Annotated in this window: 45 protein-coding genes and 2 pseudogenes (2 of these 47 only partly in view); 32 read left to right on the top strand and 15 right to left on the bottom strand. The window is 62.3% G+C overall.

Annotated features, from left to right (window positions below; genetic code table 11):
• The 13 genes from nifS to MTR65_RS09105 form a co-directional block, all read left to right on the top strand.
• Positions 1 to 1,154, top strand: partial view of a cysteine desulfurase NifS gene (gene nifS, locus MTR65_RS09165; protein WP_243799362.1) — the 3' portion only. The gene continues 52 nt to the left of window position 1, outside the view; the window shows 1,154 of its 1,206 coding nt (coding positions 53–1,206); its start codon lies beyond the left edge, outside the window; the stop codon is at positions 1,152 to 1,154.
• Positions 1,155 to 1,188: 34 nt separating this feature from the next.
• The gene (gene nifV / locus MTR65_RS09160; RefSeq protein WP_243799360.1) at positions 1,189 to 2,343 is read left to right on the top strand and encodes a homocitrate synthase; all 1,155 of its coding nucleotides are present in this window, start codon (positions 1,189 to 1,191) and stop codon (positions 2,341 to 2,343) included.
• Complete coding sequence (gene cysE / locus MTR65_RS09155; protein WP_243799358.1) at positions 2,343 to 3,116, top strand: serine O-acetyltransferase; 774 nt, start codon at positions 2,343 to 2,345, stop codon at positions 3,114 to 3,116. Before nifV ends, cysE begins: the two co-directional genes overlap by 1 nt.
• Positions 3,103 to 3,444: a nitrogenase stabilizing/protective protein NifW gene (nifW, locus tag MTR65_RS09150; protein ID WP_243799356.1), complete on the top strand. Its 342-nt coding sequence runs from the start codon at positions 3,103 to 3,105 to the stop codon at positions 3,442 to 3,444. Before cysE ends, nifW begins: the two co-directional genes overlap by 14 nt.
• Positions 3,445 to 3,448: 4 nt before the next feature.
• On the top strand, positions 3,449 to 4,306 hold the full coding sequence (locus MTR65_RS09145; RefSeq protein WP_243799354.1) for an electron transfer flavoprotein subunit beta/FixA family protein: 858 nt from the start codon (positions 3,449 to 3,451) through the stop codon (positions 4,304 to 4,306).
• Positions 4,307 to 4,323: 17 nt separating this feature from the next.
• Positions 4,324 to 5,421 carry an electron transfer flavoprotein subunit alpha/FixB family protein gene (locus MTR65_RS09140; RefSeq protein ID WP_243799352.1) on the top strand — a complete coding sequence of 366 codons (1,098 nt, stop codon included), beginning with the start codon at positions 4,324 to 4,326 and terminating at the stop codon, positions 5,419 to 5,421.
• 14 nt (positions 5,422 to 5,435) lie between these two features.
• Entirely contained in the window at positions 5,436 to 6,749 is a 1,314-nt protein-coding gene (locus MTR65_RS09135) for an FAD-dependent oxidoreductase (protein WP_084592051.1), read from the top strand.
• A gap of 40 nt (positions 6,750 to 6,789) precedes the next feature.
• Positions 6,790 to 7,089, top strand: coding sequence for a ferredoxin family protein (locus MTR65_RS09130; RefSeq protein ID WP_243799350.1), 300 nt, complete (start codon positions 6,790 to 6,792; stop codon positions 7,087 to 7,089).
• A 209-nt stretch (positions 7,090 to 7,298) separates the two neighbouring features.
• A complete protein-coding gene (gene nifA, locus MTR65_RS09125; RefSeq protein WP_243799348.1) occupies positions 7,299 to 9,062 on the top strand; it encodes a nif-specific transcriptional activator NifA in 1,764 nt (587 codons plus the stop codon).
• Between the two features lie 115 nt (positions 9,063 to 9,177).
• Positions 9,178 to 10,935 carry a sensor domain-containing diguanylate cyclase gene (locus MTR65_RS09120; protein WP_243799346.1) on the top strand — a complete coding sequence of 586 codons (1,758 nt, stop codon included), beginning with the start codon at positions 9,178 to 9,180 and terminating at the stop codon, positions 10,933 to 10,935.
• Between the two features lie 200 nt (positions 10,936 to 11,135).
• Positions 11,136 to 12,728 carry a toll/interleukin-1 receptor domain-containing protein gene (locus MTR65_RS09115; RefSeq protein WP_243799344.1) on the top strand — a complete coding sequence of 531 codons (1,593 nt, stop codon included), beginning with the start codon at positions 11,136 to 11,138 and terminating at the stop codon, positions 12,726 to 12,728.
• Positions 12,729 to 12,788: 60 nt separating this feature from the next.
• On the top strand, positions 12,789 to 13,271 hold the full coding sequence (locus MTR65_RS09110) for a nucleotide synthetase (RefSeq protein WP_243799342.1): 483 nt from the start codon (positions 12,789 to 12,791) through the stop codon (positions 13,269 to 13,271).
• Positions 13,272 to 13,286: 15 nt separating this feature from the next.
• Positions 13,287 to 14,762, top strand: a complete 1,476-nt coding sequence (locus MTR65_RS09105; RefSeq protein ID WP_243799340.1) for a TRAFs-binding domain-containing protein — start codon at positions 13,287 to 13,289, stop codon at positions 14,760 to 14,762.
• Positions 14,763 to 14,786: 24 nt separating this feature from the next.
• Here the strand turns inward: MTR65_RS09105 and MTR65_RS09100 are convergent, their stop codons facing one another.
• The 3 genes from MTR65_RS09100 to MTR65_RS09090 all read right to left on the bottom strand — a co-directional run bounded on the left by MTR65_RS09100 (position 14,787) and on the right by MTR65_RS09090 (position 17,808).
• Positions 14,787 to 15,440 (bottom strand): Crp/Fnr family transcriptional regulator, encoded by a 654-nt coding sequence (locus MTR65_RS09100; protein WP_243799337.1) that lies wholly within the window; start codon positions 15,438 to 15,440, stop codon positions 14,787 to 14,789.
• A gap of 299 nt (positions 15,441 to 15,739) precedes the next feature.
• Positions 15,740 to 16,750: a UDP-glucose 4-epimerase GalE gene (gene galE / locus MTR65_RS09095; protein ID WP_243799335.1), complete on the bottom strand. Its 1,011-nt coding sequence runs from the start codon at positions 16,748 to 16,750 to the stop codon at positions 15,740 to 15,742.
• 101 nt (positions 16,751 to 16,851) lie between these two features.
• Positions 16,852 to 17,808, bottom strand: a complete 957-nt coding sequence (locus MTR65_RS09090; protein WP_243799333.1) for a PDZ domain-containing protein — start codon at positions 17,806 to 17,808, stop codon at positions 16,852 to 16,854.
• A gap of 259 nt (positions 17,809 to 18,067) precedes the next feature.
• On the opposite strand from MTR65_RS09090, the gene MTR65_RS09085 reads away from it, so the two are divergent.
• From MTR65_RS09085 to MTR65_RS09045, 9 genes are all read left to right on the top strand, one after another.
• Positions 18,068 to 20,269: a GumC family protein gene (locus MTR65_RS09085; protein ID WP_243799331.1), complete on the top strand. Its 2,202-nt coding sequence runs from the start codon at positions 18,068 to 18,070 to the stop codon at positions 20,267 to 20,269.
• Complete coding sequence (locus MTR65_RS09080; protein ID WP_243799329.1) at positions 20,262 to 21,563, top strand: glycosyltransferase family 4 protein; 1,302 nt, start codon at positions 20,262 to 20,264, stop codon at positions 21,561 to 21,563. The genes MTR65_RS09085 and MTR65_RS09080 overlap by 8 nt, the downstream gene beginning before the upstream one ends.
• Positions 21,560 to 22,852 (top strand): O-antigen ligase family protein, encoded by a 1,293-nt coding sequence (locus tag MTR65_RS09075; RefSeq protein ID WP_243799326.1) that lies wholly within the window; start codon positions 21,560 to 21,562, stop codon positions 22,850 to 22,852. The genes MTR65_RS09080 and MTR65_RS09075 overlap by 4 nt, the downstream gene beginning before the upstream one ends.
• Positions 22,853 to 23,034: 182 nt before the next feature.
• Positions 23,035 to 24,099, top strand: coding sequence for an acyltransferase family protein (locus MTR65_RS09070; protein WP_243799323.1), 1,065 nt, complete (start codon positions 23,035 to 23,037; stop codon positions 24,097 to 24,099).
• A 386-nt stretch (positions 24,100 to 24,485) separates the two neighbouring features.
• A complete protein-coding gene (locus MTR65_RS09065) occupies positions 24,486 to 25,652 on the top strand; it encodes a nucleotide sugar dehydrogenase (RefSeq protein WP_243799512.1) in 1,167 nt (388 codons plus the stop codon).
• Between the two features lie 6 nt (positions 25,653 to 25,658).
• Complete coding sequence (locus MTR65_RS09060; RefSeq protein WP_243799321.1) at positions 25,659 to 26,672, top strand: GDP-mannose 4,6-dehydratase; 1,014 nt, start codon at positions 25,659 to 25,661, stop codon at positions 26,670 to 26,672.
• Between the two features lie 441 nt (positions 26,673 to 27,113).
• Positions 27,114 to 27,872 carry a sulfotransferase family 2 domain-containing protein gene (locus tag MTR65_RS09055; RefSeq protein WP_243799318.1) on the top strand — a complete coding sequence of 253 codons (759 nt, stop codon included), beginning with the start codon at positions 27,114 to 27,116 and terminating at the stop codon, positions 27,870 to 27,872.
• 390 nt (positions 27,873 to 28,262) lie between these two features.
• The gene (locus tag MTR65_RS09050) at positions 28,263 to 29,666 is read left to right on the top strand and encodes a DUF1800 domain-containing protein (RefSeq protein ID WP_243799315.1); all 1,404 of its coding nucleotides are present in this window, start codon (positions 28,263 to 28,265) and stop codon (positions 29,664 to 29,666) included.
• Entirely contained in the window at positions 29,663 to 30,781 is a 1,119-nt protein-coding gene (locus tag MTR65_RS09045) for a DUF1501 domain-containing protein (protein WP_243799312.1), read from the top strand. The genes MTR65_RS09050 and MTR65_RS09045 overlap by 4 nt, the downstream gene beginning before the upstream one ends.
• A 441-nt stretch (positions 30,782 to 31,222) precedes the next feature.
• Here the strand turns inward: MTR65_RS09045 and MTR65_RS09040 are convergent, their stop codons facing one another.
• Positions 31,223 to 32,737: a lipopolysaccharide biosynthesis protein gene (locus tag MTR65_RS09040; RefSeq protein ID WP_243799310.1), complete on the bottom strand. Its 1,515-nt coding sequence runs from the start codon at positions 32,735 to 32,737 to the stop codon at positions 31,223 to 31,225.
• 121 nt (positions 32,738 to 32,858) lie between these two features.
• Here MTR65_RS09040 and MTR65_RS09035 point away from each other — a divergent pair, with 121 nt between their 5' ends.
• The 3 genes and pseudogenes from MTR65_RS09035 to MTR65_RS09025 all read left to right on the top strand — a co-directional run.
• Positions 32,859 to 33,767 (top strand): sulfotransferase domain-containing protein, encoded by a 909-nt coding sequence (locus MTR65_RS09035; RefSeq protein ID WP_243799308.1) that lies wholly within the window; start codon positions 32,859 to 32,861, stop codon positions 33,765 to 33,767.
• Between the two features lie 112 nt (positions 33,768 to 33,879).
• A complete protein-coding gene (locus MTR65_RS09030) occupies positions 33,880 to 35,055 on the top strand; it encodes a glycosyltransferase family 4 protein (RefSeq protein WP_243799509.1) in 1,176 nt (391 codons plus the stop codon).
• A gap of 219 nt (positions 35,056 to 35,274) precedes the next feature.
• Positions 35,275 to 35,835: pseudogene (locus MTR65_RS09025) on the top strand (transposase); the annotation flags it as partial.
• A 67-nt stretch (positions 35,836 to 35,902) separates the two neighbouring features.
• Here MTR65_RS09025 and MTR65_RS09020 read toward each other — a convergent pair.
• The 5 genes from MTR65_RS09020 to tnpA all read right to left on the bottom strand — a co-directional run bounded on the left by MTR65_RS09020 (position 35,903) and on the right by tnpA (position 39,992).
• Entirely contained in the window at positions 35,903 to 36,232 is a 330-nt protein-coding gene (locus MTR65_RS09020) for a hypothetical protein (protein ID WP_243799306.1), read from the bottom strand.
• Positions 36,229 to 37,869: an IS66 family transposase gene (gene tnpC / locus MTR65_RS09015; RefSeq protein WP_243799304.1), complete on the bottom strand. Its 1,641-nt coding sequence runs from the start codon at positions 37,867 to 37,869 to the stop codon at positions 36,229 to 36,231. The genes MTR65_RS09020 and tnpC overlap by 4 nt, the downstream gene beginning before the upstream one ends.
• Positions 37,870 to 37,942: 73 nt before the next feature.
• Positions 37,943 to 38,236: an IS66 family insertion sequence element accessory protein TnpB gene (tnpB, locus tag MTR65_RS09010; RefSeq protein ID WP_243799301.1), complete on the bottom strand. Its 294-nt coding sequence runs from the start codon at positions 38,234 to 38,236 to the stop codon at positions 37,943 to 37,945.
• Between the two features lie 259 nt (positions 38,237 to 38,495).
• Positions 38,496 to 39,509 (bottom strand): IS110 family RNA-guided transposase, encoded by a 1,014-nt coding sequence (locus MTR65_RS09005; protein ID WP_243799299.1) that lies wholly within the window; start codon positions 39,507 to 39,509, stop codon positions 38,496 to 38,498.
• Positions 39,510 to 39,623: 114 nt separating this feature from the next.
• On the bottom strand, positions 39,624 to 39,992 hold the full coding sequence (tnpA, locus tag MTR65_RS09000) for an IS66-like element accessory protein TnpA (protein WP_243799296.1): 369 nt from the start codon (positions 39,990 to 39,992) through the stop codon (positions 39,624 to 39,626).
• An 81-nt stretch (positions 39,993 to 40,073) separates the two neighbouring features.
• Between tnpA and MTR65_RS08995 the strand changes: the two are divergent.
• The 4 genes and pseudogenes from MTR65_RS08995 to MTR65_RS08980 form a co-directional block, all read left to right on the top strand.
• Positions 40,074 to 40,432, top strand: a pseudogene (locus MTR65_RS08995) (transposase); the annotation flags it as partial.
• Positions 40,433 to 40,952: 520 nt separating this feature from the next.
• Complete coding sequence (locus MTR65_RS08990; RefSeq protein ID WP_243799294.1) at positions 40,953 to 41,189, top strand: hypothetical protein; 237 nt, start codon at positions 40,953 to 40,955, stop codon at positions 41,187 to 41,189.
• Positions 41,190 to 41,422: 233 nt separating this feature from the next.
• Entirely contained in the window at positions 41,423 to 42,076 is a 654-nt protein-coding gene (locus MTR65_RS08985) for a polysaccharide biosynthesis/export family protein (protein ID WP_243799292.1), read from the top strand.
• An 85-nt stretch (positions 42,077 to 42,161) separates the two neighbouring features.
• Entirely contained in the window at positions 42,162 to 43,364 is a 1,203-nt protein-coding gene (locus MTR65_RS08980; RefSeq protein ID WP_243799290.1) for a glycosyltransferase, read from the top strand.
• A gap of 97 nt (positions 43,365 to 43,461) precedes the next feature.
• On the opposite strand, the gene MTR65_RS08975 is transcribed toward MTR65_RS08980, so the two are convergent.
• The 3 genes from MTR65_RS08975 to MTR65_RS08965 all read right to left on the bottom strand — a co-directional run bounded on the left by MTR65_RS08975 (position 43,462) and on the right by MTR65_RS08965 (position 50,085).
• Entirely contained in the window at positions 43,462 to 46,563 is a 3,102-nt protein-coding gene (locus MTR65_RS08975; RefSeq protein WP_243799288.1) for a hypothetical protein, read from the bottom strand.
• Positions 46,563 to 46,976 carry a hypothetical protein gene (locus MTR65_RS08970; RefSeq protein ID WP_243799286.1) on the bottom strand — a complete coding sequence of 138 codons (414 nt, stop codon included), beginning with the start codon at positions 46,974 to 46,976 and terminating at the stop codon, positions 46,563 to 46,565. Before MTR65_RS08970 ends, MTR65_RS08975 begins: the two co-directional genes overlap by 1 nt.
• A gap of 550 nt (positions 46,977 to 47,526) precedes the next feature.
• The gene (locus tag MTR65_RS08965; RefSeq protein ID WP_243799284.1) at positions 47,527 to 50,085 is read right to left on the bottom strand and encodes an O-antigen ligase family protein; all 2,559 of its coding nucleotides are present in this window, start codon (positions 50,083 to 50,085) and stop codon (positions 47,527 to 47,529) included.
• A 377-nt stretch (positions 50,086 to 50,462) separates the two neighbouring features.
• Here MTR65_RS08965 and MTR65_RS08960 point away from each other — a divergent pair, with 377 nt between their 5' ends.
• Positions 50,463 to 51,566, top strand: coding sequence for a glycosyltransferase family 4 protein (locus tag MTR65_RS08960; protein WP_243799282.1), 1,104 nt, complete (start codon positions 50,463 to 50,465; stop codon positions 51,564 to 51,566).
• Positions 51,567 to 51,644: 78 nt separating this feature from the next.
• Here MTR65_RS08960 and otsA read toward each other — a convergent pair whose 3' ends face one another.
• The 3 genes from otsA to otsB are packed head-to-tail and all read right to left on the bottom strand — an operon-like array spanning position 51,645 to position 55,801.
• A complete protein-coding gene (gene otsA, locus MTR65_RS08955; protein WP_243799279.1) occupies positions 51,645 to 53,036 on the bottom strand; it encodes an alpha,alpha-trehalose-phosphate synthase (UDP-forming) in 1,392 nt (463 codons plus the stop codon).
• 40 nt (positions 53,037 to 53,076) lie between these two features.
• Positions 53,077 to 54,984 carry a glycoside hydrolase family 15 protein gene (locus MTR65_RS08950; protein ID WP_243799276.1) on the bottom strand — a complete coding sequence of 636 codons (1,908 nt, stop codon included), beginning with the start codon at positions 54,982 to 54,984 and terminating at the stop codon, positions 53,077 to 53,079.
• 7 nt (positions 54,985 to 54,991) lie between these two features.
• Entirely contained in the window at positions 54,992 to 55,801 is an 810-nt protein-coding gene (gene otsB, locus MTR65_RS08945) for a trehalose-phosphatase (RefSeq protein ID WP_243799273.1), read from the bottom strand.
• A 122-nt stretch (positions 55,802 to 55,923) separates the two neighbouring features.
• Between otsB and MTR65_RS08940 the strand changes: the two genes are divergently transcribed.
• Complete coding sequence (locus MTR65_RS08940; protein ID WP_243799271.1) at positions 55,924 to 57,291, top strand: mechanosensitive ion channel family protein; 1,368 nt, start codon at positions 55,924 to 55,926, stop codon at positions 57,289 to 57,291.
• A 196-nt stretch (positions 57,292 to 57,487) separates the two neighbouring features.
• A protein-coding gene (locus tag MTR65_RS08935; RefSeq protein WP_243799506.1) for a mannose-1-phosphate guanylyltransferase crosses the window boundary here: on the top strand, positions 57,488 to 57,671 show its 5' end (the start). The gene runs 872 nt beyond the window's last position; only the first 184 of its 1,056 coding nucleotides appear in the window; it begins with the start codon at positions 57,488 to 57,490; its stop codon lies beyond the right edge, outside the window.

Below are 57,671 nucleotides of genomic sequence, written 5' to 3'. Positions count from 1 at the left end.
CGCGCGTGGTCGAGGCGATGATGCCCTACTTCTCGGAACAGTTCGGCAACGCCTCCTCGATGCACGCCTTCGGCTCGGAAGTGGGCGGGGCGCTCGCCAAGGCGCGAAAGCAGCTCCAGGAGCTTCTCGGCGCCGAGTTCGACCATGAGATCGTCTATACCTCGGGCGGGACCGAGGCGGACAACATGGCGATCCTTTCTGCGCTCGAGACCCAGAAGGGGCGCGATGAGGTCATCACCTCGGCGGTCGAACACCCGGCCGTCCTCAGCCTCGTCGCCCACCTTGAAAAGACCGGGCAGGCCAAGGTCCTCATCATCCCGGTCGACGCCAAGGGCCGCCTCGACATGGAAGCCTACCGCAAGGCGCTGGGCCCCCGCACTGCCATCGTCTCGATAATGTGGGCCAATAACGAGACGGGCACGATCTTCCCCGTCGCGAAGCTCGCCGAGATGGCCCACGAGGCGGGCGCGCTGTTCCACACCGATGCGGTGCAGGCGGTCGGCAAGATCCCGATGGATCTGAAATCGACCGAGATCGACATGCTCTCGCTCTCTGGCCACAAGCTGCACGGCCCCAAGGGCGTGGGCGCGCTCTACGTGCGCAAGGGCGTGCGGCTGCGTCCGCTCGTGCGCGGCGGCCACCAGGAGCGCGGCCGGCGTGCGGGCACCGAGAATGCGCCGGGCATCATCGGGCTTGGCCGGGCGGCTGAGCTTGCGGGCGAATACATGGCCGAGGAGCAGACCCGCGTCGCCGCGCTGCGCGACCGGCTGGAGGAGGGCCTGCTCGGCGCGATCAGCCATTCCTTTGCGACCGGCGATGTCGAAAACCGCCTGCCCAACACCGCCAATGTCGCCTTCGAGTACATCGAGGGCGAGGCGATCCTGCTCCTGATGAACCGGGAAGGCATCGCGGCAAGCTCGGGCTCGGCCTGCACGTCCGGCTCGCTCGAACCCAGCCACGTGCTGCGCGCGATGAACGTGCCCTACACCGCCGCCCACGGTGCGATCCGCTTTTCTTTCAGCCGCGAGAACACCGAGGCCGATGTCGAGCGCGTGCTGGAAGTGATGCCCCAGATCATCGCGCGCCTGCGCGAGATGAGCCCCTTCTGGCGCGAACGCGAGAAGGAAGGGGCCTTCAACCCGACTTACGCCTGATCCTGTCCATTCCCCCTTATTGGAGTTGACTGCCATGTCCGGTTTCCTGCCCAATTTCCCGCCTGTCGTCGTCAATGACAGCACCTTGCGCGATGGTGAGCAGTCTCCGGGCGTGGCCTTCAGCTTTGCCGAGAAGATGGCGATTGCCGCGGCTCTGGAAGCTGCGGGCGTCGACGAGATCGAGGCAGGCACTCCGGCCATGGGCATGGAGGATGAGGCCGCGATCCGCGCTATGGTGGAGCAGGCCAGGACAGCCCAGATCATCCCCTGGTGCCGCGCGACGCGCAGCGATGTGGACGCCGCCGCGCGCACCGGGGTGGAGCGCGTACACCTCTCGGTCCCTGTCTCGGACCGCCAGATCCGCGCCAAGTTCGGCACCGGCCGCGCCGATGTGCTGGCGCGCATCGAAGAAGTCGTGGGCTACGCGCTCGACCGGGGGCTTCGCGTCTCCATCGGCGGCGAGGACGCCAGCCGCGCCGATCTTGATTTCCTGAAGCGCGTGGTCGTCGCCATCGAGGAGGCGGGCGGGCACCGCTTTCGCTACGCCGACACGCTGGGCGTGCTCGATCCGTTCGGCACCCACGAGATCTTCCGCGAACTTGCGCGTGAGACCGACATCGAGCTCGAATTCCATGGCCACGATGACCTGGGCCTGGCCACGGCCAACACGCTGGCGGCCGTGCGGGGCGGCGCGACCCACGTTTCGGTCTGCGTGCTGGGGCTGGGCGAGCGGGCGGGCAACGCGCCGCTTGAAGAAGTGGTGACGGCGCTGGGCGAGACGCTCGGGCGCACCACGCGCATCGACTTTCTCCAGCTCGCGCGTCTTGCCGAAACGGTGGCGCTCGCCGCCGGACGCCCGATCCCGGAGAACAAGCCCATCGTCGGCTCGATGGTCTTTACCCATGAGAGCGGCATCCACGTCTCGGGCCTCCTGCGCGATGCGGAGACCTACGAGGCGCTCGACCCGGCGCGTTTCGGGCGCGAGCGGCGGATCATGCTGGGGCGCCATTCGGGGCGCGCGGCGATCACTTCCAGCCTGCGCTCGATTGGCCTTGAGGCCGACCAGGAGCGGCTGGGACGGATCCTGGCCGACGTGCGCGCCAGGGCACTCGACACCAAGAAGGGCGTCGAACTCGCTGATCTGGCGCTGATCTATTGCCGTACCGGCATGGCTGAAAGGGCGCTGTGATGCCCGTCGCCACGCCCTTCGACACGCTTGGCGCACCGCCTGTAGGGGCGCGGCCCTCGCTCCTTGTCCTCCTGCGCGAGGACGTGGGGTGCGTGGCCGCGCGCGATCCGGCGGCGAACGGGGCGCTGGAAGTCCTGCTGACCTATCCGGGCGTCCACGCGATCATCTGGCACCGGCTGGCCTACGCGCTGTGGCAGGTGGGCTTGCGCTTCCCGGCGCGTTTCCTGGGCTGGCTGGCGCGCCTCCTCACCAATGTCGACATCCACCCTGCCGCGAGCATCGGCCGCCGCTTCTTCATTGATCACGGCGCGGGCGTCGTCATCGGTGAGACCGCCGAAATTGGCGACGATGTCACGCTCTACCACGGCGTCACGCTGGGCGGCACGAGCTGGGCGCCGGGCAAGCGCCATCCCACGCTCGAAGACGGCGTGCTGGTGGGCTGCGGCGCCAAGATCCTGGGCCCGATCACCGTGGGCAAGGGCGCGCGTGTGGGGGCGAACAGCGTGGTCGTCGATCCCGTTCCGCCCGCCATGACAGTCGTCGGCATTCCCGGGCGCGTGGTGCGCGGGGCCACCGAGCGCCGCCGCGTCTCGGGCCGGATCGACCTTGACCATCATCTCATGCCCGATCCCGTGGGCGAGGCGGTGTCCGAGCTGCTCGACCGCATCGAGTTTCTGGAGGCGCGCCTTGCTCACAGGGACGCCCATAGAGAGGGGCGCGCTCCGGTCTGCCCCGATTTCGCTCTTCAGGAGGACAGCCATGAGCCTGCTTGACGAACTGCACCAGCTCTCCAGCGCGGAGGACTTCTTCGAACTGCTCGGCGTCGACTACGACCCGCAGGTGGTCCAGGTCGCGCGGCTCCACATCCTGCGCCGCATGGGCCAGTACCTGCGCGGCAGCGAGGTCGAGGGCGCGCTGGAAAGCGCCGACGATAGCGAGCTTTACGCGCTTTGCGGCGAACACCTCGCGCAGGCCTACGCGGACTTCGTGGCCTCCTCGCCGATCGCGGAGCGCCTGTTCAAGGTCCACAAGGACGCCGTCGCGCCCAAACCCGAACCCAACCGGCCCTTCGTGCCGCTCGATGCCCTGACAGGAGGCTGAGACAATGCATATCGTGGTGTGCATCAAGCAGGTGCCCGACAGCGCGCAGATCCGTGTCCACCCGGTCACGAACACGATCATGCGCCAGGGCGTGCCGACCATCATCAACCCCTACGATCTCTTCGCGCTGGAAGAGGCGCTGCGCCTGAAGGACCGCCTCGGCGCGACCGTCACGGCGCTGTGCATGGGCCCGCCCACGGCCTCGGAATCGCTGCGCAAGGCGCTGACCTTCGGGGCAGACCGCGCGGTGCTGCTGACCGACCGCTATTTCGCAGGTTCCGACACGCTGGCGACGAGCTACGCGCTCTCGATGGCGCTGACGAAGATTGGTGAAGAATTCGGCACGCCCGAGATCGTCTTCACCGGCAAGCAGACCATCGACGGGGACACCGCGCAGGTCGGGCCTGGCATCGCCAGTCGCTTGAAGCTCAACCAGCTGACCTACATCTCGAAGATCGTCGCGACCGACCTTGAGGCCGGCCGGATCACCGTGGAGCGCCGCGCCGAGACAGGCACGCAGGTGCTGGCAACGAAGCTGCCCGTGCTGATCACCATGCTCGAGGCGACCAACGAGATGCGGCGCGGCACGATTGCGCAGGCGCTGGAAGCCGCGCGTGCCGAAATCATCACCTGGAACGCGTCCGATGTCGGCATCGAGGACCTGACGAGGTGTGGCCTGCGTGGCTCGCCGACCATCGTGAAGAAGGTCTTTGCACCCACCGCGCGCTCGGAAGCCGCCGAGATGATCGAGGCCGAAGGCACCATGGACGCAAAGGCGCGCGCCGTCGTCGACGCGATCTTCGCAAGGGCACCGGGCGTCGAGGACGACCTCACCGCCCAGGCCCTCCACCACTACGTCTGAGAGAAGGAGCCGGACCGATGGCCGATGCAGCAAAGCCCGCTCCCGCCAAGGGAGGCCGTGCCAACACGAAGAAGGAACTGCCCGAACACTTCAAGGCGTACAAGCACGTCTGGGTGGCGGTCGAGATCGAGCACGGGGCCGTCCATTCGGTCTCTTTCGAGCTTCTGGGTGAAGGGCGCAAGCTCGCCGACAAGCGCGGCGTGGACCTCGCCGCGGTTCTCATGGGCGATGACCGCGAGGCGCTGGGCAAGGCGGCGCAGGACTGCTTCGAATACGGCGCGGACTGTGTCTACATCGCCTGCGATCCGGCCCTGAAGCATTACCGCAACGAAACCTCGACGCAGGTCCTGACCGACATCGTCAACACCTACCAGCCCGAGATCCTGCTGCTGGGCGCGACCAACCTTGGCCGTGATCTGGCGGGTTCGGTGGCGACCACGCTCAAGACCGGCCTCACTGCGGATTCGACCGAGCTTGCCATCGACGAGGACGGCTCGCTCGCCGCCACCCGGCCCACTTTCGGCGGCTCGCTCCTGTGCACGATCTTCACGCTCAACTTCCGCCCGCAGATGGCGACCGTGCGCCCGCGCGTCATGGCCATGCCCGAACGCGAGGAGGGCCGCACCGGACGCATCGTCGAGTTTGCGCCCAACATCGCCGAGGACGATGTCGTCACCAAGGTGCTCGACTTCATCGCCGATCGCGACAGCGACAAGGCCGCGCTGCCCTATGCCGACGTCGTCGTGGCTGGCGGCCTGGGCCTGGGCTCGGTCGAGAACTTCCAGTTGGTGAAGGACCTCGCCGCGGTGCTGGGCGCCGAATACGGCGGTTCGCGCCCGCTGGTGCAGAAGGGCTGGATCACCTCGGACCGCCAGATCGGCCAGACCGGCAAGACCATCCGGCCCCGGCTCTACATCGCGGCGGGGATTTCCGGGGCGATCCAGCACCGGGTCGGGGTGGAAGGCGCCGACCTGATCCTTGCCATCAACACCGACCCCAGGGCGCCGATCTTCGAGTTCGCGCATCTGGGTATCGTTGCCGACGCGGTCACGCTGCTGCCCGCATTGACCGAGGCCTTTGCGCGGCGCCTGCGCGTCACCCGGATGGCCAGCTGAGAAGGAGAGAGACCATGGCCGAGATGGAGGACACGTTCGATGCGATTGTCGTGGGAGCCGGGCCTTCGGGCAACGCGGCGGCCTATACCCTGGCGAAGGAGGGGCTGAGCGTCCTCCAGATCGAGCGCGGTGAGTACGCAGGCTCGAAGAACGTGCAGGGCGCGATCCTCTATTCCGACGCGCTCGAGAAGATCATCCCGGAATTTCGCGAGGAAGCCCCGCTGGAACGCCACGTGATCGAGCAGCGCATGTGGTCGATGGACGACACTTCGCACACCGGGATGCATTACCGTTCGGGCGACTTCAACGAGGAGAAGCCCAACCGCTACACGATCCTGCGCGCGCAGTTCGACAAGTGGTTCTCCGCCAAGGTCAAGGAGGCGGGCGCGCTGGTCCTGTGCGAGACGACCGTGACCGAACTGGTCAAGGACCTCACCGGCCGGGTGATCGGTGTGCGCACCGACCGCCAGGGCAACCCGATCTTCGCGCCCGTCGTGATCCTGGCCGAAGGGGTCAACGGCCTTGTCGGCCAGCGCTCCGGGCTGCGCCCCGAGATCGCGCCCGAAAGCGTCGCGCTGGCGGTCAAGGAAATGCACTTCCTGCCGCGCGAAACCATCGAGGCGCGCTTCAACCTGAAGGGCAACGAAGGCGTGGTGATCGAGGCCATGGGCACGATCACGCGCGGCATGACCGGCACCGGCTTCCTCTATACCAACGAGGAATCGATCTCGGTGGGCATCGGCTGCATCGTCTCCGACTTCGCCGAAGGGGAGGCAACACCGGCCGAACTGCTCGAAGCCTTCAAGGCGCACCCCTCGATCGCGCCGCTGCTCGAAGGCTCGGAAGTCAAGGAATACGCCGCCCACCTGATCCCGGAAGGGGGCTACAAGGCGATCCCGCAGCTCACCGGCGATGGCTGGATCGTGGTCGGCGATGCCGGGCAGTTCGTGAACGCGGTCCACCGCGAGGGCTCGAACCTGGCCATGACGACGGGGCGCATCGCGGCCGAGACCGTGGTCGCGCTCCACCGCAAGGGCGAGGCGATGGATGGCTATACCCTCAAGGAGTACGAGCGGCGCCTCGAAGCGACCTTCGTGATGAAGGATCTCAAGAAGTACAAGGGGATCCCCGGGCTGCTCGACGCCAACAAGACGACCTTCTTCGGCACCTATCCGCGCCTCTTCAGCCAGGCCATGCAGACCTGGTTCCGGGTCGACGGGGTCGACAAGAAGACCAAGGAAAAGGCCATCCTCAAGAGCTTTCGCGACAGCCGCAGCCTGCGCGGTCTGCTCGGCGATGCCTGGCGCGTGGCCCGCGCCTGGCGCTGAGGGGGCTCGCATTCCAACCAACCATGAAAGGAGACGCGCAATGACCGAAATCGCCACCGCTCCCAAGGTCGAGGAGAAGCTGTTTCAGAACCGCTACCTCGTCGATGCCGGAAAGCCCCATATCCGCGTGCGTGAGCACGAGACCCCCTCGGCCAGCCTTCTGGCGATGACCCGCCTGTGCCCGGCGGGATGCTATGCCGTGACCGAATCCGGCCAGGTCGAAGTGGCCGCCGATGGGTGTCTGGAATGCGGGACCTGCCGTATCGTCACGCGCAAGACGGGCGAAGTGGAGTGGAACTATCCGCGCGGCGGTTTCGGGGTGCTCTACAAGTTCGGATAAAGTCATGCAGAGGCATGATTTTGTCAGATTACTGTAAGGAAGTCCTGGGGGAGGGCGCTTATTCTCTTGTCGAATCGCTTGGGATTTGAGACGTTTGTCCAAATCAAGACACGTCGAACCACGAAGAGAAGCGGGCCCGACTCCGCAAGGGAGCTGTGCCGGAACCGGGAAATGGAGAGGAATGCGCTGACGGCAGAAAGGCTTCCGTCATGGGTACGCATGCATCGACAGTCGCCCCCGCTACGGCCGGTTACTCCGTGAGCAGCTACAGCCGCGGCCCCAGCCACACGCGCGCGGATATCGCGCTGCGCGGCGTCTACGAGATTTCCAAGGTCCTCGCCGTGCCGGGACGGCTGGAGGCGACGCTCACCAACGTGCTGACGCTGCTTTCCAGCTTCCTCGACATGCGCCACGGCCTCGTCACCCTGCTCGACGAGGAGGGCGCGCCCACCAGCGTCGTGGGGATCGGCTGGAGCGAGGAGCGCGCGCACTTGTGGATGGGCCGTCAGCCCGAACGTGCGGTCGCCCAGATCTACGACACCGGGATGCCGGTGGTGGTCCACAACATGGAGCGCAGCGCGCTGTTTCCCGACTGGTCCTTCGATGGGCCGCTCCCGCCCGGCGCGCGGGTCTCCTTCATCGGGGTGCCGATCAAGGATCGCCTGAAAGTGGTGGGCACGCTCACCATCGAACAGATCTGGGACGAGACGACGACCTACCACGCGGCGGATGAGGACGTGCGTTTCCTGACCATGGTCGCAAACCTGATCGGTCAGACGGTGCGGCTGCTCAAGCTCGTCCAGCGTGACCGCGAGCGGCTGATGGATCAGCACCGTCTGCTCGAGAAGGGGCTCGAGGGCGGTTCTGCCCGCCGCGCACGCAGCGCCGAGGCCAAAGACGAAGACGCGGGCGAGCAGGGGGACATCGTCGGCTCCAGCCCGGCGCTGCGCGAGGCGCTGCAGCGCATCCGCCGTGTCGCGCGCAGCCACTCGGCGGTGCTGCTGCGCGGGGAATCGGGGACGGGCAAGGAGCTGTTTGCCCGCGCGACCCATGATTTCAGCCCGCGCGCGAAGAAGCCCTTCATCAAGCTCAACTGCGCCGCGCTTCCCGAATCCGTCCTGGAGTCCGAACTTTTCGGGCACGAGAAGGGCGCCTTCACCGGCGCGGTCGCCCAGCGCAAGGGTCGCTTTGAACTGGCCGATGGCGGCACGCTCTTTCTCGACGAGATCGGCGACACCTCGCAGGCCTTCCAGGTCAAGCTCCTGCGTGTGCTGCAGGAAGGTGAGTTCGAGCGGGTGGGCGGCACGCAGACGATCAAGGTCGACGTGCGGCTCGTCTGCGCGACCAACCGCAACCTGGAGGAAGCGGTCGCCAAGGGCGAGTTCCGGGCCGATCTCTACTACCGCATCAATGTCGTCTCGGTGCGCCTGCCCGCGCTGCGCGACCGGCGCGAGGACATCCCCCAGCTTGCGCGCGAATTCCTGCGCCGCTTCGACCAGGAGCACCACACCGAGCACGAGCTGAGCCCCTCCGCGCTCGACGTTCTGGAAAGCTGCTACTTCCCCGGCAACGTGCGCGAGTTGGAGAATTGTATCCGGCGCACCGCCACGCTCTCGCTCGATGACCGGATCGACGCGCGCGACTTTGCCTGCCGCAACGACGAGTGCCTTTCCGCGATGCTCTGGAAAACGGCGGTTTCCGATCCCTTTCCCATCGTCCAGCCGGGCCTGCGCGAGGAACAGGGGGGCGTGGCAGCAGAGCGCGGAGGCGAGGCCCCGGCCATTCCCCTTCCCCGGCGCGAACCGGACCGCGACATGCCGCTCGACAACGTCAAGGTGAGCCGGGCTGAGCTGCTGGATGCCCTGGAAGGGGCGGGCTGGGTTCAGGCCAAGGCGGCGCGGCTGCTGGGACTGACCCCGCGCCAGATCGGCTATGCCATCCGCAAGTACGACATAGAGGTGCGCAAGTTCTGATAATGCCACGGTTTTCCGGGATTTCCACCGGTTTTGTTGGACAGGTATACATTGGGTTAACCCTTGCCGGATTATCGGGGCGAGGATGGTGAACTCAGGCTCCGAATCGCGTGCTGTGCTCGAGCGACGTGCCGATGCCGCGATCATCGCGGCGGTGGGGTATTTCGTGCTCGCCACGATCGCCATCCAGCTGACCAGCAATGGCTACGACATCGCCACGATCTGGCCCGCCGATGCCATCATCCTGGTCCTCCTCCTGCGGGAACCGCGCGCCAACTGGGGGTGGGTCCTGGCGGCCGGATGGGCCGCAAACCTGGCGGCGAATACTGTCGCACGCGGCTGGTCTCCCGTTCTCGTCACCTACGGCGTGATCAACATGGGGCAGACCTTGCTCGCGGCCTGGCTGGTGCTGCGCCACACGCCGAGGTCCGAGATCTTTGCCTCGAACCGGGCGATCTGGCGCTTCGTCCTCTACGCTGGCGGGGTGGCGGTGCTGATCGCCGCGCTCATCGGATCGGCGGTGACGGCCCTGGCCTTTGGCGCGCCGTTCCTGGTCTCGGTGGGCAACTGGTATTTCAGCAACGCGCTGGGCCTGCTGGTCCTGACACCATTCCTGTGTGCGCTGTTCGATGGCAGCTATGTGCGCTGGCTGCGCTTTGCCAACCGGCGCGAGATGTGGAGCGCGCTCGGCGGCTACGGGCTGCTGCTTCTGACCACCGCCGCCGTCTTTGCCCAGTCCTTCGTGCCGCTCCTGTTCCTGCCGATGTGCCTGGTGACCTACCTGTCGTTCCGGCTTGGCCGCCTTGGCACCAAGCTGGGCGTCATGCTGGTGGCCTTCACGGGGCTTGCGGCGACACTTGTGGGCCAGGGGCCGGTTGCGGGCATGCCCGTATCTGCGCAGCTTCAGACGCTGTTCTTTCAGCTCTACCTGGGCGCGCTGCTCCTGACCTGCCTTCCGGTCGCCTCGCTGGTGACGTCGCGGCGGCATATGGCGATCCGTCTGGCCGAACGCGAGGAAGCCTTGCGCCAGGTGCTGGAGAGCGCGGCCACCGCGTGCCTGGGCTTTGACAGTTCGGGCCAGTGCAAATGGGCGACGGGCCCCGTCCAGGCACTTCTGGGAATTTCGGCCGAGGAGATGATCGGGCGGTCCTGCGAGACGGTCTCGCTTCAGGTCCACGATCTCATGGAAGAGCTGGGCACTGCCTGTGGCAGTCAGGATTTCGGGCCGCAGGGCGCGACCCGGCTGATCGAGTTCTCCCCGATGCGCCGTCCCGCGCTCGTCCTGGAGGGGACCATCGGCCTTCTGCGCCAGGGCCGCGCGCACTCGGGCTGGGTGGTGACCTTGCGCGATGTGACCGAGCGCCGGGCGCTTGACCTGGCGCTGATCGGCCGTTCCGAGACCGACCGTCTGACAGGCGTCTGCGCGCGCGAAAGCTTCCTTGTCCACCTCGACCGGGCGATGGAGGACGTGGGGCGCCCGATTTCGCTGGCGCTCGTCGATCTCGACAGTTTTCACACGATCAACGACGAACATGGCCTGGTCGTGGGCGATGCCGCGCTTGTCGAAGTGGCGCGGCGTATCAAGCGCAACGCGCGCGACACCGATGTCGTCGCGCGCCTCGGGGCCGACCAGTTCGCCTTGCTGCTGCGCTGCGACATCCTGACCGCGCGCAGTATCTGTGAGCGTATTGCCGAGGCCGTGCGGCAAAGCCCGGTCTGCCAGGCAGGCGATGTGGCTGTCCTGTCCTCGGTGAGCTGCGGGGTGGTGCAGCTGCGTTCGGGCATGACGCCCGAGGATGCGCAAGGGATCGCCGACACTGCCCTTCAGGAGATGAAGCAGTCCGGGCGCAACGGGGTGCGGGTCGCGGCCTGACGGGTAGGACCTGCGGGTGCCGGCAGGCGGCTGAGGGCGCTTGCGTCCGGGCCCCGGTGTGATATTCCAAGGTGCGAGGGCCATCCCGGGAAAACAGCCGTTTACGTGCTGTGGTCCGGCGAAATGGGGGATACCGCACATGCGGCCGAGGCGGTGTCTGGACGGGTCATGGGGCCGCTTGGGATGAATGCGCCACAGCCATGAGGCAAGAGGACGCCATTGCCGCGCCGCAGGATCGCTATCGCGCCTTCCTGAGCTACAGCCACGCCGACGAGCGGGAGGCGGGGCGGCTGCACCGCTGGCTTGAGAATTACCGCATCCCTGCGCGCCTTGTCGGCTCTGAAACGCCGTGCGGGCGCGTGCCCCGGCGTCTTGCGCCGATCTTCCGCGACCGGGCTGAACTGCCGGCGGCGAGCAGTCTCGATTCCGAGGTCGAAAAGGCTCTGGCCGGATCGGGCGCGCTGCTTGTGCTGTGTTCGCCCGAGGCGGCGGCCTCGCGCTGGGTCAACGCCGAGATCGCCCTGTTTCGCCGTCTCCACCCCGAGCGGCCGGTGATCGCCGCCCTGCTGCGCGGCGAACCTTCGGAAAGTTTCCCGGCCGCGCTGGTCATGCCGGGGAGCGACGGCAAGGTGCGCGAGCCTATTGCGGCGGACTTCCGGCCCGACAAGGATGGACGCCAGCTTGCCCGCCTCAAGATCCTGGCCGGCCTGTCCGGCGTCGCCCTCGATGAAATTATCCAGCGCGACGCCCAGCGTCGGTTGCGCCGCGTGATTTCCATCACAGCGCTGGCCTGTGTTCTTGCTCTAGTCATGGGCCTCATGCTGGTGTTCGCCATAAGGGCGCAGCGCGAAGCGGACGAGCAACGCAGACAGGCCGAGGGGCTGATCGAGTTCATGCTGACGGATCTGCGTGAGAGGTTGAAGGGTGTGGGCAGGCTCGACGTGCTGGAGACGGTGAACGCGCGCGCGCTCGACTATTACGCCGAGCAGGCCGATCTTGATGCGCTGCCTGTGGATTCGCTCGAGCGCAGGGCCCGTATCCTGCACGCCATGGGCGAGGACGATCATCGCCGCGGCGATGTGGAAGGCGCCGTTGCCAAGTTCCAGGAAGCCAGCCGCGCCACGGCCGCGCTGCTGGCGGCGGCGCCGGACGATCCGGTGCGGATCTACGGCCAGGCGCAGAGCGAGTTCTGGGTGGGCTACGCGATCTTCATGCGCAAGAAGCCGCTTCAGGCCTTGCCGCATTTCGCGGCTTACAAGGCTCTTTCACAAAAGCTGGTGCAGCTTGAGCCGAACAATCCCGAATACCGCCATGAGCTGGCCTACGCGCAAGGGAACCTGTGTTCGGTCGGCCTGGACGAGGCGGGAAATCCCGATCTCCTGCCGGAATGTCATGAGGCTCTGGAGACATTGCTGCGCGTGCATGCGATGCAGCCGGACAATCCCGAGGTCACGCGCGATCTGGCCAATCGCTACGCCTGGTATGCCGATGCGCTGCTTCGGCAGGGGCGCGAGGAGGAAGCGCTGGCCCAGCGCCAGAAGCAGTTGGCAATCTCCCGGGATCTGCTCGATACCGATCCCAAGAATGCGACCTATCGCCAGGCCTGGATGCTGGCGATGAATTCCACCTCGCGGCTGCGCCATGCGATGGGATTTCGCGCGATGGCCCAGCGCATGCGCAGCCGGGCTCAGGAGGAACTCGACCGGTTGATCGCCTCGGACCCGGAAAATCATGACTGGAAGGTCTGGAAGAAGCGCTTCTCCGAACCCTGGCCACAGGCCGGCTCGGACTAGCATGGGTGGTATTGGAAGGCCTTGCGAGAGGCCATCGCAGGAGAGAAAGGAAGAGTTGCGATGTCGACGATAAACTACAAACAATATGGGCTGGCCCCATTCTTCGACAGCCTGAGCCTCGAGCAGAGCGCGCGCTCTGTCGTGTACAAGGTCACGCTTGCGGTCCGTGAGGGACAGGTCGTCCTGTCCTGCCGCGATGCCGACACCGGAAAGGACTACATCGCGATCACCGAAGACTGCTACGTGACGATCCAGCTAGATGGCGATCAGCTCTTCTTTTCCGATGCCTACGAAGCGATCACCACCAAGGAGGAATTGTCGTCCTATTATGGTGGACTGGTCTACGCGGATTACGACAAGGCCTACGGGCGCTACAAGACGGTCCAGTTCAAGGCGCGCTTCAACGCGGGCGGCAAGTACGGCACGATCCATCCCTTCAACATCAATGTCGATCTCCTGCAGGAAGACGCGAAGGGGAACCGTCGCTGGACCGGCATCTCGATCGATCCCGACATCACCAATCCGCCGCCGATTGACGGCTGAGGCAGGCCCAGGGCCATGATCCCAACGCTACTCACCCGCATCCGCCAGATGGCCCGCAACGGTGATACCGTGCGGGCTTGGCGGATGTTCGAGAGTTCGGGCCTTGCCGAAAGCTCGGTCCCGGAGGTGCTCGCGCTCAAGGGGCGCCTGCTCAAGGATCGGGCCCTGCGTCGTGATGGCCAGGAGCGCCTCGATCTCGCAATGCAGGCCGCCAGCGCCTATCGCGAATCGGCGGCCGGACGCCGAGCTACATATCCTCTGATCAATGCCGCCACGATCGCATATCTTTGTGGGAACATCGCGCAGGCCCGCGCCGAGGCGCGAAAGATACTTGCGATCATCGCGAGCGGCGATCACGAGCCGGAAACACCCTATTGGCTCCAGGCAACCGTGGCTGAGGCGCAGCTGCTTCTGGGCGACACCACAGCCTGCCGAGCGGCCTTGCTTCAGGCGCTCCGCGTAGCGCCAGAGGCGTGGGAAGATCGTGCAGCTACGATCCGGCAGTTGCAGGAGATACTCCAGTTCTCGGGCAGTGGCTTCGATGTCCTGGAGGGATTGATGCTGCCCCCCAGTCTCCATTTCAGCGGCATCATGGGGCTGGCCGAGCATGAGGAGGCTGTGAAGGCGAGCGTGGCGCGCTGTCTGGATACGGTCAGACCGGGGGCGGTTTTCGGAGCGCTTGCGGCGGGGACCGATATAATCGTGGCCGAACTCGCCGTTGAGCGCGGCGCGCAGCTGCACGTCGTCTTGCCCGGTGCCTTGGAGTCCTTCCGCGAAGTGTCCGTGGTGCCTTTCGGCTCTCAGTGGATCTCGCGCTTCGAGGCTATGATCGCGGTCGCGCACGGTGTCGTGGAACTGGACGAGCAGGATGTGCTGACCCGCACGGGTGCGGATGAGGCTGCCGAAATCGCGATGGGAATGACCATCCGGCGCGCCAGCCAGATGGCGGGCGAAGCGATCGCACTTCATGTGGGGCGTGCGGGGGAGCCGCCACGACGGCCGATCGCAAAGTGGAAGGCGCAGGGACGAGACCTTCGTGAAATTGTGCGCGACTGGTCGAATACGAAGCGCTCTGAAACTCTTCCGCCGGGGCGAGAGTGCGTTCTGCTTGCGGCGGACCGTCCTTTCGCGGTGGCCGGGGACGAGTTGGGGGCACCATGGGAAAGCGAGGAGGGGTACTGGCTGCTCGATTGCAGGGACTTGGCCCAGGCCATGCTGATTGTCCGAGAGCATCTGACCCGCTTGAGCGGCAATTGCTTCGGCCTCGTTCAGGGCAGTCTCGAGGAAGGCAGCTCCATGGTCGGCCTTTCCCAGCGTGCGATCTGTTTTGCCCGCGCGGCAAATTCCAACGAGGTTTGCGGGGCTTGGCCGCAGATGTGCGCCTTCGACCTGCTCGATGCCGGCGTGCGTTTCGAGCCTTCCGGTGAATTGGTCACCCCGTTCGGCGATATTCCGGTCGCGCGGTACGCGCGGCTGCTCGAAGCGGATTGAGTGGTGCGGGGGCGGCGCACGTGATCAGCAGATCAGTTCTTCGATCATCCGGGGGGAGTGGATTACCAGGCTGGTGTCGTCGCGGGTCACGATGCCGCGGCGGACCAGTACGGCAAGGGCACGGGAGGCGGTTTCACGGGTGGTATTGGCTGCAAGCGCCAGGGCGGTGACGCGGGGCGGCGGTGTCAACGTCAGAGCAGAGCCCGCAAGGGCAAGCAATTCGGCATAGACGCGTCCTGCTGCGCTGTAGGTCGAGCGCATCACCATCCGGTCGAGCGTCCGGTCGAGCTGACGGGCCAGCAACCGCACCATTCCTGCTGCAAGGTCTACCTGTCGTTCCACGGCAGCGACCAGGCGCGGCGCATCGCAGCACAGCAGGAGGGATCGGCTGGCCGCGCAGATGTCAGCCCGATGCACGGTGGCCTCGGGATAGGCACCGAAGAACTCTCCAGGCCCATATTGCGCAAGCTGCTGGAGTTGGCCGTTTGCCCCGATGGTTTCTGCGCGCACGGCCCCCTCGATCAGGATCCAGCATTGCCGCGAAATCTCACCCTGACTGGCGAGCACCTGCTTGGCCGAAAGCCTCTTCCAGGAAAAGATGGGCAGCAGATCGCGCACCGCCTCGCGGGGGCAGCGTAGAACCGTGCTGAGGGCTTCCTCCATCTCGTGTTCGTTCACGCCCGGTTATCCTTGTTGGCGGCCGTTACCAGGTTTCCGACCTTCTCCCGATTTGCGAGGAATTTCCAGAAAGTTCAAGTTTCGCCGCCCATCGCGGCATAGTGTGATTTGCATCACAGCCATGGGGAAAGATTTGGCCTAAAAATCTTCCTGCGACCCGAAGGTGGCTCTGCTTGAGCAACCTTTTTACTTGGCCCGGAAGCTAAGCTTCCGGGCCATTTTTTGTGGAAAGTGTCTCGTGCCCATCCTCGCAGAGAACGCCACATCGGCGCGTGCTCACTGCCGTCAGCTCACTGCCATCAGCTCACTGGGGGGCGTAGTTCGGAAAGCTTGCGTTCCCATGCCAGCGCATGCTCGATGATAGTGCCAAGGTCATCGTAGCGCGGTGTCCAGGGCAGCGTCTTCATGATCCGTGAATTGTCCGAGACAAGAGCGGCCGGGTCGCCCGCCCTTCGATCAGCCATGCGCCGCTTGATCGTCTGGTTCGTCACACGATCAACGGCATCGAGGACTTCAAGTACCGAAAAGCCGCGGCCATAACCGCAGTTCATGGTCAGGCAGCGCTCGGGTTGGTCAATCAGTGCCTCCAGAGCAAGGACATGCGCTGCCGCCAGATCGGAGACATGGATGTAATCGCGAACGCCAGTTCCGTCGGGGGTGTCGAAGTCGGTGCCGAATACCGCTACGTGCTCACGCTTTGCGAGAGCCGCCTCGACGGCCACCTTGATGAGGTGCGTCGCCCCGGCGGTGGATTGCCCGCTGCGAGCCGCAGGGTCGGCTCCCGCGACGTTGAAGTATCGCAAGGCACAGTAGTTCATGCCGTGGGCTCTGCAGACGTCGGCCAGCATCGCTTCCGTCATCAACTTGGACATGCCGTACGGGTTGATCGGTTCCTTTGGTGCATCCTCCTGAATGGGAGAGCTTTGGGGAATGCCGTAAGTGGCCGCAGTCGAGCTGAACAGGAAATGCGCCACCCCGGCGTTGACGGCCGATTCAATCAGGCTGCGGCTCTTGGCGGTATTGTTGTGGTAGTACTTGAGCGGATTATCGACCGATTCAGGGACGATGATCGATCCCGCGAAGTGCATGATGGCCTTGATGCCCTGTTCGGCGATGATCCGGGCAACAAGTGCGCCGTCGCTGATGTCGCCTTCGTAGAAGCTCGCGCCGTCCGGGACGGCAAAGGCAAACCCGGTGGAGAGATCGTCGATTACGCTGACCTGCCAGCCGCCATCTAGGAGCGCGAGCACGGCGTGACTGCCAATGTATCCAGCCCCGCCAGTGACAAGTACAGGGAATTTCGGTTGCATGAGAATTCCTAGTTTTTGTTTGTATTTTTCTTATTTTGTTGGAGCATGGGCGTCAAACCATTTGTACCTGGCAATGGAGAGGTGATTTCACAGGCGCGTTCCTAGAGCGAAGGTATTTGAGGGGGGCAGCTCTTGGGGGGCGTGATATGAGCCCGCATGCGCTTGATGCGGTCGGACATGTTGCGGTGCGTCGGAGCGCGGAACCACTTCAGCCAGTCGCGCTTGTTGTAGTGCTCCCACAGGCCCAGCCCTCGTTCGGGATCATACCCTGCGCAGCGCATGATATCCACACCTAGGATATCCGCGCGGTCCTCCATCGCACGTCGCTGTCGAAGGCCGCTGGCCTTCTTGTCCTGCGCCACGATGTGCGCGAATTCGTGGGCGGTGACGATGGCGAGTTCGTCATCGTTGCGGGCAAAGGTGAAGTATTTTTCACTGATGGCCAGGCTTTCCGGATCGGAGTAGGCTGCCAGTCCATTGTCGGTCTTTACGACAAATCGTGCTGCGCACAATTGCTCGCCGCGAAACCGGACCGAATGCAGGCCGTCGGGCCGCGCCAGGGTGAGCGTGATGTCTTGAGATGCAGGTGTGTCGGCAAGCCGCCGTGTCAGTTCGTCGGCAAGCAGTGCCGGGTTGTCGCTTTCGTCCCGCAATTGGGCAAATGGCGTGCCGTCGATCTCGACGATATCGTCACCGGCCCTGACCCCGGCTTCGAATGCGGGGCTGCCGGGGGCAACGCCAATGACTTGCGGGCGCGAGTCCAGACCGGTGAGGGCGGTGACGATCTGCCTGTCGGCTTCGGCATAGGCCTCGATGTAATCGATAGTCATGCCCGTGGCCGTGTTGTTCTGGATGCAGAGCCCGGGCGCTGCGCGCTTGAGGCGATATTCCAGAGTGCCCATTCGGGCCAAACTGCCCCTGATCGCGACAGGCCACTGCGGCTCGCCACTGTCCGTCGCATGACCTTGTGAAAGAGCTGCAAGAGCCAGCACGGCCGCTGAGAGAAGACGTGCGGTTTTCAGGACGATTGTGGTGCGACACATTCGCATCTGCAGCATGAAGCTCTCGACAATTGTGGATATGGGGTTCACTGAATGTTAGCTGGTAACGGCCGGCCTCTCGTTTGTCAGCTCTCCGGGTGAATTTCATAGGGGGATTTATCGAGTTGAGAGTTGCTCAGCTTGATCGCGGCGGCTACCAGAAGGTTGATTGTGTCGTGATCTTGTCCGGTCCGACGGGTATAGTGCAAACTGGCGAATTCCGATGGTTGCCCATTCTGGGCGCCGTGGGCACGTCCGAAACGAATGCGGAGTTTACGTGGGGAACACGGTAGGGGAATGGTCGGATCAGGATCGGCCTGAAGTCTCTCGCACATCATCTGATGTCCTGGCGTCGGATCCGAGTGACGCATTCAGCCTGGATATTTCTGGCTTCATTGGCTTGCTGAAGCGCAACGTCAAGTTGCTGGGGGCGATGATGCTGGCGTCAGTTCTCATCGCGGTTGCGGTGACGCTCCTGGCGACGCCGGTCTACGAAGCCACCAGTGTGATCCGTTTCGAGGCCGATGCCACGCAAACCGTCCAGATCGGCAGTTCCGGGGGGGCAGTCGCTTCGCCCGGCGACTTCGAGCGGATGGCCGAAACCCAGGTTGAGTTGATCCAGAGCCGTGCCATCGCCGAAATGGTGTTCGAGCAGGCCAAGTTGGGCGCAAATCGTGAATTTCTGGCGCTGGTGGGCGTCGAGGCTTCCGGCGCGGACGGGCAGGCTGCCGTGCAGGAGCGGGAGGAAATCGAGAAGGCTTCGGTTGCCTATCTTCAGTCCGGGGTTTCGGTCGAGGCTATTGCGAAGACGGAACTCACGAACATCAATTTCAGTTCAAGCGATCCCCGTCTCGCTGCGCGTATTGCCAATGCGTACGCCAGTGCGACGGAGCGGATGGACTTGCAGCACAAGTTCAACGGTTCCAGCTATGCGCGGGAATACCTGAAGAACCAGCTGGGGCTCGCGCGCGAAAGGCTCGAACAGTCCGAAATGGCGCTCAATGCATATCTTGCCATGAACGGGCTTATCGCGATCTCCCCGGGCGGCGAGGATGGTAGCGGCGCGACGACGGTCGTTTCGGATCTTGCCAACTCGGCCACCACCGCGAACGAGGCGACGAACGCGCGCATTGCGGCGGAGCAAGCGTGGCGTACCGCGCAGTCGAAGCCGATCATGAATGTGCCCCAAGTGCTGGCCGATGCGCAGGTCCAGCAGCTGCGTTCGCAGCTTGCGAATGCCAGGGCCAAACTGACCCAGGATCGCAACACCTACGGCAAAGCCCACCCCGCGGTGCAGGCGGATCAGGAGGCTGTGGATGCTATTTCCGCGGCCCTGCGGTCGGCCGCGCAGGAAGTCCTGAATGGCCTGCGCACGACCTATGAGACTGCCCTCAAGCAGGAAGAGGCGCTTCTCAGCCGGGTCAATGGCCTCAAGGATGATGCTGTCAGCGAAGAGCGTCTCGGCGTGCGCAGCAATATTCTGCGCCGTGAAGTGGCTACCAACCGCAGCCTCTACGACGCCTTGCTGCAGCGACAGAAGGAAGTGGCGGCCGCTGCTGGTATCAACAAGAGCGCTGTCTCGGTTGTTGATGCTGCGGTTGTGCCTTCTTCGCCAGTTTCGCCCAACCTCTGGCTCAATCTTGCGGTCAGCATCTTCGCGGGTCTGTTCTTCGGCCTTCTCGTTGTGCTGGTCAAATCGCAGCTGAACCGACAGCTCCACACGCCTGAGGATTTTGCCGCGGCCACGGGCTTGCCTTTGCTCGGCATCGTCCCCCATCTTGACGCGGACGAGTCTATCGGGGCCGAGTTGGACAAGCCGCGGTCCTCGCTTTCTGAAGCTTTCAACACGGTGCTGACGCATACGGCGCTGGCGCGTCCGGGCGGACTGCCTCGTGTGTTCCAGGTCACAAGTTCGCTTGAAGGCGAAGGCAAGTCGGCGACATCTTTCGCGCTCGCGCGCAGCATTGCCAAGCGTGGGGCCCGGGTGCTGGTGATCGATGCGGACCTGCGTCGTCCTTCGATGCACGTCTACTTCGGGGCTCGCGAAGCCAAGCTGGGGCTGGCTGAAGTACTCTCCAACAACGCCTCGTTCGAGGACGCGGTGCAGAGCACGGCCTACGAGAACATTTCGGTGCTGGTGGCCGGAACCATTCCGCCGAGCCCGACCGAATTGCTGGCGCATTCCAATCTCGCTGCGCTTATCAAGAAGGCGCAGTCGGAATACGATTTCGTGCTTGTCGATGGGCCCCCGCTGCTGGGCCTCGCCGATGCCCTTCTGCTGGGAAGCTGCGTGAAGTCGGTTATCTTCGTTTCCGAATCTGGCCGCGTCACGCGTCCCTCGTTGCGCCATGCGCTCGAACGTCTTGGCAAGGCATCGCCGGACGTCCTTGGTCTGGTCGTGAGCAAGTTCAAGGCGTCGAACGATACCGATTACTACTACTACGCAACGAACTACTCCTACGGCAGCAACGGTGACTAAGGTAGCCCGGCTCGACGAGGCTGCCGGCCACAAGGCCGTATGGCCGGGGAGTGCGTTGCAGAAGGTGGTGATCGTCCACGATTTCGCAAACGCGCAGCTCGGAGCTGGGGCCACGCGCTCGGCTCTGGACACGGCGCTGGCGCTTCGTCAGCGTGGTGTCGAGGTTGAGTTCTTCGCTGCGGCCGGTGAGCCCGACGCGGAGCTTTTGGAGGCTGGCGTTCGTGTCACGACGCTCGGACAGGCGGATATCCGCCGCAACCGTTCGCGTGCAAAGGCGGCCTTGCAGGGTTTTTGGAACGGCGATGCGGCGCAGGCCCTGGAGGCGGTCATGAGGGCGTGTGATCTTGATCGCACGATCTTCCATGTCCACACGTGGTCGAAAGCGCTTTCTCCCTCGATTCTGCCACTGCTGACGCGTTCGGGCGTGCACTCTGTCTTCCATCTGCACGAATACTTCGCGGCCTGCCCCAATGGTGGATTCTTCGACTATGGCTCGCTTTCGATCTGTGAACGAACGCCGCTTGGCGCCTCCTGTCTGACCCGTCAGTGCGATTCGCGTTCGGGTAAGGTGAAGGCTTGGCGGGTCGCGCGCCACACGGTCATGCGCCGGCTTGCGCACTATCCGGATCGCGCCAAGGCGTTCGTCCTGCTCAGCAAGACCCAGCGCAAGGCGCTGGAGCCCTACCTCCCCGGCGACGCGCGTATGGTCGAGATGCGCAATCCCATAGCTGTGTCGAAAGAGCCGCGGCAGCCGCGCGACGCGCAGGCTCGCTATCTCTTTGTGGGGCGGATATCGAAGGAAAAGGGTCTCGGTGTCCTCGTGGAGGGGTTCGCAGATTCCCAAGAGGCCTTGCTGGTTCTGGGCGATGGTCCCGATCTTGAGTGGCTCAAGGCGCAGCTGCCGCGGGCTGAATTTCGCGGCTGGCAGACCAAACAGGAGGTTCAGGCAGCAATGCGCTCTGCCCGAGCTCTGGTCTTCCCTTCACTTTGGTATGAAGGCATGCCGATGGTGGTGCTCGAAGCGCTGGCCTGCGGGACGCCCGTGATTTCCTCGCAGGCGTCCTCTGCCAAGGAGGTTCTTGTCGAGGGGGCGACCGGGCTTCTGTTCGACCATACCGCGACGGGCGCGCTTGCGCGTGCACGGGATATTCTGGCTGATGATGCCATGGCCGAAACAATGTCGGAAAAAGCCTACGCGGCTTACTGGGCCCAGCCTTGCGACATGGGCCGCTACGCCGATGCGACCTTGGCGCTCTACGAAGATATGCTGAATGGGGGCGAGACGCGCCAATGATCGGCACGCTCCCTTCTCCCGCTGTCACCGGACGAACAGGTCGCGCCAGTTATTGGCGCCAGGCCATGCCCTTCATCCTGTTCTACGTCTTGTGCAGCACATCGGGCATAACGAATGTGGGCTCGGTCAACTTCTCGATCGCGCTCTTCCCGCTGGTGATCTATGGGTACGCGCCGGCTGCGCGCAGTGCATATAGGAGTCTTCTGCCGGGCGCGCGAAAGGTGGCTCTGGCTGTTCTGGCGATGCTGTTGTTCCTATGTGGCTGGGACTTCGTGACAGCTTTCGGGGCAGAGTCCTTCGTGCGTGTCTTCCGGCCGATCTATGGACATGCCAGCGGTCTGGCGCTGGTTCTTGCTGTTCTGGCGCTTTCGCGAACGCCAGAGGATGCGCGCAAGACCCGTATAGCCGCGCTGGTCGTGATTTCCGTGTCGTTCGCGGTGACCTATCTCCTGGGTGTGCGCGGCTATGGCGATCGCTATCCGGGTCTGTTCAAGCACCCGAACCAGCTTGGTCTGATCGCGGCAATGTTCGTGGTCTACACATTCTTCATCATGCTGACCTCGCCCTTGCGGCGCGCGATGTATTATGGAGCGGCGTTTCTGGTTGCGGTGTCCGCAACGCTGTTGAGCGGATCCAAGACGAACCTACTCATTTCCGTGGCTCTCATGGTCGGAGGGGCAATTCCTCTGGCGCTGATGCAGCGAGACATGAAGAAGGCCGGGAGGGAGATCTATCGCAACGTAACGATTGCAGTTGGTGCGGTAGTCGTTGGTGTCCCCGTGCTCGCGTTCACGAGTGAGCGCGCCTACGATGTCCTGGATGGACTTCTGTTCGGTAATCTCGACCTCGCCAGCTATCACTCCGTTCTGGACCGCACCGAGTTGTGGGCGGAAGCCTGGCAGACCGGTCTTGCCAACCCGTTTGTCGGTATTGGCGCGGGTCAGTTTACGCTCGATGGTACCGAGCACTCCCACAATGTATTCCTCGATGCTTTCCGGACGACCGGCATTCCGGGGCTCCTGGCAACGATCGTACTCGTCCTCATAATCTTCTGGTACATCTGGGCCGCGATGAAGGCTGCAAGCATCATGAAGTACGACGCGTCGACGCGGCTTTACGCCGACGATGCGCGAGGCCCCTTTCTGGGCTCCTTGTTCGCGCTTGCATCCTACATACTTTCGAACCAGATGAGCGATTCCTTCGGGCCTTCGACGATTGTCTACTTCTATTTCTTTTTTGCTGTCAGCCTCTCTTACTTTTTTGAAAGGAGGAGCGGGGCTGCCCGATAAAGAAGAAACTCCTGTTTCAAGAGGTGATTTGCGCGCACGACGATGAAGGCTGGTCCCTTGCTTTCGTACGGCGCGTATTATTTGGGTGGCCTTGCTGGCTGATCGTGCACATATCATTAAGGGCAGTAGTCCATGCTGCGCTTTTTGTTGCGTTGCAGAACGGCCGCTGCTAGCGCCATTACATGGCCAGTGTTCCTCCTCCGATTAAGCTCGATACGCTCCAGGCAGGGAGGGGGATTGCGGCCCTTCTCGTGGTGATTTTTCACCTGAACGAATCTATCCTTGCCAAGGAAAAGTACCTCGGTCACGAGCTCCTCAGAATCTTTCGGGGAGGTAGCAGTGGCGTCGAATTTTTCTTTGTTCTGAGCGGCTTCTTGATGATGTGGCTCTACCACAAGCGCCTTGGGGACACTCAATTTGTCAGGACGTTCCTGTCCCGCCGATTTGCGCGAATATACCCCATTTATTGGCTTATTCTCACTGCGGTCGTTCCGGTCTATTTCATCATTCCCAGCTTTGGTGAAGGATATGAAACAAACCTCGTCGATATTGTGGCCAGTTACACGCTCTTTCCGATCGAGAACCACCCTATTCTAGGCGTTGCCTGGACTCTGCGGCATGAGGTTTTCTTCTATCTCATGTTCGCTGCACTCATCGCCTTTCCACGGTATATGAAGTGGGGTTTCCTGGTGTGGGGTCTGGTGTCATTCGCGGCAAATTTTCTCGATGCCGATCCATTCATCATCTCACGCTGGAATGTCATTTTCCTGATTGGTGTTCTGGCTGCGCTGTATTGCAGGGGCAATGTCGCCTATCCGCGTCTCTGGGCTATCGCGGGAGTCGTTGGATTTGCTGCTGGCATCTATATGCGCGGCTATGAGCTGGCATCGGGTGAGGTCACCACGATCGTGTTCGGCTTGGCGTCGGCGGCGATCCTGATCGGCTTCGTGAGCCTGGAGCACAAGGGGCACGTCGAGGTATCCCCTTGGCTCGTGAAGTTGGGCGACACGTCCTATTCCCTGTATCTGGTCCATTTCCCGGTACTGTCTCTCCTTGCCAAGGTGTTCTTCTCCCTGGAATTCGCTTCGGCTGTTCCCGATGTTCTCGTGGCCGTGATCTTCGTGCTTGCCGCTGTCGTCGCGGGTGCCATGACACATTATCTGGTTGAGAGGCGCTTGGTCGTGAGAGATCGTTCCCGGCCCCCCAAGACGAGCGAGGCTGGAGCGCCTGACGTCGTTCAGTCCTGAGGCAGCTGCATCCGATGCTTCGGTCCGGAGCCGTCGCAGGCTGAGCTGCCAATCACGCTGTACCTGGGCCGCGTGAATGGCTGCAGAAAGCCATTCGCACAGCGCCGGATCCGATGGCGCGTTGCGGTGCGTGATGGCCGTTCCTCTGACGCGGGCGAGGACGCAGATTTCTGAGTCTTGAGTGTCTTTTCGGCGATCTGTCGCGGCTTGTGGATCGGGCTGGCGTCGTCTCGCCGTAGTTTCTCAACGGGACGCGATTGTGCGGTTGCAGCATGTACCCTTCGATGTCATACGAATGCCGTCGCCAACAAAATCCAATCTGGATCTAATAGTATAGATTGGAGGCGCGACGCGAAATGGAGATTGATGGTGGCGGACGGGGTGAGATGAAAATCGCGGTTTTTGGACTGGGTTATGTGGGGCTGGCGAATGCGGTCCTGCTGGCGCAACATAACGAAGTGGTCGCGGTCGATATTACGGAAGAACGCGTTGCGCTTCTCAACGCGCGCAAGTCTCCGATCATCGATTCCGAGCTGGAGGAATTCCTTGCCTCGCGTGCGCTGAATCTGACGGCGACGCTCGATGCGGAGGAAGCGCTCAAGGATGCCGCTTACGTGATCGTGGCGACGCCCACCAATTACGATGTGGGAACCGACAAGTTCGACACATCCTCGGTCGAGGCGGTTGTGGAACGGGCAATCTCGCTCAATTCCGAGGCGACCATCGTGATCAAGTCAACGATCCCGGTCGGGTACATCGAAGATCTGCGCAAGCGCTTCGGCACGTCGCAGGTCATATTTAGTCCGGAGTTCCTGCGTGAAGGGCGTGCTCTTTACGACAATCTCTATCCATCGCGGATCATCGTTGGCGAACGGTCCGAGCGTGCGCGCATCTTTGCCCAGTTGCTGGTCGAAGGCGCCGCGAAAGAGGATATCGATGTTCTCTTTACCGATTCCGGCGAAGCCGAGGCGATCAAGCTTTTCGCGAACACATACCTGGCCATGCGGGTTGCGTTCTTCAACGAACTCGACAGTTACGCGATCGCTCACGGAATGAATTCACGCCAGATTATCGATGGTATCGGGCTCGATCCGCGCATCGGCAAGCACTACAACAATCCCAGTTTCGGATACGGCGGCTATTGCCTGCCCAAGGATACAAAGCAGTTGCTGGCGAATTACTCGGAGGTCCCCCAGAACCTCATTCGGGCGATCGTCGATGCCAACCGTACCCGCAAGGATTTCCTGGCGGACCAGATCATTGCGCGCCAGCCGCGCAAGGTTGGCGTGTTCCGGCTGGTGATGAAGGCCGGATCCGACAATTTCCGGCAATCGTCCATTCAAGGAATCATGAAGCGCATCAAGGCCAAGGGGATCGAGGTCGTGATCTTCGAGCCGGCGCTGGAAGACGAGACCTTCTTCGGTTCGCGCGTGATGCGCGATCTCGACAGCTTCAAGGCGGAGGCCGACGTCATCATCGCCAATCGCATGAGCAGCGAGATCGCAGACGTGAGCGACAAGGTCTTTACCCGCGACCTCTTCGGATCGGATTGAACTGGAATGAAAACAGCACTTGTCACCGGCTCGGCCGGCTTCATCGGGTCGTTCGTGTGTGAACGTCTCCTGCAGGACGGTTTTCGTGTGATCGGCATCGATGCGATGACCGACTACTACGATGTCCAGCTCAAGAAGCGCCGCCAGGCGCGGCTTTTGCAGTCCGAGCATTTCCGTGCGATCGAGGACTATGTCGAAACCCCGGGTCTGCTGATGGACCTGTTCGCGAGCGAGAAGCCCGACGTCGTGGTGCATCTCGCGGCACAGGCCGGCGTACGCTATTCCATCGAGAACCCGCGTTCCTACCTCGAAAGCAATATCGTGGGGACCTTCGAGCTGCTCGAAGCGGCTCGGGCTTTTCCGCCCCAGCACATGCTCCTGGCTTCGACGTCGTCGGCTTTCGGCGCGAACACCGAGATGCCCTATCGGGAAACCGACAAGGCCGATCATCAGATGTCGTTCTACGCCGCCACCAAGAAGGCGACGGAGAACATGGCGCACAGTTATGCGCATCTCTTCGGCCTGCCGATCACGATGTTCCGGTTCTTCACGGTCTATGGCCCGTGGGGACGTCCGGACATGGCGCTCTTCAAGTTCACCAAGGCGATCCTCGAGGATACGCCGATCGACGTGTACAACCATGGGAACATGAAGCGCGACTTCACGTATGTCGCGGATCTCGTAGAGGCGATCCGTCTGCTGATCGATGCCGCGCCGGTTCGCCCCGCCGAGGGCGAGAGTGTGCCCGAGGGCGACTCGCTTTCTCCCGTGGCTCCTTGGCGCGTGGTCAATATCGGCAACTCGGATTCGGTGCAGCTGACGGACTTCATTGCGGCGATCGAGGAGGCGACCGGCCGCAAGGCCGAACGCAACCTGATGCCCATGCAGCCAGGTGATGTTCCGGCCACCTGGGCTGATGCGGAGCTGCTGAAAACGCTGACGGGTTATGCGCCGAAGACCAGCGTACGTGAGGGCGTGGCGCAGTTTGTCGCGTGGTATCGCGAATATTACCAGATCTGACGAGGGCTGGATTGGCACGACTGTTTTGCGAGCCGATAGCTGGAAGGGGACGCGCGAATGAGCGTGGTCGCAAGACCTTCATGCGAATTTCGTCAACTCTGGGCCGGGCGCGCAGGTGTCGCGCCGGGATCTGGCCACGCACCTTCTTCGACATCCCGGACGGGGGCGATAATGTTTTCAGGCGTCGCCCGTACCCGGTGTTGTCGGACCGCCCGTTGCGTCCCGGCCCGCGTGCGTCATCGCGCGGGCAAGAGGACGGGGATGACGGCGTGAGACCCTGGTGATGTTTCCGGGGAGCCCCTCTGGTGGCCCTGTTCGGGCAAGCAGCGACTTGCCATCACGGTTCACCGCGGTGTGTCGGCACGCAGGGCTTCGCCTGGCTGTCCTCGTCCATCCGCAAGCTCGTTTTCCTTCCTGCCCGTTCCCCGGGAGATCAAGATCGTGATCGTCAATTACAGTCGCAAGTATATCTTCCTGCATTCGCGCAAGACGGCGGGATCCTCGATCTCGGTGGAGCTCGCACGATCGTTCGGGCCGGAGGATATCATGGTGGGCGGATGGGGGGATGCCCTGAACGCCGGAGTTCGCCTCAACGCGGCGTGCGAAGGCTATGCGCGCGCACAGATGTCGCTGGCAGAGAAGGTGTACCGTACGATCAAGCGGCCATCACCAGGGCGAATCAACCAATTGGTGAAAGAATATTTCAAGCGTGAGCATCACTTTGAGGAAGATGCACATAGCTCTGCCGAAGCCATCAGGTCATTTGCCGGCCCATTCTGGGATGAGGCCTACAAGTTCACCTTCGTGCGCAATCCATGGGATTATGCAGTTTCCGATTACTATTGGCGCAAGTGTCACCGCAAGGACGTGTCGTTCAAGGATTTTCTTTGCATAATCGCCGATCCCTCACGGGAAGATCCCGAGGGTGTGCGCCCTCCTATCGTTTCGAACTGGAGCATCTACACGATCGACGACGTGCTCGCGGCAGATTTCGTTGGCCGCTATGAAAATTTGCACGAGGATATTGATACGATCTCCAAACGGCTCGGGGTGCCGATCAATTTGAAGAAGACCAATGCCAAGGGGAACGTTCGCGTAAGCAAGGACATAAAGTCCCTTTACGATGATGACACGATAGAGATGGTTCGCATGATCTATCGTAATGAAATTGAGTCCTTCAAATACGAAGTTCCGTTCTGAGTGGGTAATGGAGATGCAGCCCTTGGAGCATTTATGGGGGCTGCTCTTCCACCTGAATTCTGGACCATTCGCATCTGGAGTTTCTGGCCGTAGATTTCCTTGGCTGAGCGCGGAGCTGCGGGATGAAGGCATCGAAGTTCACGTGCGCATAGAAGGCGCTCGCCATCGGGCAGGGTCAAAAAGTCACTCAACTTTATCCCCCCAGGCGGCAAGCTCGGTCTCACGCCGGCCTCAAGGCAAGCGAGGGTGTCCTGGGAACACTCTGCGAAAAAGATCGACTTCGGTAGAGAATATTCAGTTTGAGATCAGGTTCTACTGCTTACGTTGCGCAACGCGATATCGCACAGGTGCCGGAGTGTCGCGCACGGCGCTTGGCATAAGGAGCGCAATATGGATGCAGCCTTCGCCCTCAACAGATTCGGACTGGGCGCTCGGCCCGACGAAGCGATCCCCGAGAAGCCGGAAGCTTGGCTGCTTGAGCAACTGGACAGGTACGATCCGCGGCCCCGGAGCTGGAGCGTGCAAAGGCCTTCCGCGAAAATCATCGAAGAATCGATCGGGCTGCGAAGAGCCGCCGCTGAAGCAAGGGGCAAGAAACGACAGGTAGCACGACGTGCGGCAAATCGTTTGGCGCTGGACAGCTACAATGCGGCGGTGACTGACCGTGCTTTTGCCGCCATCGAAACATCGACCCCATTTGTCGAACGGCTCGTGCATTTCTGGGCAAACCACTTCGCCATCTCCGGTGAGAAAGGTTCTGTGCGGCAGTTGTCCGGTGCCTACGAAGTCGAAGCGATCCGCCCACACGTTCTGGGGCGCTTTGAGGACATGTTGGTCGCAGCCGAGCAGCACCCGGCAATGGGGCTTTATCTCGACCAGACCCGATCTGTCGGTGAGGCGAGCCCAGAAGCCCTGCGGCACAAAAAGCGCAAGACGAAAAAGAAGCTCTCGATCGGACTTAACGAGAACCTTGGTCGGGAGGTCATGGAACTGCACACCCTCGGCGCGCAAAGCGGATACAGCCAGGCAGATGTGACTGAGTTTGCCCGGGCTATCACCGGTTGGACAGTAGGGGGGTATGAGCGGGGGCCTGTGCAAGATCCCGCCCGGCTTGGAGCGTTCTATTTCCATCCCGGGCTTCACGAGCCAGGCGTGCGTCAGGTACTTGGAAAGAGCTATGCCCAGACCGGAGAGGCGCAAGGCCTTGCCCTTCTGCGCGACTTCGCGCGATCACCTGCTACGGCACGTCATATTGCAACGAAGCTTGCGCGCCATTTCATCAGCGATGACCCCCCGCCCGAAGTGATCGAGCACTTGGCACGGACCTACCTTTCTACCGATGGCGATCTGCCTGCGGTCTATCGTGCCCTTGTCGAGGTCGGAGCCGATGCCGCTGCGGGGACGGTCAAGTTCAAGACGCCTTGGGAATGGTTGATTTCCAGCTTGCGAGCCATGGGGCTCGAAAGATCGGATAGCGCCAGTTTCGTCAAACAGACCAAGGTCGCGGTATTGATGCGCGACCTTGGTCAACGGGTCTGGTGGCCCGGCTCGCCAGCTGGCTTTGCGGACACCGCCTCGAACTGGCTTTCTTCGGAAGGGCTTTGGTCACGCGCGCGGATCGCGCAAGATTTTGTGGGGATGACCGGACGTTCTCCCGACCCGCGCGAACTTGCGGCAAAGGTTCTGCCCGGTTCTCTCAGTGACAGCACCCGCGAGGCGGTTGGGCGGGCGGAAAGCCTGTCGAACGGTCTGGCGTTGCTGCTGATGTCGCCCGAATTCCTAAGGAGATCATGATGCTTACCAGCCGACGTCAAATGATGGGATGGGCGGCCTTGGGGGCAGGAGGTCTTGCTCTCGCTCCGCGCTTGGCATTGGCCCAGACGGGCGGTGAAAAGCGGTTCGTGTTCATCATCCAGCGCGGAGCCGCAGACGGTCTCAACACCGTGATTCCTTATGCAGATCCTGCCTATGCGCAGCTGCGGGGCTCCCTTGCCATTGATGTTGCGGATGCGACCAGGCTTGATGGGACGTTCGCTCTCCACAAGTCGCTGGCGAAGGTCGGGGAACTTTACGCGTCTGGTCAGGCAAAATTTGTCCACGCGGTAGGTCTGCCCTATCTCAGCCGGTCGCATTTCAACGCTCAGAACGTGTTGGAATGCGGAGGCCGCAAACCTTATGAGCTGAACAGCGGCTGGGTGAACCGCTTGCTGACACTACTGCCACCCGGAAAGGGCAAGGCGGTGGCTCTGGCATCGGCCATGCCGATGGCCATGCGCGGAAGCATGCCGGTCATGGGTTATCAGCCTGCCCAGATGGCGGACCCCGAGGACGAACTCTTGCAGCGCCTCTCGGGGCTGTATCAGGACGATCCGCAATTGCACGGGCTGTGGGAAGCGGCAGTGGATGTTCACGCGGAAGTTTCGGACATTCGGACAGGTCGATCCAACTCGAAAGTCGGAACACTTGCGGGAACCTTGCTCGGCAAACGGAATGGCGCGCGAGTAGCCATGATCGAGACCTCGGGGTGGGATACGCACAACGCGCAGAATGCCGTGCTCACCAAGTCGCTCACGATACTCGACAACCTGATTTCCAGCCTTCGTGATGCCCTAGGTGATGCCTGGAAGGATACCCTGGTAATCGTGGCTACGGAATTCGGTCGTACTGCGGCGGTCAATGGTACGGGTGGTACCGATCATGGCACGGGCGGACTGGCTATGGTGCTGGGGGGCACAATCCAGGGCGGGCAGGTGATATCGGACTGGCCTGGTCTGTCTCCGTCCGCCCTCTACGAGAATCGCGATCTCAAGCCGACAACCGCGCTCGATACGATCATAACCCAAGCACTCAGCGAGCACTACGGGTGGGATCCTGAGGTCGCTTCGCAGACTCTTTTCCCGCGAACTTGAACTTGAGCTCGAATCTGTGATTTGGACTTCTGTCGGATTGATGGAGGCAGAAATGGTGCGGCTTGTCTGAACCGCCTTGGACGTCTGACAAGTGGATCGTCTGGGGTTTGCTCGGGCGTTTGCCCGACGCTCCTTCCTGCAACTGCATTCTCCACGTCGTGATCCGCTTGGGATGCAGATGTTAGCCTTGGGCCAGCTCCGTCAGCGTCATCTCGCGCTTGATCGCGGCAAGGGCCACTTGGCCTTGAATGCCGGGCTACGGTCGCGCCGGGGCGTCGGCGCATTCTCTGTTTCTGTCTCGCAGCCTTCAGGACTGCTCTCAGGCAGAAAATCCAGTTATCTCAATGTGCAGCTTCTCCAGGCCACCTCTCGCCAGGCAGGTGTAGCGTCAAGAAGCCTATCTCGGTGTCCATCGCGCCAGCAGCAGGCCATAGGGAAGCCTCATTCGTACAGTCGGCGAAGCAGCTTCTTGTCGGGGATGTAGCGCCTCAGCATGCCCATCACGTGCCGGCCGAGAAAAAGTCGGGGCAGGCCAAAGGTTGCCCCTAGCAGGACGGCACCCGCGACACCTCCCGAGATGAGCAGGCGGATGACAGCCGGCATCACCATCGCGTCGCGCAGATATGCGACACAGATCCAGGCAGCGCTGGCCAGCAGCAGTGAAGATGTCAGTCCCGGCGCAATGGCCCTGGCCATTGCCTTCCAATCGATTCCGACCACCCGCATGACATTGTGGTTGAAGGAGAGGAGGACGATGAAGATCGCGACAAGGGTGGATGTGGCAACGCCATTGATCCCCCAGCGCGACCCGATTGCGGCACCGACGATGACGCAAGCCGCATAGATGATCTGCGAGACGAGGTTGCGATAGGCCAGGCCCAGGCCGTTTGCCGCACTCCCCGCAACCTTGAAACAGGTCCGCGCGAAGATGCCCAACGAAAGAATGGCGAAGGGCGTGGCTGCATCCAGCCAGCGCTGGCCCAGCAAGGTTTCGACTATCTCGTCCGCAAGGACGATGCATGCCAGGGAAACGGGAAGGGTGATCAGGGCCGCGCTCGACATGGAGTCAAGGTAGGCTTTTGCAAACCTTTCCTTGTCTTCGGCAACGCGTGAGAAGGCAGGAAAAAGTGTTGTTTTGAGAGCCTTTGCAAGCAGGCTGTTCGAAAGGTTCATCAGCACATAGGAGCGTTCGTATTGTCCCAGTGCGAGGGGGCCGAGCAGCTTGCCGGTGACGAAATAGTCTCCTCTCTGGGCCGCGAAATTGGCGAACCGTTGCAGTCCGAAGCCGGTGCCAAGACGCATCAGCTCGCGGTATTCCTCGCGCCCGAAATAGAGCGCCAGCGAATGGGACTGGGCCCGGAACAGCAGCAAGCTGGTGAACAGCGTGGAAATGACCTGCGGGATGATGAGGGCCCAGACTCCTCCACCGAAGTAGGCGATCGGGATGCCTGTGCAGACCTGGGCCGCGACGTAGGCCATCGCCTCGGTGCGGGCAATCGGGCCGAAGCGATGGGCGCGTTCGAGCAGTTTGCTCGAGATCATGCTGACGGCAATGAGCGGGGGAATGAGCGAGCAGACGTAAAGAACGTTGGTCAGGGCCGGGAGCTCGAAGAAGCGGGCAATGAAGGGGGCTGCCACGATAACGCCCAGCATTGTCAGGAAGCCTGATGCCAGCGACGCGGTGAACGCGGTGCGGATCTCTTCTTCACTGAGCGTGCGCTTATGGACCAGGGACTGCGCAAGCCCTGAGGTGGTAACCAGCCGTGCAAATTCGACGAAGATGTTGGAGATCGCCACCACGCCGAAATCTTCGGGTGCGAGAAGGCGTGCCATGACGCCCACGACGACGATACGAAATCCCGCAGTGAAAAGTGTACTGGAACCAAGTTGAAGCAGGCCGCGCAGCGTTTGCTGACCGACCGAGGCATGTGCCATGTTCGAGCCGCTGTTCTTCATATCGCGGTGCTATGATTCCTCTGTATTGGTAAGGAAGCCTTGGCTCAGCCCTTGCCGAAATTTGCATATGTACTAAACCGCATTTGTGCAGTGCGGCAAGTGGCAGCGAGTGGAATCCGGCGTGAAAGACATATTTGTGGTTGGAGCGCAGAAGGCGGGCTCGACCTTTCTGCACAATCTATTGGCAGAAAATGACTTTTTAGCAGAGCCGCCGGTGAAGGAGCCGCACTTCTTTTCCTCGAGCCTGTGGCCAGGGCAAGCTTGGCCCTCGCTGTTCGCACATGCCGATGCCTCCATGCGCCTGGATAGTTCCGTCTCTTATCTGCACATCCCCTCCTCGGCGAGCCGGATACATGCAGATCGGGGTGAGGGCGCCTATGTATTTGCTGTCGTTCGCGATCCTGTCGAGCGGGCGGTTTCGGCCTACTTCCATTCGTTGAAGCACGGCCGCGAGGTGCGCCGCGCGAAGGATGTGTTCGCCGTTTCGGGCACAACGTACGAGCAGATCCGGCAGGAGGAAGAGGTGCGTCTGGAGGCGGCCTTCGCCAGGGGCGCGTGTATCATGCGCGAGACCAGCGCAACACAGCACAGCGATCGCGTGTACCACGACCCCAGTTTCAATTATCGCTACATCGCCAATTCGTTCTACGCAGACCAGCTTGCCCCGTACCTTTCCATGTTTCCGAACCTGAAGGTGATCGATTTCAAGTTCCTGGTCAGGAACCCTGAAGTCGTTGTGAGCCGGATATCGGACCTGCTGGGGCGGCCGCTGGCTCCTCCGGCCCGGGGCGGCCAGGACAAGAATTCAACGCGGGTCGATCGTCAGATCGTCATGAAACGCCAATATCGGAACCTTTCGCGCGCTTCGGGGCACCTGCGGGGCGGTCTGACGTTGCTGCGCAACATGCCGGCGATCCTGCAGCTGGAATTCGATGCCCGGAAAATCGTGCGTGATGTCGAGGCCGCGCCGTGGGCCGCGCCCGCACGCGCGAGTTACGAGGCGCTGCTCGCTTCGAACCATATGCTTTGAAGGCCAGGGGGGCGAGAGGTCGCCTGCCGTCCGGTTCGCGCCAGGCTGTTCGCGACCGGGAGACAACGTCTTCATACCGAATTACAAGGATGGGAACTCAATCTTGCGTATCATGCTGACGAACACTCTGTTTCCGCCCATCATCAAGGGGGGGGCCGAAGTTTCCACGTTCAATCTGGGCAAAGCTCTGGCCGAGCGCGGCCATGAGATGCACGTGGTTACGGTCGTGCCGGACGAGGAAAGCGTCCGGCAGGAACATGGAATGACCGTTCATCGGATCCGCCCGAGGCTGGTGGACTATCCTTTCGATCGGCCGGAGAAAGGGCAGATCCGTAAACTGGGCTATCATCTCGTGGAAAACTACAATCCGCTGATGCGTGCCCGCCTCGCCCCGATCATGGAAACCGTCCGTCCCCAGATCGTGCACACCAACATCATGCAGTTGCTGACCTGCGGGGTCTGGGATGCGGCAAAGGCGGTCGGCGCCCAGGTAGTGCACAACCTGCGTGACTACTGGTTGCTGTGCTCGCGCTCGGGTTTCTTTCGTGATGGCGAGCCGTGTTCGCGCTCCTGTACGGACTGCGCCATCGTGACGGCGGCCCGCAAGCGTTTGACGTCCAAGGTCGATGGTGTCGTCGCAGTCGGGCAATATGTCGTGGATACGCATATGGAGGCGGGGCTTTTCCCCAATGCACGCGTTGCGCGCGCCATTCTGAGCGCGACCCCGGAAGTGACGGACTTTACGCCAAGGGACCGCTCGGATGGAACGATCGTGATCGGCTTCATCGGGCGTATCAAGGAATCGAAGGGGGTGCGCGTTTTGCAGGAGGCGATGAAGAGCATACCTGCCGATGTGCCCGTGCGCCTGATCATCGCCGGAGATGGGGATCCTGAATACATGGCCGAGGTTCGCGCGCTGGCGGACGAGCGTACCGAGTTCATGGGCTGGTGCACACCTCGGGAGTTCTATGAGAAGGTTGACCTCGTCGTCGTGCCTTCGCTGTACCCCGAGCCGCTTCCTCGCAGCATCCTGGAGACTTACCGTTTCGGTCTTCCGGTCATCGCGGCCAAATCAGGGGGCATTCCTGAAGTGGTCGAGGAAGGGCGCACCGGTTGGCTTTACGAAGGCCGTGACGTGAGCCGTCTTGCCGAACTCATATGTGCCTTGCCCGGCCCCGGAGGACTGGAGTCGCTGGATTCTGAGGCGCGGCAGGCCATCGTGGGGCGTACCGACGCGGACTTCGTCGTGAACGCCTATGAGGAGATCTACAAGGAAGTCCTGGCATAAGATTTAAGGGTATAAAAAAAGGCGACCTGATATGGCCCGCGATATTACGCGGCTTCGGAAAATTACCTGGCCGCTGACACATTCGTCCGCCTCGGTTTCTGGTCCGCGAATTAATGATTCGGCGAGTTCGGGCGTGAAGCGCCTTTCCGCTCGCCTTGGCTTTGTTGTGCAAATGTCGAAGAGCTTCTATTCGTGAAACCAGTTAGTTAATGGTCCTCGATGCGTAAACCGTCTTGGGCCCGCTACCGCACGACGAATTGGAAGCCCTACAACGTAGCGCTGGCGCTGCGAGGTTCGATTCAGGTCTGGTTTGGTCCCGGGATGGAGGGCTGTCCGCGCCGAACGGCAAGCGGCGGCGCCAGGCTGTCTATCTGGGGCTCCCCAGTCCAAGCTTCCGTTGGCCAGAACACCGGCATGCTCGCCAGCTTTCTCGAGATGGCTGGGCTTGATTGGCCGGTGCCGGCTTTCATCACGCTGAGCCGGATACAGAAGACCTGGCTTGTCGAGATCCCCTTTCGGCCCGGCTCCGGACTGTTGCACCTGCTGATCGACAGCGCGGGCGTCGAGGCGGTGGGCGACGGGGAATGATGCAGGCGCAAGCCTGGCCCGTCCAAACGCTGCCAATGGCGCAAGGTCTACCGTGGTGTGGACGCCGGATCGCTTGAAATCTGCGCGATCGAGGTGACCGGAAGCCGGGTTGGCGATGCGCCCATGCTGCCCGAACTGCTGGAGCAGATCCCAAGCGATCAAGCCATCGCGAACGTCAGTGCTGATGTAGCCATCCGGTGAAGGCCGCTTTGAGCGGAGCCAGCGCTGTGCATGAAAAGCGCTGTAGGAGTAGCCAACGTTATGGGCGGACAGGGAATGACCGCGTGATGTGGCGATCTTCCGGATCAAAGCAGTAGATGCTCCCGCCATCTGTCCAACTCATTCTAGAATTGAGTTGCACACAGACCTCGTCGGGAAATCGCATGACCCGAGGATAGAATGGTTTCATCAGTTGACGAAGTTGTTCCTCGGTGACTGGTCCTTCAGCTTCGGCGAGATAGGCGAGCCGAACGAATGTTTGATCCTCCTTGAATATGCGAGTTTTCCACCGCTCCTCCTGGAGTTTGAACGTGAGCACGCCGATCAACCCGAGTACCGCTATGAGTGAGAGCCCCTTGAGGTACTTCATTGCCCGATCGCCTCACGCGGTTGCCAGTTCCATGGCAGCAGCTCGTCGAGTTGGCGGGCCGGATGCTCAGCGATGCGCGCGAGGACATCGGCCAGCCAAGCCTGCGGATCGACGTCGTTGAGACGGGCGGTCTGGATCAGCGTGTAGAGCACGGCGGCGCGCTGTCCGCCGCGGTCAGAGCCGCAGAACAGCCAGGCCTTGCGCCCGAGGGGCACACAGCGCAGCGTCCGCTCGGCAGCGTTGTTCGTGAGGCAGATCCGGCCATCGCTCAGGAAGCGGGTAAATGCACCCCAGCGCCGGAGCATGTAATTGATGGCCTTGGCCAGATCGTGGCTGCGCGAGAGCTTCGCGAGCTGGGCGGCGAGCCAGGTGTGCAGATCCGCCATCAGCGGTGCGCTGAGGTCCTGCCGGACGGCGATGCGCTTCGCTGCTGTCTTGCCGTTGATGCCGCGCTTGATCTCGAACAGGGCATCGAGGCGCTGCACGGCTTCCAGCGCGATCGGATAGATCATACCGGTGCGCTCGCCACGGCTCTTCCTGCGCGCTGCAGCCTCGACGTCGGCGAGTTCGAAGAACTTGCGCCGTGCGTGCGCAAAGCAGCCCGCCTCGACCAAGGGCGCAGGCTGACGGCCGGGTGCGTAGAGCTCGTTGTAGCCGCCATAGGCATCGGCCTGCGGAATCCCTGCCCAGGACGCCAGATGCGCCCGCGGATGCTCGCCGCGCCGGTCGCGGGAATAATGGAACAGTGCTGCGGGCGGATCGTTGCCGGCAACGGGCCGGTCATCGCGGACGTAGACCCACAGGCGCGCGGTATTAGTCTTGCCCCTGGTCAGGACCGGCACGGTCGTATCGTCGCCATGCAGGCGCCGGGCCTCAAGCACGTGGGCTTCGATCCGTCGATAGATCGGCATCAGGGCGAAGGCCGCCGCGCCCACCTGGTCGGCCAGCGTCGAGGTACTGAGCGCAACACCTTCGCGGGCGAAGCGCTCGGCCTGGCGGTTGAGGAGCTGGTGCTGGCCATACTTCTCGAACAGCAGCATGGCGAGGAAACTGGGCCCGGCCCATCCGCGCGGAACGACATGGAACGGCGCCGGAGGCTGCGTGATCGTCTCGCAATCCCGACAGGTGAACTTCTCGCGGACCGTCTGGATCACCTTCCACTGGCGGGGGATCACTTCGAGCGTCTCGGTCACGTCCTCGCCCAGCTTCGACAGGCGCACGCCGCCGCAGGACGGACACGAACATGGCGCGGGAATGACGACGCGCTCACGCGGGAGATGTTCGGGGAACGGCTTGCGGCTTGGCCGCTTGCGCGCGAAGGCGGCAACGTCGGCTGTCCTGGCTGCGGCGACTTCGGCGGCTAGGTCATCCTCGCAGGCATCCGCCTCGAGGTCTTCCAAGTGAAGCTCAAGCTGGTCGAGAAGCCGACGGCTGCGTTCGGCGCTGGCGCCATATTGCTCGCGGCGCAACTTGGCGATCTGCAGCTTGAGGTGAGCGATCATCGCCCCGGTCGCGCTCTCGCGGGCCCTGGCATTGGCGAGGCGCGCTTCGGCATCGTCGGCGCGCTCGAGCGCGGCAGACAGCAGCGCCTTGAGCGCTTCCACGTCGTCCGAGAAAGGCGATGCGACCGTGTCCATGACGGGCATGGAATCACAGATCGGCGCAGCGTTGAAGCCAAAAATGCGCCGGAAAGCGAAGAAAGTGCGCGGCCTATCCGGCGCTCTGCGGGCGCCAGGAATACTGCGGTTTACGCCAGTCGATCCCCTCCAGCAGACAGGACAATTGCGCGTTGGTCAGCGAGACGATCCCGTCCTTCGCCGAGGGCCACACGAAGCGCCCCTTCTCGAGCCGCTTGGAATAGAGCGACATGCCGATCCCGTCGTGCCAGATGATCTTGATCAGCGATCCCGTCCGTCCGCGAAACACGAACAGATCGCCCCCGTGCGGGTCGCGCTTCAGGCCCTGCTGGACCTGCAAGGCCAGCCCTTGCATCCCTTTGCGCATCTATGGACACCCCTTGCTGTGCAAGGTTTTTCTGATCATGTGCAGATCGGATTGGCTGCTGCCATCTATCCGGCCTGAGCCGCAAAGGCTCGGCCTTGGTGAGTTCCGCCCATCGACTTCCCATCATATCATCGAACTCAAGGTTCAATGCGCAAACCGGGCTCGTCGACGCCGGTCGCCGACCGGTCCTGCCACCATGTTCAAATTGCCCTCACAGTCTCGTTCAAATGTTCGTTATGTCACTCCGATCACGCGTTGATCATGCCGGCTTCCACCGCTTTCCTCGTGCCTGGATCGCCCAAGCGACGCGCGCGAGTTTGTTCGCGACCGCGACCGTCACGACGTTAAATGACCGCCTTTGCAGCAGGGCGTTTATCGAATCCCATAGTCCACCCGATCGTCCGTCCGCAATTCGAACAAGTGAGCGGGCGCCGTTCACGAATTGTCGGCGCATGTAAGCGTCTCCCCGTTTGCTTATGCCGAGCAAACGTTCCTTGCCGCCACTCGAGTGCTGTCTCGGCGTCAGCCCGAGCCAGGCAGCGAAATGTCGCCTGGAACTGAAACGCGTTTCATCAGAGACCGCGGCCGTGACCGCTGTTGCGATCAGCGGTCCAATACCTGGAATTTCGACGAGACGTCGGCAAGCCTCGCTGTCACGCGCCGCATCTTTCACCTGTCGATCGAGATCGGATATACGCGCATCCATCGAAACGATTTCGTCGACCAGCATTCTGAGGACGGGTTTGAGCGTAGGGTCGAGGCTCTGGTCTTGATCGTCAAGGACGAGATCGAAGAGTTGCCGCAACCCGGTTCGCTGAACCTGCGCAACGACACCATACTCCGCTAAATGGCCTCGCAAGGCGTTGATAGTCGCTGTCCGCCGACTGATCAAATGGTCACGAACCCGGTGCAGCGCCATTGCCGCCTGCTGCTCGATTGTTTTCGTTGGGACAGAACGCATCCCCGGTCGCTGGAGGGCCTCGCAGCAAGCCTCGGCATCGGCGGCATCGTTCTTGTTGGTCTTGACGTAGGGCTTAACGAATTGCGGCGGCATTAGGCGAACGTCGTGCCCCAATTTGGCCAGTTCGCGTGCCCAGTGGTGAGCACCTGAACCGGCTTCAAGCCCGACGATACAGGGAGGCATTTCTCCGAAAAGCTTGAGAAATCGATCTCGCGTCAGCTTCCGGCACAAGACCACGCCTCCGGTGGCGTTGATGCCATGCACTTGAAAATACCGCTTTGCGATGTCGATCCCGATTACCTTGATGTCCATGTTCGACTCCATCAATTGGTTCAGCCCCACAATGTTGAGCCTGGGTCGCAAGGGGTGTCCATCACATCATGTCCGTGTGCCCCATGGCGATCCACACCCGTGCGCCCGCCGGGATCACCGCAGCGCCTTCAAGGTCGCGATGACCAGTGGGGCGGGCGCTCTGGCCGAAATGCGAACAAGCCGGCCTTCGCCGAGTTCAACAGTGATCACGGCGCACCGGTCGCAATCGTCCACCTTCTGCTCCTCGGCGAGGACCGCCTGGGCAAAGGTCACGTCGGCCATCGGGAGGGCAGCCTCTTCGGCTTGTTCGCGCCGAAGATTGCGCCGCCATGTGTAGATCAGGCTGGTCGAAACGTCCCGCCGCCGGGACACGTCCGCGACACATGCGCCCGGCGCGAAGGCTTCGGCCAAGATCTGGAGCCGCTCCTCATCCCGCCACCGACGCTGCCGCTCCGGCCCCGTCATCACCGTGATCTGCCCCATGTTGCGCTCCTAAGCTCGCTCATACGAGCGCTCTTAAGACCGGTCGTTCACGCGCCGGACAAGGCGGGACTCACCGGACGGGTACGTGCTGATGGCGCTTTTGACGCCAGGACCTTTCACGAGGACATTGCCATGCGCGATGCCTGTGCGATCAATCCCACTCCTGCAACGCGCAAGCCTGGCCCGAGAGTTCGTCCGGGGTTGCGGCCGGAAACGAGATCGTTCGCTCTAACCGGCGGTCTGGCAGGGCCATCTGGACGCGATGGAGCTGCTATCACCCAGCGCAGCCTAGGCGAAATCAAAATGCATTGTTTCAAGCTGATGGGCGCGCGCGTCACGGCACGAGACTTCGATCGCCAAATCGTCGAACTGCAATCCGCGCCGCCATTCTCAACTGCTTCACCGCGCTCGGAAGGCCTCAAAGTCAGCGTGTCGCGTAGTCTGGTGCACGCAAAGCCGGCCGCTGATCTGCGATCGATTCGCGCAAAAAAGCCCCGCCTCGGCAATGGCCGCCTCCACCATCGGAAGGGATGGCCCTTCGGCTTGTTCGCGCCGCCGACGTCGCCGCTCCGGCCCCGTCATTGCCCCATGCTGCGTTCCTGAGTTCGCTCATGCGAGCGCTCTTGAGGCCAGTCGTCCACTCGCCGGGTAAGGCGGGGTTCTCCGGATGGGTACCTGGATCGCATCACGGGATGCCAATCAATGGGATCTCAACCTAGCGGCGTTTTTGCGACCATTCGTGCTGCATTGCAAAAAAATGCGTTCTCTAGGGAACTTCGAGGGGTAAGCGCCTTTGACTTCATTGTCGTTTGTGCGATATACAACGTCGAAGGCGCAAATATTTCGGTCGAATCTGAATTTTCAGCCTAGGCCGAACGCGATTTGCGCCAGTTTGAGAAGCCGTGCCTCAATTGGAGATTACAAATGAAAGCACTTGGTAAGGTGACTATGGGGCTCGCAATGGCCTCAGCACTCATGGGCCAGACGGCATTCGCCGCTGCGCCTCGTGCGATGAATGCCCCTGCAGTTTCGGCCCCGGCCGGCAAGGTCGTGGGCGTGCGCCAGTCGGCGGACGTTTCCAAGACCAACCGTGGCGTAGGTCTTCCGGTGTTGATCCTTGCAATTGCCGCTGGTGGTCTGGGCATTGCCGCGGTCGCAGGTGCGTTCGACAGTGACGACGAGCCCGCGAGCCCCTGAATAAAGGATAGGTGGCGTTCCATGGAGCGTGGCCAATGCCTCTGAATTTCTTCAGGTCGGGGGCACTCCCTTTTGGGGGTGCTTCCCGGCCTGAAACTTCATTGGCCGGGACGTGGCGAGCCAGAGAGTGCAAGTGTCTGTCGTAAGTAGCTTGCGTGCATGAATCTCCACGCATAGAGCAGTGTCGTTCTCTAGGTAAGTCGAGGTTGAGAGTGCAGGGAAAAATCGGATGCATGGCTGGCGCAGCTCTATTGCTGGCAGGTTGTGCAAACAATGCCGCGGTTCCTTCTAGCCCGGAAGCGCAAGCCGCCATCATTCCTCCCAACCCCGCGCCCGACTATCTACTCGGACCGGGTGACAAGATCTCGATCAACATTTTCGGGCAGCCCGATATGTCGGTCAAGGACATCATCATTGATCCGCAGGGGCGAGTGAGCATGCCTCTCATCGGTTCTGTGACGGCAGAGGGACTCTCCTCGGATCGTTTGGAGCAGAACGTGGTTACCGCGCTGGCTCCCGATTACCTTCGTAATCCCCAGGTAACCGTCAACGTGGTCGAGTATGCCTCCAAACAGGTCATCGTCGACGGGCAGGTCAACACACCGTCCGTGGTTCCGTTGTTCGGCACGGCGACCTTGTCCGAGGTGATCGTAAAGGCCGGCGGTCCCGCCAACCTTGCGAAGCTTAGCGAAGTCATCGTCGTTCGCCATGTCGACGGCCAACGCATGGCGGCGCGGTTTGATCTGCGCGCCATTCGCAATGGCTCGCTCGAGGATCCGGTGATCTATGACGGCGACCGTGTGTTTGTTGGCTACAATGCGCTCAAGGGCCTCTATCAGGACGCCCTACGTGCCATCCCGCTTATCGCGGTGTTCCAGCGCTTTTAATGGTCCGGTCGTGAGTCGAGTGCCACGGGCCTGTACCCTGAGCACATGAGGATTCACGCCGCCAAGGCCAAGTAAGGACAGCGAAATGCACACGAAGACCGCGGAACAGGGAACGCCCATGCGCGTGGTTCATATCATCACCCGGTTCATCCGCGGTGGTGCCGATGAGAACACTTTGTTCACGTGCAATGGCCAGGCGCAAGCGGGAGACGAGATCCACCTGATCACGGGGTATTATCATCCCGAGATGGTGGCAAAGCTCGATCCAAGGGTGAAATGGCATTACCTGCCCTCGCTCGTTCGCGACCCTTCGCTGAATGACGTTCGCTGCCTGTTCGACCTGTTCCGCCTGCTGCGCAAACTCAAGCCCGCGGTCGTCCATACCCACGAGAGCAAGGCAGGAGTGCTTGGCAGGCTGGCTGCACGGGCGGTCAAGGCACCCGTTATCGTACACGGCGTGCATATCTTGCCCTTCGTGAACATGCCCAGAGCAAAGCGGCTGATCTACTTGGGCATGGAACGCGCCGTGGCCCCGTTCACGGACAGTTTCGTCAGTGTGAGCGAGGAAATGCAGCGCTTGTGCCTGGAAAATGGCCTTGGAACCCCGGAAGGCCATTCCTGGGTGCCCAGTGGTATGGCGACCGAGCAGTACCAGACGGCCGAGGCCCTCGATCTCGCCTCACTTCTTCCCGCGCATCTGGCAGGGCAGGCGCGCACGATCGGCCTCATTGGCGGGCACCTCGAAAAGCGCAAGCAGATTGGCGACCTCGTCGAGGCGCTGGCGCCCTATCGTATGCGGGATGACTGGATTCTTCTGATCGCAGGCGAAGGTCCTGAACAGGAAGCACTGGCGGCGCAGATCAAGACTCTGGGGTTGGAGGATCATGTGCTCCTGCTCGGTTTCCGCAGCGATCTGCCGCGCCTGCTGGCCACTGTCGATATCGTGGCCCACGCCGCCGGCAACGAAGGTTTGCCGCGTGTCGTGATACAGGCGACCCTTGCTGGAAAGCCGGTCGTGTCTCCGGCTCTGCCCGGCCTGGACAAGGTCGTTGCGGATGGCCGCAATGGCCTTCTCAACCGGATCGACGATTTTACGGCTCTGGCGGCGAACTTCATGGCTCTTGTCGATGATCCGGAGCGTCGCGTGCAGATGGGGAGGGCGGCTAGAGAGGTCGATCTGTCGCCCTGGAGCGTGGGGACAATGGTCTCCCGTATCGCGCAGGCCTATTCGGATGCGATCGATCGCAAGCAGAGCGAAACGTCCGGCGTGAAGCGTAAGGCTGCCTGAAGACAGCAAAAGGCAAAAAGCATGGCCGCAGTCCCGTTAAGGGGCTCCGGCCATGGCTGTGGCTGCGCGGAGATGCGCAGCGGATAGGATCTGTCGACTACCCCGCGCGAAGGCGGCGCGAGGTGATATACAGGTCTCCCGAAGCCAGATCGACCGCCGTTCCCGAAGCATCCGGGTGCCGCAGGAATACGCGTACGGTGTCGCGTGAGGGGCAATAGGCGCCGAGTTCCAGGATGCTCGCATTCGCGCTATGCGCCACCTGGATGGTGTCGCCCGGTTCTACCCCGAGATGCGTGAACGTGTTCCCCAGTTCCATGAAATTCCCCGCAGCGATGCTGCCCGGATTCACGTTGCGGATCCGGGTGGCGTGATCGCTGTCGATCGTGCCAAAGCCGGAGGCGTAGGACATGAAGGAGGAGTTGAAATCGTGCGCTTGCACGTTGCGCAGTTTCAGCGATCCGATTGCGCCTTGGGTGGTGCTGCCCGAAATGACCGCACCGCGCGAGGTCTCGATGACGCCCCGGATGGCTGCGGGCGGGATATCGGAGCAGTCGAAAAGGGCAAAGCCATTGGCTGCCGCAGCGGTATAGTTGGGATTGTCGAGGTAGAAGTAGGATAGGGTAATATCCTTCGCTCTGGCCCGAGCCTGCTGCGGAATATTGCAGGACAAGTGAAAATCCACTGCGGTATTCTTGATGCGCGTACGACCAAGCGTTCGTATGTCCTCGGCGATGGAGAGCCCGGCGGAATAGCTCTGGAGTATGGAGCTGTACTGTCCATTGCTGATCGTGACATCCTTGATGATCTGGCGTCCGCCGGCCCCGCTCCAAACGTCAATTGCGGGAAACCGGTCTCCGATTCGGCTCGCCCGCCAAGTCGAGCCCTCGCGCTGGAGCTGGTAGAGGACACGTGGGGTAATGAAGCCCGAGGTCAGGTTGGAACCATCGGACTTGTGCAACGGATCTCCATTGAGGGTCGCGCTACCCGTGTTCGACGTCTGGAAGAGCACGAAGAGGCGGTCGGCATAGTCCTGCGGATAGGGGTGGACGAAGGTAAAGGTATTGCCTGAGCCGCTCACTTCCGGGACAAATCGACCAATCCCGTTATAGGGCATTCCCGAACGCTCCAGCGAGATCAGAGCGTCATCGCTTGCGCTGTAGTAGACCGCATGGGGGTACCCATTGCTCAAGGGGGTGTCGACGAGGCCGCTGGCGCTATCGGCCTTGATGGGCCGCGGTTGTGCGGTGCCCACGGAGAGTGTGGCTCCGGCAGCCAGAGAGCGCATGGGGGTGAACCAGTAGACTTCGCCGTCGCTCAGAATGCCCTCAATCTGGGCGTGATCGGACGTATTGCTCAGCAGGGGGCTGTTGGCTTCCCAGTTCACGGCACGCACTTCGAAGTTGTCGTTCGCAACGTTGTAGCGCGCGCTGTACACCGCCTGCGGTCGCAGCTGGCCGGGTCGGATCGGGGCCAGGGTCTCCTTGAGTACCATGGTTCGCGCACCAAAGCCGCCGACGTCCAGCTTGGGAGTGTCGGTCGTGTTGATTTGGTGCGGGACGAAATGGTACTCCATCGTATCGGTCAGGCCGTCATCGAGATGGAGGAAATCGATGGCATAGGTATCGTCGCCAGGGAGCCCGGCCGTGGTGCTCGCGGCCAGTGGCTCCCAGAGCCATTCGATGTCGATGCCACCTCGCAGATCGGCATCCGACCCGTCGATGCGGATGGCAGCGTTCATGTCGGTGTGGAGGTTTGTCCTGATCCGGATCGGGCCGCTCTGTTTGGCACGACTGGACTTGATGGCGAGAGCGGCCTGTTCCTGCCCGCAGGCCTCGATGGTCACATTGCCCATGGTGACCGTGTCACCAACAACATAGACCGGCTCGACGTTGGAGGAGGCCCCGGTGTAGCACTCCACCCCGCGCACGAAGAGGTCGTGCATGGTGACGTCTCCGCCGAAGGCCTGGACGCCATTGCTCTGGCCGTTTGAGATGACCCCGTCGACGTGCAGCGCTTCCATGTGGATATGCCGATTGCGAGCCAGTCCATGGGGGTAACCACCAATGCGGATGCCCTGGTAGCTGCGGTTGCGCACGAAGATCTTGCGCAGGTAGGCTCTTTCGAATCCATTGGACTGATAGCGAATACCCTGTCCGGATCCTGCGCCGTTGGCGTTGATCGGACCATCGATGCTTATATTCTCGAGGATCAGCTCGCGAATGCGCAAGTCCTCCAGAGTCGAATAGATCAGCGCTCCGCCCGCGTTGTGATGGCGGATATTGCGTAGGGCAATGTCCTCGCCACTCAGGTCGAGCCCTTCGCTGTCGCATTGCAGGATGTTCTGGAAGTTGTCGAATTGGACTCCGTCCATCTCGATCGGGGCGCGCAGATAGGCAAATCGTTTGCTGCCGGTCCCTTCGGTGGCCAGGAAGCGTCCTCCGTCACCACGCAGGGTCAGCTTGTCCGTTAGCGCAAAGGATGTGAGCCATTGCGAGCCGACCCGGAACTCGTTGTTCCCCAGATCAACGGTCTTGCCGCTGCTCATGGCCTCGCTCAACGCGGCCTGGATTGCGCTGCCATTGTCGAGCCCGGGGTTGAGGACATCCACGTTGCTGGCGCGGGCCAGGGCAAGGACCTTGCTGTTCACCGCCGGGGCGATGCCGTCCATGAAGGACTTGGACGGAAAGGCACCAAGCTGCGTGGAAGCACTGCCGTCCTCGTTGCGGTAGGTGGTCGCATAGACATCGCCATCGCCGCGCACGTTGAAGACATCGCCCGAGCTGGTGGCGGCCAGACCGTCGGCGAGGGTGTCGAATGCGGTCTGCGCGACGGCCGCCTGAGTTGCGGCCAGCTCCGAGCGCAGGGCCTGTGTGCTTGAAAGCTGGGCGGCTTGGCTGGAAAGCTGGGTCTGGGCTTCCCCGTCAGTGCGGGCCTGTTCGGCCCAGGAGCGGGCGCTGCGGCTTTCCGGCGCGCTGGCATCGGGGGGCGAAGCGGATTCGGCCCAGAGGCGGGCCGACGTGATCTGCGCGTCGCCCTCTGTCTCGATCTGGACAAGAGCGGCATCGCGCGCGCCGAGAACATCCTGGGCGGCATTCTCGACAGTGTCGCGGGCGCGATCCGCCTGGCGCTTGGCCTCAAGGGTGTTTTCGCCCTGGAAGACGGTGATCTTCCGGTCCCTGCGTACATAGAAGATGGCCATCAGTTGGGGGCTCCCTGTTTGATCGTGAAGGTGCCGAAACATTCGGCGCGCTTGGGACCGTCAGGCGGGGTGATGTACAGCGTGTGGTGAAGTACGATGTCTGCGCCGTGGACTTCGGGATCGGGCAACTGGGCAATGGTGTCCTGGGAGATGAAGGGGACGATATTGGTGCCGCCGCTTGGGAGCACTGCATCGGGAGCGATCAGGTCGGGGTCGTAGCTCGCATGGACGCCCTGGTTTCCGGAAGGGGCGGTCTCGATCAGGATACGCACTTCGCCACCCGGCTCGTCGGCGAAGGACCAGGCGAACTGCGCCTCAGAGAGGTCTTCACCCACGCACACGATGTAATCCTGACTTTGCGGACCGCCCCAGCTTGCATAGCGAAAGGCGGTGAAGTTTTGTTCAAAGGCCATGGTGGTTCCTTCAAGGGGCAGGCGTGCCGGGGCCTGCGCGGTCACGGGCGGAGCGCGCAGCAGGGAGCCTTGCAAGGTGGAGATGGCAACACAGATGGGCCTGTCGCGCGCTCGGACAGGTAAGCGAACGACGCCGAAGAGACGAAGTGTCGCCGAGGGGAGAAAGGCACGTGTCCCGAAGGGCGTGAACGGGCCCGGGAGCACGCAATTGCGATCAGGGAAGACGTGAAGATAACGCGGCGGCCGCGGTCGGGCTGCGGGTGGCCAGGCCCTGGAAATGGACCTCGGCCGGGCGTTGTAAACGCCGCTTCTATGCCCTGCATATCCGAATCATGCGGGTGTAGGAAAGCGCCAATTTTACAAAAGTGATCCGAAGCGCTCGGGTGGTTTCGGCGCGCTCCCCCCAGCCGGTGATGGATCAGGGAGCCTTGCTGGCAGGATTAGGCGCACGGTGCTTGGTGCAGTTTGCCAACTGGCGACGGTCAGGCTCCAGCGCGCCTCTTCACGTTCAGGCGGCCGAGGCAGTCGTCCGCCTTGCCTTCGTGCAAGCTCAGTTCTCCCCGGTCGCCCGGAGCGTGACCTGGTCAAGCGTCAGGTCAAGGTCGCCAAAGGCGGGCCGGACCGAGAGTTCGAGCGACTGCGCGGGGCATCCCGAAGGCACCACAAAGGTCTCGCTGCCGGTGGGGTCATCGGCTCCGGCGACGACGATCTGGGTGAGCGGGATCGATGAGCCCATACAGGTAACCTGCCAGCGCGTCACTCCATTCGAGGTGTCCGATACGCTGCTGCGGGCCTCAAGCGTATAGAGCCCGGACGGCAGCGCCAGTTTCTGCGACAACATGACACCGCCGCCTGTCCCGCTGACATGGAGATTGATCCCTTCTCCATCGACCGCAGCCTTGTCGACGTAGGCCTTGTTGTCGTTCAGCTTCCAACCGAACGGCCCCCACTGTGTTGTATTGTTCGCAAATGTCTCGAATCGGGGATCGAGAGAATGCGCGGTGGGGTCGCTGCCGGACGTGCCGTTCACAGCCTCGACTAGCGGGACGATCTGACGTCCCATGCCTTGGCCGAGGGCCTTGTCGAGCAATGGGCCAAGAGCCTCTTCGCTGGGGTGCAAGCCTTTCGCCACGCTGGCGGTCAGCGTTTGCAGCACAGCCGCCATCAGCTCCGGCGGGGTGTTCTGCGAGGTGAACTGCAAGAAAGGCTGGGCCCAGGGCGGATTGTCGGCGAGGCGCTCGATCAAGGCGGCATTGGCATCGTCTGTGGCGGCCATGCCCAGAAAGTAGGCACGAACATCGTCCATGTGTATGCCGCGACGTTGCAGGGAGTCGCCCGCATTGACGGCAGCTTTCATGTTTCCGTCGTTGAGAGCCTGACGCAGAGCCCACCACTGAACCTCGGTATTGCGCCAGGATACGCGCGCGGCCAGGCCGAGCATACGCGAGGCGCTGGCCGCGTCTCCATCCGCAAGCGCGAGCTCCCCCAGGATCTGGAGCGCCCGTGAGTTGTAGGGGGCGCTGCGCAGGGCGGCCATGGCTTCGTCATATGCGACTTCGTTGGCGCCGGACATGTAGGCCGCATTGGCGGCGAGCGCGTGGCTGTCGCTTCCCAGTTGGCTCATCAAGGGAACCTCTACGCCTTCGCCTGGCAAGGAGATCGCACTGAGATTGATCCGGAACGTCTGGATGCCGGCGGCGAGCAGCACGACCAGGCTGGCGAGGGCCACCGGGCGCTTCAGCCACGAATTCCGGGTGCTTGCTGCGTCGGCACGGACCGGATCGCGAACGAGGAGGCCCAGCAATGCCCCGGCGATAGCTGCGATCGCGAATGTGCGGCTTGGGTAGTCGACCACGGAGTGCAGCGCGATCATGATCAGGATGGCGACGGCACCGCAGTCCAGAATAGTGTCGTCGTTCAAGAGATTGCGCATGATGATGCGGCGGACCGTAAGTGCGAGGAAGGTAAGCCCGGCGAAGATGGCAAGCGCCCCCGCGATTCCAGCGTCGGCGAGGATCTCCAGATACTCGCAGTGCGCATGATTGAGATACTTGCGCGAGACCGTGTCGAGGCTTTCAACCGGCATGAACGCGCGCACGAAGCTGCCAAGGCCCGTTCCTGCCGGGAAATGGAAACTGACCATGAACCAGACATCGCCCCAGCTGCTGAAGCGCTCATCGCTGCCCGCGCTGGCCATGCGTTCCAACACACCGCGTCCGCTGCCGCTGGCCATGAGCCAAAGTCCGGCCAGCACGAAGACGCCGATGCCAGTCCACATGACCTTGCCCGAAAGGTACTTGCGCAGCAGGTATGCGGAGGGAAGTAGCCCGACCACGAGAAGCGCAGCACCCGCGCGCGATTGTGTGAGCAGCGCAACGATGATGCCGAGCGTTATGACAGGGCCGTAGGGCCAGAGCATCCTCGTCATGTGGCCCTTGCCCAATTCACGTACCGCCAGAAGGATCGCCAGCGAGACGGTGGTGGCCATCAGGAAGGCCTGATGGTTGCGGTTTGCGAAAAATCCGAGCGGGAAGTTGTTCTGGGGGGAGGGATAGAGGTGGAAGCTGTTCGTCGCGATCTGGACAAGCCCCAGGAGCGCGCTGGCACAACCGATCAGCAGGATCAGGTGCAGCAGGGCCATGCCTTCGCGCGTGCCAAGCCCGCGGCCCAGCAGAAAGGCGCATACGGGTACCGACAGCGAGATCAGCCACAACAGTGTGCCGCTGGTGTCCATTGACAGGGGGCGCCACAGACTCGGATCGGTCGCGGAGGTTATTTCCACGACCAGTGATCTACCGGGAAGGCTGCTCCAGAGTGCATTCGGCAAGGGCAGCAGCTGCAGGAGCGGAAGCGCGATCAGAAACGCGAGAACGGCGGACACGAGCTTGCCTGTTGCCAGTCGCGGACGCGTCACGAGAAGATGCGCCAAAAGCCCCAGCGCGAGGATCTGGAGGAACAGGTCGCGCAGGGGATAGGCGCGTGCCGACCCGCCGAAGAGGGCGGCAAGGAGCAGTAGGATGACAAGAAGCCGGAATGGAACGGTGCTGTTCTGGATAAGCGACAGGGGTGAGTTCGTCGTGGTTGGCTTTCCCGGCCTCGCTGGTCTCACAATCTGGCTCCTACTGCGTGAGGCGGCTATCCCAGGACCACGCGGGATCAGGGGGGCAGCTATTTCCCTTGTAACGTTGACTTGGCGCGCAAGTCTCCAAGTGATCGATACCTAACCAAATACACTTAATCCTTGCCAAGTCTACCGCATCGCAGCAATGGTCCGGTAGAGCGGTTGAGGCTGATTTTCTGGTTTTTCCGTGGAGAGCGGTGTCTCGAGCCTGCCATGGGTCAAGGTGAGTCTGGCCGAGTGGGCAGAGGGATAAAAATTTCTGCGGAACGGCCAGGTCGCGATCATCGCAGCCCCCTCCGAGAGACTTTCATCCCGTCTCCCGGAGCCTCGCTGTCCGTCACAATTCGATTGCCTGGAGATTGGGTATGCCCCGCCTGACCTATATACATAACGCGCAGATCCCGAGTCAGGGCGCCAGCACGGTCCAGGTGATGCGCATGTGTGCCGCATTCGCGCGCCAGGGTTGGGACGTGGAGCTGGTCGTCCCGCATCAAGGCGAAACGGCGCCGATGCTCGAAGAGCAGGCGCTGGCCTATTACGGGTGCGAGGAGCCCTTCGCGATCCACCGCATCACCCTTGGCAAGGCGCGGTGGTTCGGTTTCGCTTGGCAGGCGGCCCGGCGCGCGGCCCAGCGCGGAAGCGATCTGGTGTTCGGGCGGTGCATCCGATCCTGCTATGCTGCAGGCCTACTGGGACTTGCCGTCATGCACGAGGCTCACGGTCCTCTGGAAGCCTACTCGCGCAGTGGCCAATTCGCATTCAAGCGCCTTGTGGGGCTGCGCAGTTTCAAGCGGCTGGTTGTGATCAACGAAGCGCTTGCGTCCTACTACGCCGAACACTTCGGAAAACTGCGGGCCCCCCCGCTTGTCGCAACGAGCGGTACCGATCCGATCGAAGGGGCCGCCCCTGGACCGGCGCAAGACCGTGCGCGGCTGCGGGTCGGTTACGTCGGCTCGCTATATCCCGGCAAGGGGATGGAGCTCATCGCGCAGATCGCGCAGCGCTCCGAACACGATTTCATCGTGGTGGGCGGTAGCGAGGAGCAGATCGCGACGTGGAAGGCCCAGACGGGCGAGCGCGTGACCTTCCGGGGTTTTCTGCCCAACCGCGAGGTGGCCGCCGAGATCCGGCAGCTCGATGTGGCCCTGGCGCCATATGGAAGCAGCGTCACCGGTGCGAACACCAGCTTCGATCTCGCCCGCTGGATGTCTCCGCTCAAGCTCTTCGAGTACATGGCTCACGCCCGGGCTATCATCGCCACCGACATGGCGGCAATCCGGGAGGTGGTGACGAACGGCAGGGAAGTGCTTCTGTGCAAGGCCGACGATGTCGATGGCTGGGTGGCGGCAATAAATGCTCTGGCCTCTGATTCGGACATGCGAGCGCGCCTCGGACAGACGGCGCTGGACTCATTCCTCGCGCAGTTCACGTGGGAGAAGCGGGCCGCAAAGATTCTTACAGCCCGCTAGTCGGATCGCGGGCGCAGTGGGAGTTGTCCTTGCCTTGCCGCGAGGGCAGGTGCCCGCTCGGGCCCAGGATTGCCCGGATTAGATCGCATCGCAATGTGTGCCGTGAAGGGCACGCACGAACTGCTCGCGCCAATGGACGACATCCTCGCTGCGCACCGAATCCAGGAGCTTGTCGTGCCGCGCGCGGCGTTCCTCCAGAGGCATGGCCAGCGCGCGCTTGATTGTCTCGCTGACGTCTTCCAGCGAATGGGGATTGACGAGCAGCGCATCCTCCATCTGCAGCGCAGCGCCTGCAAACTGCGAAAGGATCAGGACGCCGGGGTCCTCTTCGTTCTGGGCAGCGACGTATTCCTTGGCTACCAGGTTCATTCCGTCGCGTAAGGGAGTGACGAGGCCGACGTCTGCGGCGCGGTAGAAGCCGGCCAGTTGGCGCCTGGGATAGCCGCGGTTGACGTATCGGATCGGTACGAAGGCGACATCTGCATGAGCACCGTTGATGTGCCCGGTCTTGCGTTCCAAGTCCTCGCGGATCTGCTGGTAGCTGGCTACGTCCCCGCGCGAAGGCGGAGCGATCTGGAGGAGAACGGCTTTAGAGGCGAGCTCGGGATTGTCCGCCAGAAAACGGCTGAAGCTTTCGAAGCGTTCGCCAAGGCCCTTGGAATAATCGAGCCGGTCCACGCCGATCAGGATCTTGCGCCCGCGCACGCTGGCCTTAAGCTTGTCGTGCGCATCCTGGGCTTCCTCGCTTTGGGCGCCCTGAGTAAATTCGGCGAAGTCGATGCCGATGGGAAATGCCTGGGCGACAATCCGGCGCCCCTGGTACTGAACGCAGCCGTCCTCGCTGATTTCGAGGCCCATTTCCTTCTCGAGATAGTGGAGAAAGCTGCCCAACCATTCCTCGGTCTGGAAACCGATAACATCATAGGCGAGCATCGATTCCACCAGCCGCTCGTGGAAGGGCAGAGAAACCAGCAGGCGGGTCGGGGGCCAGGGTGTGTGGAGGAATAGGCCCATGCGGTTCTTCACCCCTTGCGTGCGCAGCATCGAGCCCAGCGGGAGAAGGTGATAGTCGTGAACCCAGATGAGGTCGTCCTGGTCAATCAGGGGGCGTACCGAATCCGCGAAGCGGCGGTTCACACGCTCATAACCCTCACCGAAATTGCGGTCGTATTCCGTTAGGTCGATGCGGTAGTGAAACAGCGGCCAAAGGGTGCGGTTGGCATAGCCGTTGTAGTATTCCTCGATATCCTGAGGCTCGAGGTCGATGGTGGCGGTGGTCACCCCGTCGTTGCGCTGCATGTCGAGGTGGCCGGTGAACTCCTCGGTTTCCTGGCCCGACCAGCCGAACCAGATCCCGCGGTTTTCGCGCAGGGCCGAATTGAGCGCGACGGCGAGACCTCCTTGTGCGCCCGCGGCTCCAGCGGCCTTGGGCACGGAAACGCGGTTGGAAATCACGATCAGTCGGCTCATACACAATCCCCTGAAAGGCGTTGGGAAACGCCTGAAAACCCTAACGCCAATCGCGCCAGGAGCGCGACAGTTGCCCCGCGCAATTGATTATCCCGACAAGCGAATAGGTCTGCGGAAAGTTCCCCCACAGCTCACTCGTCTCGAAGTCCATGTCCTCCGAAAGGAGGCCCGATTTCGTGCGGTGCGCGAGCATCGCTTCGAACAGGCGGCGCGCTTCCTCGTCCTGGCCGGAACGATGCAGCGCCTCGATCAGCCAGAAGGTGCAGATGTTGAAGGCGGTCTCGGGCAGGCCGAAGTCGTCTTCGTTGGCGTAGCGCAGCATATGCTCGCCGCGCCGAAGCGTCTTCTGGACCGCGGCAAGGGTCGCTTGGAATCGCGGATCGCTGGCCTCCACGAAGCGAAGCTCGACCATCTGTAGAAGGCTCGCATCGAGCTGGTCGCCGCCGAAGCTGGCTGCATAGTGCCCGCCCGCGCCGCCATCGTCAAAATCAGGCCCTTCGATCTTGTGCCAGGCTTCCTTCTCGATGGTCGAGCGGATCGTGTCGGCACGTTCGCGCCAGTAGGTCTGGCGGTCGCTGAGGCCAAGGTATTCGGCTGCATTGGCGAGGCGGTCGCAGGCGGCCCAGTTCATCACGCTGGAATAGGTGTGGACGGCCGTGCGCGTGCGCAGCTCCCACAGGCCGGCATCGGGCTGGTCGTGGGTTTTCCAGGCCATTTCGCCGACTTTCTCGAGGCTTTCGAAATCGTCGTGGTTGGCCATGCGGATGAGGCGCATGTCGGAGAAGGCCTGGATCGCGGGCAGGACGATCTGGCCATAGCAGTCGTTCTGGACCTGATAATAGGCCGCATTGCCCACGCGCACCGGACCCATGCCGCGGTAGCCGACGAGGTCATCGGCCACCCACTCGATGATCTCCTTGGCGCCGCTGACCGCGTAGAGCGGCTGGATGAAACCGCCCTCGGCATCGTCGATGATGTTACGCAGATACCCGAGGTACTTTTCCAGAACGTCGAGCGCGCCCAAATGGTTGAGCGCCTGGACGGTGTAGTACGCATCACGGATCCAGCAGTAACGGTAGTCCCAGTTGCGCTGCGAATGGGGCGCCTCGGGAATCGAGGTGGTGAGCGCGGCGACGATCGCGCCGGTCTCCTCGTGCTGGCACAGCTTGAGTGTAATCGCGGCGCGGATCACCGCTTCCTGCCAGTCAAGCGGGGTGGCGAGGCTGCGCACCCAGTTGCCCCAGTAGGCGTCGGTCAACTGGTGCATCATCTCCAGTTCGTGCTCGACGTTGCCGTTGAAGGGTTCGTCGGGGCCGAGGAAGAAGTGCATCGGGCTCTCGAGCCGGAAATAGCGCTCGTCGAGGATGTAGCCCACCGGCGCATCGGTAGTGAGGCGCAGCGCGTTTCTTTCGACCAGGTAGCGGATGTGGTTGGAGCCGCGGGTGATCGGAGCGAGCTGCGCGCCGTAGCCGCTCATCGGCGTCAGCACGCAGCGGATGCGCGGGCTGCCCTTCACGGGGCGCACGATGCGCGCGTAGGCAACCGGGCGGTACATGCGCCCCGAACGTTCGAAGCGGGGGCAGAAGTCGATCACCTCGACCGCGCTGCCGTTATTGTCTTCCAGCCGCGAGATGAGGATCGGGGTGTTGCGCACGTAGCGCTGGCTGACCGAGACCTGGTTCTCCAGTTCGAAGCGCCAGGTACCCGCGTCCTGCCCCTCGTCGCCGCGCATTAGCGCGCAGAAGGCCGGGTCGCCATCGACGCGCGGCACGCAGCCCCAGACCAGCGCAGCGTTCTCGTCGATGAGGCCGTTCACCTGGCAGTTGCCGATCGGCCAAAGCTCCAGCGAACTTTGCCGCGCGGACGTTGGCGGGGCTTGATTCTTGCCCTTGGGCGAACGCACGGGCGGCTCGGCGGTGTCGGGCGTGGTCGATCCGGTCAGAGTCATGCCTGTTTCAAATTCCCTCGGATTGATCGTGTGTGCGAAGCGCGGCGGCCAGCCAGTCGTGGACGGCGGCGACATCGGGCAGGCGCCTGTGAGCTGCAGTGGCGCGCATGGGGCCGACGAGAACGCCGTGCCCGCCGAGCTCCTCCAAGACGCGGAAGGCGTCCTCGTCGGTGACGTCGTCGCCCAGAAATAGCGGCTGGGTGCCCGCAAACTCGGGCCGCTCCATGAAGGCCGTCAGCGCCGAACCCTTGTCGGACCCGGGCATGACCAGTTCCACGACCTGCTTGCCGTGCTTGAGCTTGAGGTCTTCCTCATGCGCGAGTGCCTCGGCTCGGGCGAGGAGCCCTTCCAGCGCTTCGGGGTGGTGGCGGTAGTGGACAGCCACACTGTAGGGTTTGGGCTCTACCAACATGTTGCCGTTCGCCCTGGCAAATTCGCTGAGGTGGGTCACCACACGGTCGGGCAGCGAGGCCGCGAGGGGGGCGACCGTGTGGGTTCCGGCCGGGCGGAATTCACCGCCGTGGGAGCCTGCAATCGCGACATCGAGCGGGCCGAGCAACGTCTCGAGCGCGGCGATCGAGCGGCCGCTTACCAGCGCGAGCCGCCCCTCCAGCGCCTCTGCCAGGGCGGCGATGACGCCGGGCAAGGTTTCCGGCACGATTACCTCGTCGGGGTGGTCGGCAATCTCCACCAGAGTGCCGTCGAAGTCGAGAAAAAGGGCCGTCTGCGAGGCGATGCGCAGCGGAGAGGGCGGCGGTAGGTCAGTCGGGCCAGAGCCCTGTTCCGCCAGCGAAAGACTGTCGCTTGGATCGGTCATTGTGTTCAGTCTTGCACCATCGAAGGGGATTAGGCCAGCCCTAAGGTCGGCAAAGAAGCGTGGCGGGGCGCGATCCGCCTGTACGGGCCTTGCGCAGGTCCCGAACAGGGCATGATCGCGGCGTGCGTTATGCAGAACAATCGGCGCAGGGCAGGGTTCCGGGCGTTGACCACAGAGGGGAACTTGAAATAGGCGGCGCGCTACAGGAGACCGGCATGTCAGTAGTGGATCGATGGGGTATCGCCGTGGCGGAGCTGGGCATTTTTGATGAGGCTTGGGTTGAGGCGCTCGCCACCCTGATCGGCCTGTTCCTGCTTGCGGGCGCGGCCAACTGGCTGACCAAGCGTCTGACGGTGCACCCGGTCGAGCGGCTTATTGCGCGCACGCCCTTGCGCAACGAGGCGGGCGATGTGAAGGCGCTCGTGCGCCATCTCTCGAACGTCGTGCCGGCGGTGATCGTGCTTCAGGGCATTGCGGTGATCGCCCATCTGCCCGATGAACTGGTGATGGTGGTGCAGGCGATTGCCCGTGCCTTCATCGTTCTGACGCTCGCGCGGGCACTGGGTGACCTGCTCGAGCTGGGCAACGATGCCTATGAATTGAAACCCGAGGCGGCGAGCCGTCCGATCAAGGGCTATGTCCAGATCGGCAAGATCGCCGTTTTTGCGGCTGCGGCGCTGCTGATCGTCGCGATCCTGATCGGCCAGTCCCCGGTCATCCTGCTCTCTGGCCTGGGCGCGGCGGCGGCGGTCCTCATGCTGGTCTTTCGCGATACGATCCTCTCGCTTGTGGCCTCGGTGCAGCTGCGTTCGAACGACATGGTGCGGGTCGGCGACTGGATCGAGATGCCCCAGCTCAATGCCGACGGCGACGTGATCGACATCGCGCTACACACCATAAAAGTGCAGAACTTCGACAAGACCGTGACTTCGGTCCCGACGGCCAAGCTCATCACCGAATCCTTCCGCAATTGGCGACACATGCGCGAATGGGGCGGGCGGCGGATCAAGCGCGCCTTGCTGATCGACCAGACGACGGTGGACTTCCTATCGTCCTCGCAGTGGGATGCGTTGCGGGACTTTGTCATCCTGCGGCCCTACATGGAGGCGAAGGAGACGGAGCTGCAGGCCTGGAATGCACGGCACTCTTTCGATGAGGGGGGGCAGGCGCAGGTCAATAGACGTGAGCCGACCAACATCGGGACGTTCCGGGCTTACGTGCTCGCGTATCTCGAGGCTCACCCCAAGGTGGCCCAGCGTGGGACACTGCTAGTGCGTCAGCTCGATCCCACCGAGAAGGGGCTTCCTCTCGAGATCTACTGTTTTACAACCACGACCGAGTGGGAGCAGTACGAGGCAATTCAGGGCGACATTTTCGACCACCTTCTGGCAATCTTGCCGAAGTTCGGGCTGCGTCTCTTCCAGTTTCCAAGCGGCGCCGATCTGACGCAATCGCTTGGTGGGCCGCGATCAACGGCCGGTAGCGAGTGATCCTTTGAAGCCTGTGAAGCAGGCGATCTGGGGGCCTCGGACGGCAACTCGCCTTGATGTACGAGATGCATCGGAAATGAATTTATTTACTATTGAGTAAAATTGCCGATTAAGTATTCTGCGCAAGTTGTCGATCGATCAGATAAATTCTTATTATGTATTTATAAATGATGTGTTATTCGCTTTGGAACTTGATATGACAGAAATTGTGCCTGTGATATTGTGTGGTGGAAGTGGAACGAGGCTTTGGCCGCGTAGCCGCGCCTCGAAGCCCAAGCCATTTCTTCCCTTGATCGGCAGCCAGACTCTGTTCGAGCAGGCGGTCGCGCGCTGTCCGGCATCGGCTGGCTTCGCGCGCCCGATGATCGTGACCGGTCATC

The sequence above is a fragment of the Novosphingobium mangrovi genome (assembly GCF_022818885.1).
Lineage (GTDB): Bacteria > Pseudomonadota > Alphaproteobacteria > Sphingomonadales > Sphingomonadaceae > Novosphingobium > Novosphingobium mangrovi.
Note: the sequence above shows the minus strand (reverse complement) of the source record. Positions and strands in the feature narration are given on the sequence as shown.

What these genes read in the sequence shown, in the direction of transcription:
- nifV (WP_243799360.1), top strand. Translation starts at nt 1,189, where the DNA reads ATGTCCGGTTTCCTGCCCAATTTCCCGCCTGTCGTCGTCAATGACAGC.
- cysE (WP_243799358.1), top strand. Translation starts at nt 2,343, where the DNA reads ATGCCCGTCGCCACGCCCTTCGACACGCTTGGCGCACCGCCTGTAGGG.
- nifW (WP_243799356.1), top strand. Translation starts at nt 3,103, where the DNA reads ATGAGCCTGCTTGACGAACTGCACCAGCTCTCCAGCGCGGAGGACTTC.
- MTR65_RS09145 (WP_243799354.1), top strand. Translation starts at nt 3,449, where the DNA reads ATGCATATCGTGGTGTGCATCAAGCAGGTGCCCGACAGCGCGCAGATC.
- MTR65_RS09140 (WP_243799352.1), top strand. Translation starts at nt 4,324, where the DNA reads ATGGCCGATGCAGCAAAGCCCGCTCCCGCCAAGGGAGGCCGTGCCAAC.
- MTR65_RS09135 (WP_084592051.1), top strand. Translation starts at nt 5,436, where the DNA reads ATGGCCGAGATGGAGGACACGTTCGATGCGATTGTCGTGGGAGCCGGG.
- MTR65_RS09130 (WP_243799350.1), top strand. Translation starts at nt 6,790, where the DNA reads ATGACCGAAATCGCCACCGCTCCCAAGGTCGAGGAGAAGCTGTTTCAG.
- nifA (WP_243799348.1), top strand. Translation starts at nt 7,299, where the DNA reads ATGGGTACGCATGCATCGACAGTCGCCCCCGCTACGGCCGGTTACTCC.
- MTR65_RS09115 (WP_243799344.1), top strand. Translation starts at nt 11,136, where the DNA reads ATGAGGCAAGAGGACGCCATTGCCGCGCCGCAGGATCGCTATCGCGCC.
- MTR65_RS09110 (WP_243799342.1), top strand. Translation starts at nt 12,789, where the DNA reads ATGTCGACGATAAACTACAAACAATATGGGCTGGCCCCATTCTTCGAC.
- MTR65_RS09105 (WP_243799340.1), top strand. Translation starts at nt 13,287, where the DNA reads ATGATCCCAACGCTACTCACCCGCATCCGCCAGATGGCCCGCAACGGT.
- galE (WP_243799335.1), bottom strand. Translation starts at nt 16,750, where the DNA reads ATGCAACCGAAATTCCCTGTACTTGTCACTGGCGGGGCTGGATACATT.
- MTR65_RS09090 (WP_243799333.1), bottom strand. Translation starts at nt 17,808, where the DNA reads ATGCTGCAGATGCGAATGTGTCGCACCACAATCGTCCTGAAAACCGCA.
- MTR65_RS09075 (WP_243799326.1), top strand. Translation starts at nt 21,560, where the DNA reads ATGATCGGCACGCTCCCTTCTCCCGCTGTCACCGGACGAACAGGTCGC.
- MTR65_RS09070 (WP_243799323.1), top strand. Translation starts at nt 23,035, where the DNA reads ATGGCCAGTGTTCCTCCTCCGATTAAGCTCGATACGCTCCAGGCAGGG.
- MTR65_RS09065 (WP_243799512.1), top strand. Translation starts at nt 24,486, where the DNA reads ATGAAAATCGCGGTTTTTGGACTGGGTTATGTGGGGCTGGCGAATGCG.
- MTR65_RS09060 (WP_243799321.1), top strand. Translation starts at nt 25,659, where the DNA reads ATGAAAACAGCACTTGTCACCGGCTCGGCCGGCTTCATCGGGTCGTTC.
- MTR65_RS09050 (WP_243799315.1), top strand. Translation starts at nt 28,263, where the DNA reads ATGGATGCAGCCTTCGCCCTCAACAGATTCGGACTGGGCGCTCGGCCC.
- MTR65_RS09045 (WP_243799312.1), top strand. Translation starts at nt 29,663, where the DNA reads ATGATGCTTACCAGCCGACGTCAAATGATGGGATGGGCGGCCTTGGGG.
- MTR65_RS09040 (WP_243799310.1), bottom strand. Translation starts at nt 32,737, where the DNA reads ATGAAGAACAGCGGCTCGAACATGGCACATGCCTCGGTCGGTCAGCAA.
- MTR65_RS09030 (WP_243799509.1), top strand. Translation starts at nt 33,880, where the DNA reads ATGCTGACGAACACTCTGTTTCCGCCCATCATCAAGGGGGGGGCCGAA.
- MTR65_RS09020 (WP_243799306.1), bottom strand. Translation starts at nt 36,232, where the DNA reads ATGAAGTACCTCAAGGGGCTCTCACTCATAGCGGTACTCGGGTTGATC.
- tnpC (WP_243799304.1), bottom strand. Translation starts at nt 37,869, where the DNA reads ATGGACACGGTCGCATCGCCTTTCTCGGACGACGTGGAAGCGCTCAAG.
- tnpB (WP_243799301.1), bottom strand. Translation starts at nt 38,236, where the DNA reads ATGCGCAAAGGGATGCAAGGGCTGGCCTTGCAGGTCCAGCAGGGCCTG.
- MTR65_RS09005 (WP_243799299.1), bottom strand. Translation starts at nt 39,509, where the DNA reads ATGGACATCAAGGTAATCGGGATCGACATCGCAAAGCGGTATTTTCAA.
- tnpA (WP_243799296.1), bottom strand. Translation starts at nt 39,992, where the DNA reads ATGGGGCAGATCACGGTGATGACGGGGCCGGAGCGGCAGCGTCGGTGG.
- MTR65_RS08990 (WP_243799294.1), top strand. Translation starts at nt 40,953, where the DNA reads ATGGCCTCAGCACTCATGGGCCAGACGGCATTCGCCGCTGCGCCTCGT.
- MTR65_RS08985 (WP_243799292.1), top strand. Translation starts at nt 41,423, where the DNA reads ATGGCTGGCGCAGCTCTATTGCTGGCAGGTTGTGCAAACAATGCCGCG.
- MTR65_RS08980 (WP_243799290.1), top strand. Translation starts at nt 42,162, where the DNA reads ATGCACACGAAGACCGCGGAACAGGGAACGCCCATGCGCGTGGTTCAT.
- MTR65_RS08975 (WP_243799288.1), bottom strand. Translation starts at nt 46,563, where the DNA reads ATGGCCATCTTCTATGTACGCAGGGACCGGAAGATCACCGTCTTCCAG.
- MTR65_RS08970 (WP_243799286.1), bottom strand. Translation starts at nt 46,976, where the DNA reads ATGGCCTTTGAACAAAACTTCACCGCCTTTCGCTATGCAAGCTGGGGC.
- MTR65_RS08960 (WP_243799282.1), top strand. Translation starts at nt 50,463, where the DNA reads ATGCCCCGCCTGACCTATATACATAACGCGCAGATCCCGAGTCAGGGC.
- otsA (WP_243799279.1), bottom strand. Translation starts at nt 53,036, where the DNA reads ATGAGCCGACTGATCGTGATTTCCAACCGCGTTTCCGTGCCCAAGGCC.
- MTR65_RS08950 (WP_243799276.1), bottom strand. Translation starts at nt 54,984, where the DNA reads ATGACTCTGACCGGATCGACCACGCCCGACACCGCCGAGCCGCCCGTG.
- otsB (WP_243799273.1), bottom strand. Translation starts at nt 55,801, where the DNA reads ATGACCGATCCAAGCGACAGTCTTTCGCTGGCGGAACAGGGCTCTGGC.